69 protein-coding genes, 2 tRNA genes and 2 pseudogenes (2 of these 73 cut by a window edge) are annotated in these 53870 nt (G+C 54.7%); 19 read left to right on the top strand and 54 right to left on the bottom strand.

Annotation, left to right across the window (positions count from 1 at the left end; genetic code table 11):
* The 29 genes and pseudogenes from HV340_RS04430 to HV340_RS04300 all read right to left on the bottom strand — a co-directional run.
* Window positions 1-348, bottom strand: partial view of a DUF1073 domain-containing protein gene (locus tag HV340_RS04430; RefSeq protein ID WP_181216326.1) — the beginning only. The gene continues 1122 nt to the left of window position 1, outside the view; only the first 348 of its 1470 coding nucleotides appear in the window; the start codon lies at window positions 346-348; the stop codon falls past the left edge of the window.
* Window positions 348-1970: a TerL protein gene (locus HV340_RS04425; RefSeq protein ID WP_181216325.1), complete on the bottom strand. Its 1623-nt coding sequence runs from the start codon at window positions 1968-1970 to the stop codon at window positions 348-350. The genes HV340_RS04430 and HV340_RS04425 overlap by 1 nt, the downstream gene beginning before the upstream one ends.
* A 2-nt stretch (window positions 1971-1972) precedes the next feature.
* Window positions 1973-2446, bottom strand: coding sequence for a DUF2280 domain-containing protein (locus HV340_RS04420; RefSeq protein ID WP_181216324.1), 474 nt, complete (start codon window positions 2444-2446; stop codon window positions 1973-1975).
* 31 nt (window positions 2447-2477) lie between these two features.
* Window positions 2478-3098, bottom strand: a complete 621-nt coding sequence (locus tag HV340_RS04415; protein WP_181216323.1) for a putative metallopeptidase — start codon at window positions 3096-3098, stop codon at window positions 2478-2480.
* A gap of 54 nt (window positions 3099-3152) precedes the next feature.
* The gene (locus tag HV340_RS04410) at window positions 3153-3338 is read right to left on the bottom strand and encodes a hypothetical protein (protein WP_021241734.1); all 186 of its coding nucleotides are present in this window, start codon (window positions 3336-3338) and stop codon (window positions 3153-3155) included.
* Entirely contained in the window at window positions 3319-3597 is a 279-nt protein-coding gene (locus HV340_RS24395) for a hypothetical protein (RefSeq protein ID WP_236906430.1), read from the bottom strand. The genes HV340_RS04410 and HV340_RS24395 overlap by 20 nt, the downstream gene beginning before the upstream one ends.
* Window positions 3482-3874, bottom strand: a complete 393-nt coding sequence (locus tag HV340_RS04405) for a DUF2570 domain-containing protein (RefSeq protein ID WP_181216322.1) — start codon at window positions 3872-3874, stop codon at window positions 3482-3484. Before HV340_RS04405 ends, HV340_RS24395 begins: the two co-directional genes overlap by 116 nt.
* On the bottom strand, window positions 3871-4485 hold the full coding sequence (locus HV340_RS04400; RefSeq protein WP_181216321.1) for a glycoside hydrolase family 19 protein: 615 nt from the start codon (window positions 4483-4485) through the stop codon (window positions 3871-3873). The genes HV340_RS04405 and HV340_RS04400 overlap by 4 nt, the downstream gene beginning before the upstream one ends.
* Window positions 4486-4761, bottom strand: a complete 276-nt coding sequence (locus tag HV340_RS04395) for a phage holin family protein (protein ID WP_181216320.1) — start codon at window positions 4759-4761, stop codon at window positions 4486-4488. It lies immediately after the preceding gene.
* The gene (locus tag HV340_RS04390) at window positions 4758-5156 is read right to left on the bottom strand and encodes a putative holin (RefSeq protein ID WP_032666047.1); all 399 of its coding nucleotides are present in this window, start codon (window positions 5154-5156) and stop codon (window positions 4758-4760) included. The genes HV340_RS04395 and HV340_RS04390 overlap by 4 nt, the downstream gene beginning before the upstream one ends.
* Window positions 5157-5272: 116 nt before the next feature.
* Window positions 5273-5887 (bottom strand): methyltransferase domain-containing protein, encoded by a 615-nt coding sequence (locus HV340_RS04385; RefSeq protein WP_181216319.1) that lies wholly within the window; start codon window positions 5885-5887, stop codon window positions 5273-5275.
* A complete protein-coding gene (locus tag HV340_RS04380) occupies window positions 5793-6734 on the bottom strand; it encodes a hypothetical protein (RefSeq protein ID WP_181216318.1) in 942 nt (313 codons plus the stop codon). Before HV340_RS04380 ends, HV340_RS04385 begins: the two co-directional genes overlap by 95 nt.
* Complete coding sequence (locus HV340_RS04375) at window positions 6728-7198, bottom strand: hypothetical protein (RefSeq protein WP_249415712.1); 471 nt, start codon at window positions 7196-7198, stop codon at window positions 6728-6730. The genes HV340_RS04380 and HV340_RS04375 overlap by 7 nt, the downstream gene beginning before the upstream one ends.
* Window positions 7199-7421: 223 nt before the next feature.
* Window positions 7422-8105: a hypothetical protein gene (locus HV340_RS04370; RefSeq protein WP_074139170.1), complete on the bottom strand. Its 684-nt coding sequence runs from the start codon at window positions 8103-8105 to the stop codon at window positions 7422-7424.
* Window positions 8102-8461, bottom strand: coding sequence for a RusA family crossover junction endodeoxyribonuclease (locus tag HV340_RS04365; protein WP_181216316.1), 360 nt, complete (start codon window positions 8459-8461; stop codon window positions 8102-8104). Before HV340_RS04365 ends, HV340_RS04370 begins: the two co-directional genes overlap by 4 nt.
* Entirely contained in the window at window positions 8458-8757 is a 300-nt protein-coding gene (locus tag HV340_RS04360; protein ID WP_181216315.1) for a hypothetical protein, read from the bottom strand. The genes HV340_RS04365 and HV340_RS04360 overlap by 4 nt, the downstream gene beginning before the upstream one ends.
* A complete protein-coding gene (locus HV340_RS04355) occupies window positions 8747-9199 on the bottom strand; it encodes a recombination protein NinB (protein ID WP_181216314.1) in 453 nt (150 codons plus the stop codon). Before HV340_RS04355 ends, HV340_RS04360 begins: the two co-directional genes overlap by 11 nt.
* Before the next feature lie 240 nt (window positions 9200-9439).
* Window positions 9440-9778: a hypothetical protein gene (locus HV340_RS04350; protein WP_181216313.1), complete on the bottom strand. Its 339-nt coding sequence runs from the start codon at window positions 9776-9778 to the stop codon at window positions 9440-9442.
* Window positions 9778-11022 (bottom strand): hypothetical protein, encoded by a 1245-nt coding sequence (locus tag HV340_RS04345; RefSeq protein ID WP_181216312.1) that lies wholly within the window; start codon window positions 11020-11022, stop codon window positions 9778-9780. Before HV340_RS04345 ends, HV340_RS04350 begins: the two co-directional genes overlap by 1 nt.
* Window positions 11023-11025: 3 nt before the next feature.
* Entirely contained in the window at window positions 11026-11229 is a 204-nt protein-coding gene (locus tag HV340_RS04340) for a hypothetical protein (RefSeq protein ID WP_181216311.1), read from the bottom strand.
* Window positions 11230-11616: an ead/Ea22-like family protein gene (locus tag HV340_RS04335; protein ID WP_181216310.1), complete on the bottom strand. Its 387-nt coding sequence runs from the start codon at window positions 11614-11616 to the stop codon at window positions 11230-11232.
* Complete coding sequence (locus HV340_RS04330) at window positions 11613-12179, bottom strand: hypothetical protein (RefSeq protein WP_181216309.1); 567 nt, start codon at window positions 12177-12179, stop codon at window positions 11613-11615. Before HV340_RS04330 ends, HV340_RS04335 begins: the two co-directional genes overlap by 4 nt.
* Window positions 12176-12703 (bottom strand): HNH endonuclease, encoded by a 528-nt coding sequence (locus HV340_RS24615; RefSeq protein ID WP_345944389.1) that lies wholly within the window; start codon window positions 12701-12703, stop codon window positions 12176-12178. The genes HV340_RS04330 and HV340_RS24615 overlap by 4 nt, the downstream gene beginning before the upstream one ends.
* A gap of 48 nt (window positions 12704-12751) precedes the next feature.
* A pseudogene (locus tag HV340_RS24610) lies at window positions 12752-13048 on the bottom strand (hypothetical protein); the annotation flags it as partial.
* On the bottom strand, window positions 13045-14442 hold the full coding sequence (locus tag HV340_RS04320) for a DnaB-like helicase C-terminal domain-containing protein (RefSeq protein WP_181216308.1): 1398 nt from the start codon (window positions 14440-14442) through the stop codon (window positions 13045-13047). The gene HV340_RS04320 and the pseudogene HV340_RS24610, both read right to left, overlap by 4 nt.
* The gene (locus HV340_RS04315; RefSeq protein ID WP_181216307.1) at window positions 14439-15263 is read right to left on the bottom strand and encodes a replication protein; all 825 of its coding nucleotides are present in this window, start codon (window positions 15261-15263) and stop codon (window positions 14439-14441) included. Before HV340_RS04315 ends, HV340_RS04320 begins: the two co-directional genes overlap by 4 nt.
* A complete protein-coding gene (locus tag HV340_RS04310) occupies window positions 15250-15414 on the bottom strand; it encodes a hypothetical protein (RefSeq protein WP_021241755.1) in 165 nt (54 codons plus the stop codon). The genes HV340_RS04315 and HV340_RS04310 overlap by 14 nt, the downstream gene beginning before the upstream one ends.
* Window positions 15415-15751: 337 nt before the next feature.
* A complete protein-coding gene (locus HV340_RS04305; protein ID WP_000426372.1) occupies window positions 15752-16072 on the bottom strand; it encodes a CII family transcriptional regulator in 321 nt (106 codons plus the stop codon).
* 20 nt (window positions 16073-16092) lie between these two features.
* The gene (locus HV340_RS04300; RefSeq protein ID WP_063161708.1) at window positions 16093-16305 is read right to left on the bottom strand and encodes a YdaS family helix-turn-helix protein; all 213 of its coding nucleotides are present in this window, start codon (window positions 16303-16305) and stop codon (window positions 16093-16095) included.
* A gap of 108 nt (window positions 16306-16413) precedes the next feature.
* Here HV340_RS04300 and HV340_RS04295 point away from each other — a divergent pair, with 108 nt between their 5' ends.
* The 13 genes and pseudogenes from HV340_RS04295 to HV340_RS04235 all read left to right on the top strand — a co-directional run.
* Window positions 16414-17010 (top strand): helix-turn-helix domain-containing protein, encoded by a 597-nt coding sequence (locus tag HV340_RS04295; RefSeq protein ID WP_181216306.1) that lies wholly within the window; start codon window positions 16414-16416, stop codon window positions 17008-17010.
* A 403-nt stretch (window positions 17011-17413) separates the two neighbouring features.
* Window positions 17414-17614, top strand: a complete 201-nt coding sequence (locus HV340_RS04290) for a hypothetical protein (RefSeq protein WP_181216565.1) — start codon at window positions 17414-17416, stop codon at window positions 17612-17614.
* On the top strand, window positions 17614-17811 hold the full coding sequence (locus HV340_RS04285; protein WP_000501155.1) for a DUF1482 family protein: 198 nt from the start codon (window positions 17614-17616) through the stop codon (window positions 17809-17811). The genes HV340_RS04290 and HV340_RS04285 overlap by 1 nt, the downstream gene beginning before the upstream one ends.
* A gap of 10 nt (window positions 17812-17821) precedes the next feature.
* Window positions 17822-18094, top strand: coding sequence for a hypothetical protein (locus HV340_RS04280; RefSeq protein ID WP_181216305.1), 273 nt, complete (start codon window positions 17822-17824; stop codon window positions 18092-18094).
* 82 nt (window positions 18095-18176) lie between these two features.
* Window positions 18177-18344 (top strand): hypothetical protein, encoded by a 168-nt coding sequence (locus HV340_RS04275; protein WP_167513844.1) that lies wholly within the window; start codon window positions 18177-18179, stop codon window positions 18342-18344.
* Window positions 18328-18999: an exodeoxyribonuclease X gene (gene exoX / locus HV340_RS04270; RefSeq protein WP_063162411.1), complete on the top strand. Its 672-nt coding sequence runs from the start codon at window positions 18328-18330 to the stop codon at window positions 18997-18999. The genes HV340_RS04275 and exoX overlap by 17 nt, the downstream gene beginning before the upstream one ends.
* Window positions 18999-19667, top strand: coding sequence for an AAA family ATPase (locus HV340_RS04265; protein WP_173655619.1), 669 nt, complete (start codon window positions 18999-19001; stop codon window positions 19665-19667). Before exoX ends, HV340_RS04265 begins: the two co-directional genes overlap by 1 nt.
* 16 nt (window positions 19668-19683) lie before the next feature.
* Complete coding sequence (locus HV340_RS04260; protein WP_181216304.1) at window positions 19684-20415, top strand: hypothetical protein; 732 nt, start codon at window positions 19684-19686, stop codon at window positions 20413-20415.
* A complete protein-coding gene (locus HV340_RS04255) occupies window positions 20412-20570 on the top strand; it encodes a DUF1317 family protein (RefSeq protein ID WP_038155432.1) in 159 nt (52 codons plus the stop codon). The genes HV340_RS04260 and HV340_RS04255 overlap by 4 nt, the downstream gene beginning before the upstream one ends.
* Entirely contained in the window at window positions 20567-21472 is a 906-nt protein-coding gene (locus HV340_RS04250; RefSeq protein ID WP_249415710.1) for a Dam family site-specific DNA-(adenine-N6)-methyltransferase, read from the top strand. Before HV340_RS04255 ends, HV340_RS04250 begins: the two co-directional genes overlap by 4 nt.
* Before the next feature lie 2 nt (window positions 21473-21474).
* Entirely contained in the window at window positions 21475-21714 is a 240-nt protein-coding gene (locus HV340_RS04245; RefSeq protein WP_181216542.1) for a DUF4060 family protein, read from the top strand.
* Between the two features lie 41 nt (window positions 21715-21755).
* Window positions 21756-22103 (top strand): helix-turn-helix domain-containing protein, encoded by a 348-nt coding sequence (locus tag HV340_RS04240; protein WP_072011928.1) that lies wholly within the window; start codon window positions 21756-21758, stop codon window positions 22101-22103.
* A pseudogene (locus tag HV340_RS04235) lies at window positions 21986-23077 on the top strand (site-specific integrase); the annotation flags it as partial. The gene HV340_RS04240 and the pseudogene HV340_RS04235, both read left to right, overlap by 118 nt.
* Before the next feature lie 80 nt (window positions 23078-23157).
* Here the strand turns inward: HV340_RS04235 and HV340_RS04230 are convergent.
* The 3 genes from HV340_RS04230 to proB all read right to left on the bottom strand — a co-directional run bounded on the left by HV340_RS04230 (window position 23158) and on the right by proB (window position 25713).
* Window positions 23158-23233: transfer RNA gene (locus HV340_RS04230), tRNA-Thr, on the bottom strand.
* Window positions 23234-23344: 111 nt separating this feature from the next.
* Window positions 23345-24598, bottom strand: a complete 1254-nt coding sequence (gene proA / locus HV340_RS04225; protein WP_181216303.1) for a glutamate-5-semialdehyde dehydrogenase — start codon at window positions 24596-24598, stop codon at window positions 23345-23347.
* Window positions 24599-24609: 11 nt separating this feature from the next.
* On the bottom strand, window positions 24610-25713 hold the full coding sequence (gene proB / locus HV340_RS04220) for a glutamate 5-kinase (protein WP_020882782.1): 1104 nt from the start codon (window positions 25711-25713) through the stop codon (window positions 24610-24612).
* A gap of 305 nt (window positions 25714-26018) precedes the next feature.
* Between proB and phoE the strand changes: the two genes are divergently transcribed.
* Entirely contained in the window at window positions 26019-27071 is a 1053-nt protein-coding gene (gene phoE / locus HV340_RS04215; RefSeq protein WP_014168769.1) for a phosphoporin PhoE, read from the top strand.
* 114 nt (window positions 27072-27185) lie between these two features.
* Here the strand turns inward: phoE and crl are convergent, their stop codons facing one another.
* From crl to gpt, 3 genes are all read right to left on the bottom strand, one after another.
* Window positions 27186-27587 (bottom strand): sigma factor-binding protein Crl, encoded by a 402-nt coding sequence (crl, locus tag HV340_RS04210; protein WP_020882784.1) that lies wholly within the window; start codon window positions 27585-27587, stop codon window positions 27186-27188.
* Between the two features lie 57 nt (window positions 27588-27644).
* On the bottom strand, window positions 27645-28889 hold the full coding sequence (gene frsA, locus HV340_RS04205; RefSeq protein WP_014168767.1) for an esterase FrsA: 1245 nt from the start codon (window positions 28887-28889) through the stop codon (window positions 27645-27647).
* A 105-nt stretch (window positions 28890-28994) separates the two neighbouring features.
* A complete protein-coding gene (gene gpt, locus HV340_RS04200; protein WP_010427903.1) occupies window positions 28995-29453 on the bottom strand; it encodes a xanthine phosphoribosyltransferase in 459 nt (152 codons plus the stop codon).
* Between the two features lie 260 nt (window positions 29454-29713).
* Between gpt and pepD the strand changes: the two genes are divergently transcribed.
* Window positions 29714-31171: a cytosol nonspecific dipeptidase gene (gene pepD, locus HV340_RS04195; protein WP_181216302.1), complete on the top strand. Its 1458-nt coding sequence runs from the start codon at window positions 29714-29716 to the stop codon at window positions 31169-31171.
* A 54-nt stretch (window positions 31172-31225) separates the two neighbouring features.
* Here pepD and dinB read toward each other — a convergent pair whose 3' ends face one another.
* The 8 genes from dinB to HV340_RS04155 all read right to left on the bottom strand — a co-directional run bounded on the left by dinB (window position 31226) and on the right by HV340_RS04155 (window position 38426).
* Window positions 31226-32284, bottom strand: coding sequence for a DNA polymerase IV (gene dinB / locus HV340_RS04190; protein ID WP_181216301.1), 1059 nt, complete (start codon window positions 32282-32284; stop codon window positions 31226-31228).
* 101 nt (window positions 32285-32385) lie between these two features.
* The gene (gene nqrM / locus HV340_RS04185; protein WP_181216300.1) at window positions 32386-32589 is read right to left on the bottom strand and encodes a (Na+)-NQR maturation NqrM; all 204 of its coding nucleotides are present in this window, start codon (window positions 32587-32589) and stop codon (window positions 32386-32388) included.
* On the bottom strand, window positions 32589-33812 hold the full coding sequence (gene nqrF / locus HV340_RS04180; RefSeq protein WP_020882788.1) for an NADH:ubiquinone reductase (Na(+)-transporting) subunit F: 1224 nt from the start codon (window positions 33810-33812) through the stop codon (window positions 32589-32591). The genes nqrM and nqrF overlap by 1 nt, the downstream gene beginning before the upstream one ends.
* Before the next feature lie 10 nt (window positions 33813-33822).
* Window positions 33823-34419, bottom strand: coding sequence for an NADH:ubiquinone reductase (Na(+)-transporting) subunit E (nqrE, locus tag HV340_RS04175; protein ID WP_014168762.1), 597 nt, complete (start codon window positions 34417-34419; stop codon window positions 33823-33825).
* A gap of 6 nt (window positions 34420-34425) precedes the next feature.
* Window positions 34426-35064, bottom strand: coding sequence for an NADH:ubiquinone reductase (Na(+)-transporting) subunit D (locus tag HV340_RS04170; protein ID WP_181216299.1), 639 nt, complete (start codon window positions 35062-35064; stop codon window positions 34426-34428).
* A complete protein-coding gene (locus HV340_RS04165) occupies window positions 35057-35851 on the bottom strand; it encodes a Na(+)-translocating NADH-quinone reductase subunit C (protein WP_020882789.1) in 795 nt (264 codons plus the stop codon). The genes HV340_RS04170 and HV340_RS04165 overlap by 8 nt, the downstream gene beginning before the upstream one ends.
* Window positions 35844-37079: an NADH:ubiquinone reductase (Na(+)-transporting) subunit B gene (locus tag HV340_RS04160; RefSeq protein ID WP_063925441.1), complete on the bottom strand. Its 1236-nt coding sequence runs from the start codon at window positions 37077-37079 to the stop codon at window positions 35844-35846. The genes HV340_RS04165 and HV340_RS04160 overlap by 8 nt, the downstream gene beginning before the upstream one ends.
* Before the next feature lie 3 nt (window positions 37080-37082).
* Window positions 37083-38426, bottom strand: a complete 1344-nt coding sequence (locus HV340_RS04155; protein WP_049022690.1) for a Na(+)-translocating NADH-quinone reductase subunit A — start codon at window positions 38424-38426, stop codon at window positions 37083-37085.
* A gap of 298 nt (window positions 38427-38724) precedes the next feature.
* Between HV340_RS04155 and dpaA the strand changes: the two genes are divergently transcribed.
* Window positions 38725-39465 (top strand): peptidoglycan meso-diaminopimelic acid protein amidase, encoded by a 741-nt coding sequence (dpaA, locus tag HV340_RS04150; RefSeq protein WP_014168757.1) that lies wholly within the window; start codon window positions 38725-38727, stop codon window positions 39463-39465.
* Here dpaA and HV340_RS04145 read toward each other — a convergent pair.
* A complete protein-coding gene (locus HV340_RS04145; protein ID WP_059306442.1) occupies window positions 39436-40203 on the bottom strand; it encodes a class II glutamine amidotransferase in 768 nt (255 codons plus the stop codon). The two genes, dpaA and HV340_RS04145, sit on opposite strands and share 30 nt — an antisense overlap.
* A gap of 46 nt (window positions 40204-40249) precedes the next feature.
* Window positions 40250-40828 (bottom strand): D-sedoheptulose 7-phosphate isomerase, encoded by a 579-nt coding sequence (gene lpcA, locus HV340_RS04140; protein WP_014168755.1) that lies wholly within the window; start codon window positions 40826-40828, stop codon window positions 40250-40252.
* Between the two features lie 239 nt (window positions 40829-41067).
* On the opposite strand from lpcA, the gene fadE reads away from it, so the two are divergent.
* Complete coding sequence (gene fadE, locus HV340_RS04135) at window positions 41068-43512, top strand: acyl-CoA dehydrogenase FadE (RefSeq protein ID WP_014168754.1); 2445 nt, start codon at window positions 41068-41070, stop codon at window positions 43510-43512.
* A 108-nt stretch (window positions 43513-43620) separates the two neighbouring features.
* Window positions 43621-44391 carry an amidohydrolase gene (locus HV340_RS04130; RefSeq protein WP_014168753.1) on the top strand — a complete coding sequence of 257 codons (771 nt, stop codon included), beginning with the start codon at window positions 43621-43623 and terminating at the stop codon, window positions 44389-44391.
* A gap of 41 nt (window positions 44392-44432) precedes the next feature.
* Here HV340_RS04130 and HV340_RS04125 read toward each other — a convergent pair whose 3' ends face one another.
* The 9 genes from HV340_RS04125 to dnaQ all read right to left on the bottom strand — a co-directional run bounded on the left by HV340_RS04125 (window position 44433) and on the right by dnaQ (window position 53534).
* On the bottom strand, window positions 44433-46034 hold the full coding sequence (locus HV340_RS04125) for a gamma-glutamyltransferase family protein (protein ID WP_059306441.1): 1602 nt from the start codon (window positions 46032-46034) through the stop codon (window positions 44433-44435).
* A 9-nt stretch (window positions 46035-46043) separates the two neighbouring features.
* The gene (locus HV340_RS04120; protein WP_025205112.1) at window positions 46044-46919 is read right to left on the bottom strand and encodes an ABC transporter permease; all 876 of its coding nucleotides are present in this window, start codon (window positions 46917-46919) and stop codon (window positions 46044-46046) included.
* A 2-nt stretch (window positions 46920-46921) separates the two neighbouring features.
* On the bottom strand, window positions 46922-47863 hold the full coding sequence (locus HV340_RS04115) for an ABC transporter permease (protein WP_032677468.1): 942 nt from the start codon (window positions 47861-47863) through the stop codon (window positions 46922-46924).
* Between the two features lie 18 nt (window positions 47864-47881).
* Window positions 47882-49396 (bottom strand): ABC transporter substrate-binding protein, encoded by a 1515-nt coding sequence (locus tag HV340_RS04110; protein ID WP_020882796.1) that lies wholly within the window; start codon window positions 49394-49396, stop codon window positions 47882-47884.
* 2 nt (window positions 49397-49398) lie between these two features.
* Window positions 49399-50481 (bottom strand): oligopeptide/dipeptide ABC transporter ATP-binding protein, encoded by a 1083-nt coding sequence (locus HV340_RS04105; protein ID WP_181216298.1) that lies wholly within the window; start codon window positions 50479-50481, stop codon window positions 49399-49401.
* Window positions 50478-51491: an ABC transporter ATP-binding protein gene (locus tag HV340_RS04100; protein ID WP_014168747.1), complete on the bottom strand. Its 1014-nt coding sequence runs from the start codon at window positions 51489-51491 to the stop codon at window positions 50478-50480. Before HV340_RS04100 ends, HV340_RS04105 begins: the two co-directional genes overlap by 4 nt.
* Window positions 51488-52207 carry a FadR/GntR family transcriptional regulator gene (locus tag HV340_RS04095; protein WP_014168746.1) on the bottom strand — a complete coding sequence of 240 codons (720 nt, stop codon included), beginning with the start codon at window positions 52205-52207 and terminating at the stop codon, window positions 51488-51490. The genes HV340_RS04100 and HV340_RS04095 overlap by 4 nt, the downstream gene beginning before the upstream one ends.
* Window positions 52208-52593: 386 nt before the next feature.
* Window positions 52594-52670 (bottom strand) — tRNA-Asp (locus HV340_RS04090).
* 132 nt (window positions 52671-52802) lie between these two features.
* Window positions 52803-53534, bottom strand: coding sequence for a DNA polymerase III subunit epsilon (gene dnaQ / locus HV340_RS04085; protein WP_032677465.1), 732 nt, complete (start codon window positions 53532-53534; stop codon window positions 52803-52805).
* A gap of 31 nt (window positions 53535-53565) precedes the next feature.
* Between dnaQ and rnhA the strand changes: the two genes are divergently transcribed.
* Window positions 53566-53870, top strand: the 5' portion of a protein-coding gene (rnhA, locus tag HV340_RS04080) for a ribonuclease HI (RefSeq protein ID WP_226778004.1). Its footprint extends 196 nt past the window's final position; 305 of the gene's 501 nt are visible here — the first part of the coding sequence; it begins with the start codon at window positions 53566-53568; its stop codon lies beyond the right edge, outside the window.

Here is a 53870-nt window from a genome sequence, read left to right as displayed (position 1 = left end):
GCCGCCGTAGAGACGCGACCACTTCAGCACATCGTTCAGCGCATCCCAGATCTGCAACTCATCCAGCTGCGCTTCGAGTGTGCCACGGTCTTTGGCGTCAATCTCCGAAGTGATTCGGATGCCTTTGCGGGTCATATCGTCCGGGATAGCGTCGACCGCTTCACCGATAACCCACGAACCGCGATATGACCATTCCACCAGCATGCGGTTGCGGCTGGTGAAGTTCGCCCGGTAGGTCGATGCTGAATGCTGGTTAGGCGTCTGCATCCCAACGCGGGCGACGAAGTTCTCGTAGCCGTCAGCGGTGGCCTGTGCCGTTCGCTGAGAGGCTTGTTTGTTTCGTGCCATCAGGCCTGTCTCCCTAGCAGCTCCCAGATGTTCAGGGCTGAATTCATTGGCGCGTAGCTGATCATCACCGAGTCGGCGAGGTTTGGCGACTTGGTGCCGTCAGGCTGTTTATCAACAACGATTTTCCCCACGCCGTTAATGGAGTAGGTCGGCTGCGACAGCTCGATGATGAGCTTGTCTTTGCTCGCCATGGCGCTGCTGATTGAGATGATTTCGTCCGGGTTGTAGGCCATGCCCTCAACCACGGCGCGATAGGTGTTCTGGAAAAGTTTGCGCAGACGCCACCAGCTCTGAGCCTTGGCGTTAGCAAAGAAGTCCTTGTTCAGGCGGGCGGCTTGTCCGTTGTCGCCACGCACCGCTTCGTCGTCCGGATCAAACACTGCGCCGCTACCGCGAAACGGTGTGGCGAGTATTGACGGTCGGCGCGCAGCGTTACGCAGTTCGTTGATGGCGCGCGCATCGCCGCGAACGCCAGCGCCCAGGCCGTCCTCGTCAAAGCGAAACTCTTCGAGGTTGTCCTGTTCGCAAAAGCCGAAGACTTTCTCAACTGACTGGTAAATGTCGCTGCCCACGCCGGACCATTCCCGCACGTTCTCCAGGAGGAAGCCGTGACGGGTCGAAAAGGCGTTTTTGTCCCGACCTTCGTCGGCGACGTCCATCGCGCCCAGTCGTTTACCCGTTGGCTGGATGCCCAGTTTGATATGCGCGTCGACGGCAGCCTGTACCCAATCGGACGGGATCAGGACGCCTTCCGCTGATGCGCTGTAGTTCAGGTCAAGTTCCTGCGCCACCACCACCGGATTGTCGATTTTCTCGCACTCCCTGCGATACCACTCTTCATCCTTGCGCGGGTCATTTCGCCAGTGGAATGTGAAAACCGGTATTTTCCCGCCGTGACGCTTCTGCGCGAACGGGTTCGCCATGCCGTTTACCGAGCTCAGGTCGATACGGCAACGGGTGGTTTGCGACAACGCCGCATCAATCAGTAGCGGGCGCTGGAGGAATGCAGCCTCATCAACCAGGTATAGCGTGGTACGGTCACCACGTCCGATATTGTCGCCTGCCTCGCCTTTGATGACCGCGCCAGTATCGGGAAACTCAACGCGCATGTATGGCGCGTGCTTCTTCTCGTCCCACGAACCGCGAAACTCGACGGGCAGCGTTTCCACGAACTTGCGCGCCTTCCAGAACAACGCTTTCGGGTCGCCGGTGCTGTCGACGTATTCCTCTTTACGGGAGCCGAAGCCGATGACCATTTCTTTGTTGAAGAGGCAAAGCGAGCAAGCCAGCCCGATCGCCGTCCAGCTGAGCCCCATTTCGCGGCTCTTTTCGGTGATGCCGTTCTCCAGCCGTTCGCGCCGCTCCATGATCCATTGAATCCACTCTTCCTGTTTCGGGAACAGCAGAAAAGGAATGGTAACAGGCAGGCCATAATCGATGTTACGAGGGTCTGTTGTCATACCCCAGTCGATGATGAACTGGGCCGGGTTAGTGCGGTAAAACTGCTTTAGCGCTGGCAGCATTTCGGGGTTCTGGCGAATGCGCTGTAGGCGCTCCATCCGCCATTCAAAAACCATCTGGTAATCAGGGTTCCTGAAGTCGAATTCAAACGGGAGAGGCATGATCACCCCATCATCTTGCGGTAAATCTCTGCGGCCTGATCTGCGGTGAGGTTGGTCGTCTCGGTCTTGATCGGGCCGCCATCCTTGCCGGTGCTCTCAACCTTCAGCTTATTGGTGTAAGCGTCGCCAACCTCTTTCGCGGCCTGCTCAATAAGCTGCGCCGTCAGGGAGAAGTTTTTCATCCCCTCGGTTTTGGTTGCCATACGGTCAAGCACGCGGAGGCGATAGGATTTGTTAGCGATCGGAATATCGCTGGTTTCGTTCAGGAAGCGTTCGCGCGTGGCGTGGAACATCTCGATCCACTTCTTGGCTAAACCTTTGCTGCTAGCCTTGGTTGGGTCATGCGCTTCGGCTTGCTGGCGAGAAATGGTTAAACCAAACTCTTTCTTGACGGATTCGACAACCTGAGAAGGTGTATCAAAACACGCAAGCGATTGAATGATGAAGGCTTTTACTTCCGGTTTTAGAGCAGCCATATTTCACCATCCGTCCATACCAGTCTAGAATTCACGCCAGCTTTAACATGCAAGTCCCGCACGCTCTGGCAATATCGAGATGAGCAACCTCCGCTGGCTGATTCGCCGCATCAATCATTTCCTGCACGTCCCGGCTCGCACCGTAACGGCGAACCACGCCCACAAACTCTTCCACGTCATGGCCGCGCAGCTTCAGCTTTGGCTGCCCTTCCTGCGTGAACTTCGGCGCACCAAATTCATCTGTCGCCTGGCAGATATGATAAAGCTCGTGCTCTATCAGCGCGCAGAATTCCAGATCGGAACATTGCGAACAGTAATCGGCGGCCAGCGTGATGATGAACTGCGGCACCCTGCCGAACCATTCATACATCTGCTGCTCCATCCGCGCTTTCTGCCATCCTCCAGCCCGCATTGCCACTTCTTCCGCCTGCCCCAGCACGGAACGCCCTTTCTTCTCGAAAGCGTTCGACGCCCAGAGAAAGCGCAGATCCGCTTCAAGCAAATGCTGGTGGTCAGGGTTGTAGAGGTCGCCCTCATCGCTCAGGATGTGCTGATTCAGCCACTCGCCAACGTCATTGGCGGGCATTATGCTGATGTACGGCTTCGGGTCAGGTGGCATCGTAAAATGCGCTGGTGGGTGTGGTCTGTTCATGAATAATTCCAGTGATCCATTATCGAAGCCCCTCAGCGAAGGGCTTCTGTAATGTCAGTCCCGGACGAACGTAACCTTTGTGGTTATCATTCTCCGTACAAGGCGCGTCGCTTCGCGTTGCATTTCGTCAATTACTTTTGGCGTCAGCGGCTGACGCGCATATTTGCGCTCAATCTCTGCAAAAATCCCGTTCAGCGCCTCGCTATCTGGTGGGATAACTTCAACGTTTAATCGTGCCATCGGTTTGTCCTGCCCTGTTGTTCTCGAAAGTCCTGATATCAGCCTTATCCCTGTTGCACTGTGCCAGCGCTGACAGCAACGCGACATTCAGGTTTAGGCTTGATCCCCATGTAAACGGGTCGGGTAAATCTGGCTGGGGTGTTTCAGCCGTCAGGCTGGCTGGTAACGGAACCACCGGAACCGGCACGTAGACCGTCCGCGTATTCGTGCAGCCGCTTAACTGCGCCAGAAGGCACAACACGAACAGCACAATCATCATCCGCAACAGCAGCCTTGATATCGTTCTCGGCTCTCTGTGACTCCAGTGCGATCTGCTGCTTGGCATGTTGATTTGTCTCCAGAATGATGTTCGTTATTGCTACGGTGCGCAGGACATTCGCGGTGATGGTCTCAGAGGAATCAGCACGCTGTTCTGCATCGTCAGCACGCCGCTGTTCCTCCAGAAACTTTCCATGGTAGTGATCCGCTGACCAGACAAGACCGCCTGCAATACAGGCGATAAACGTCACAATGAGCACCCAATAACTCATTTTCATACCAGCAGCGCCGCCCGCGCTTTGTTGTAGCGGATCTTGCGGTCATCAATGCCATTCAGGCCGCCGTTAATGATGCGCGTAACACGCGTAATATCGGCACCGTAGGCCATGCACCCTTTGGATGTGTAGAACCAGGCGGCAGAGCGTGCTGCCTGAAGCTCCTGTTCGAGCTGTTCAGGTGAAGTAACGAGATCTAACTTCAGCGCCGCCCCGCAGGTGCGGTAATTATCGAGGCCAGTGATTTGAATTAACCCTCTGCCACGATATTTCCAGCCGTCGCCGGGCGCTTTGTTACCCAGGCGGTTGCTATACACCAGATTGGCGATAGCATCCTGGCGGGCTGCGTGTTCGGTTGTTCTGCCAAGCGCATCTGCCTGCTGCTGTGTGATCCTCTTTCCGAAGGTCGCCACCAGCGCAGATGGTGTGTAGTTCAAATTTTCTACTATAGCGCTAAAGCCGCCTGACTCATGACCTACCTGAGCGATGAACATGGCCTGATCCGCTGGCGCTGTAATGCCGAATTCTTTCATCGCCGCATCCACTGGCTGAAACCAGCGCGCAGCTAACCCGGCGCTGATACCAGCCGCCTTTTGAAATTGAGATTGATTCATCTATGTTGCTCTCACAAATTTTGCCAGGTTCCCGCCAGCCATCCATACCGCGACGCAAACAGTCACATTCAGCATGAATTCACCAGGGTCGACCTGTACGTAATCGCCATGGATAATCCGGAATGCGGTATATCCGGCTGAAAGAATAATCAGGTACGCAAACAATGAGACGCCAAGCCGGTACGCTTTCCCCGTCTTATTGAAGAACATCAGACGGAACATTATCAGCAGGCAAACCACCGCGTTTGCGTGAAGCATCAGCGAATCCCATGTCATTCATCACCCCCATCCAGTCCGGGAAGGCTCCCGTTTTTGGATTTGGACAAAATGCGAAGGAGGATAGCGACCGAAATGGATGCGGCGACCAGCGCGCCGATATTTGGTGATACTTCGATGGTCACTGGTGGTGTCAGCAAACTCAGCGCCGAGTTAATAACGCCAGCCATGATGGTCGCCATAGGCACCGCGAACGAGACGCCGCCAAGAAACGAAATGATCGCGAATACCGCCTGTTTCCATATCTGGTGCGGCTCAGACGTCAACACATAGAGCGCAGCACCTCCGAGGGAGAAAAGCATTACGCCGGGAGTGGCTTCGGGAAACAGAGTGGCAAGCGTCACCCCCACAGTCCCGGCAGCAAACCCACCAGCTACAGTTAATGGATCAGACATATGATTTCCGTGTGTAGGGTTCAGGCTATCGGGCTGGATTTAACACAAAGCACGTCGAGGATGATTCCCGTAGCCTGAAAAAGAGGCCCGCCGAAGCGGGCAAAATGAGGGTTAACTCAAGTACGCCTAAAAGCGTAAGTGCCAACACCTTTGCGCCCGAGCTCACACTCGATATTGTTGTGTTCCACGCATTCAAAGCCCTGCTCAGCAAACCAACGCTTAATACCGTCGTCAGTGAAATACCAGATGTGCTCGTTCTTCCTGAAATGGTGCGAGCGAAGAATGTCTCCGGCATCGGTAAAAATGGGGATCGACACGAAAACAAACTCGGTAGCCTGCTGAACTGCAAGTTCTGGCTCGTCGATATGCTCCAGAACATCCCACATCGTCAACGCGCGCCACTTGTTGGCGTAGAGGTCAGCGAATGCGCCCCGCTCATTCAGCCAGGCAACGCCAGCAGGATTAACATCATAGCCAAGCGTTCCCGGTCGGGAAGAAACGAACTGACCGGCACCGATACCAACGTCCAGAACCGGTCCATGATAGTGACGTTCCACCAGCTCAATTCTGGACTGCGTTAATGCGCGCCCTGTTTCGGTATCAGCCAGCAGCTGATATTTCGCAAAATATTGCTCGTCATACGGGCGAGATGCCGGAACCGGATAACGACCGATGCCCAGCTCCGGGAGGAATACCAGCCCGCTGTTCAGTTCCTGATAAAACGACTTCATTCAGCCAGGCCTCGAATTTTGAATCAAAGTTGGAGATGCGTTTGTCACAATGGTGATCCCACGCTTCGCAGCGACAATAATTGTCAGGGATTGCCCAGCCAACGCGTGATAAATCCATCGCCGGATCGGTGACTATCTCGGGAGCGTTGTGCCCGCCGCGCCCACCAGCGACAACGTAAACAGGTGTTTTGTACGCAATGGCAGCGGGCAGCGCCCAGCCGACAGGCGTAACCACAACAGCGGCATGTTCAACCAGGCGCATCAGCTCTTTTATATTGAGCTCACCAGCGTGCATTTTCAGATCTGCCTCTGGTTCTTCGCCCACCAGCCACTCTTCCCCGTCCTGCAAGTCAGCGACGCTAATCACGCAGAAATGTTTCCGCAGGATTCGCGATGCGCGCACGAGGTAATCGGGGTCAGGATTTCGGGAGTCGCTACGCCATTCAGAACGAACCGTTGCCGGACGAATAACGGCGATAGGCTTTTGGTGCGTAAACTGCGCAGGGCCAAAGGTTGGTAAATCAAGCGCCGCTGACGTTACGCCGAACTGGCGTCGCATCGCATCAAATATCGAACCGCGCCGCAGATCATCCGGTCCGTAAAATATTCGCTTCGTCTGTCGTGGCGATGGCGGCGGATAAAACTTTGCCGAACTGCGAAACTCATTTTTACGCTGCGTTCTGAGCGTGGTGTCACTTCGGACAGCTTTCACCGGCAGATCTTCGTAAAGTTCCGGCCATGCTGTCTTAATGAATGTCCCGGCTGGCAACTGTTTGACGAAAGCGCGCTGGTAAATGGTGTCTCCCATTCCCAGCATGCCATCGATGTAAATCGGAGGATTCAGCATGTAACCTCGCTGATCGCCGCCTCAAGAGGTAGACGACGAAAGCAATTAAGCGCCGTCTGGCGGCTGCTGTTGATGATATTGACGCTTCCACGCAGCTGCGCCGCAACCCGGGCAAACTCGCCATGCCAGCGCTTTACGTTCGCTGCTGTCGGGTTATCGAGGGCTGTATGATCGCCGTGCCAGTGACTACCGTTTGAGATTGAGCAATCGAAGCCCAGCAGGATGATGCTACTGGCACCCAGCCAGTGAGCGAACAGGATCGCTCTCTGCCCCGAATTGAATGTGCCGCTGGTATCTGTCGGGAAGAGGCTCACGCCGTATCGGGTGTGTGCTCTCCGGTTACATGACCAGCGTTCGGGGCCATCGGGCAGCGCGGGAATGTTCACATCCCACCAACGCAGATCGCCAGCGTAAATGTGGGTGCATTCCGGTATGGCTCGCCATGATGAATTAACCGCTATCACAGGAAGCCCTGAGCGCGCAGCTATTTGACAGTCAACGGGAGTAAGGGACGGACCAGAAGCGCAGATGATCGCCGTGTGCATACGTTATTCACCCGGTGGCATTGAGCCAATAAAAAAGCCCCTGCATTTCTGCAAGGGCTTAAATGTGGTTCCCACGGCTCCGCGCAAGGCATCTCCGCTGGTGGGTAAGCTCTTTCGCCTTTGACGTCCGAGCATATCTGAATTATGCAGTTTCAAAACTCGTTTTCAAGTCTTTTTCGCAAGTTTTTGCATTTTCGAAGCCTAATTCATCTTTTAACGTGAAGAAGACAGCAGAGTTGAACAACTCAATACACCAGCGCACACGGTCAATACATTGCTTTTCGGTAAGAAACGGTGCGTAGTAATACTGCATCCATCGAGCCATGTCATTGATGGTTTTCCGCCAGGTGTAATAGTCCTTCCCTATCTCATACACGGGATTTCCCGGCTTGAAGGACTTCAGGATGATAGCCTCCATGAACGCAGCTTCCTCCTGATCTCCGGCGTTGCCAATCAGGTCAGAAAGTGATTTCTTCGGCCAGATGATGGCTTTCGCCTGCTCAAACAACGCATCGCCGGTATAGCCAATTTTACGCAGACCAGACAGCACGGTAGCGATCCTCTCCTGCTGCTCGCCAGTCCATCCGGTCAATATCATTGACCACATACCGCCACCACCAGAAAGGTGCTCTGTTCCGCTGCCCCCGTACATACCGCCCCAGTGGTTCAGCAGCGAACGAACCCAACGACTTTGCGATGGCGTCAGGCGGCGGTATTTCCCAAGATAAGAGCGTCGCGGCGCGGCTGCCAGTGTCACCCAGGCATTTTGCGGGTTGGTACGCTCAACAGACGCTTTCTGGTAATTGTTAATGTCGTTGCGTGTCATTCTGCATTCTCCTGGATAATGATCTGGCCTGTCTCTCCCCAACGTTTCGTTACCCTGCCGTCCCATATCCGACAGTCATCATCGAATATCGCATCCAGTAACGCTTTCTCCAGATTGTCCTTATCCGGCTTGGTCTGGTGCGGCTGGCCGTCATGCTGCTGACGCTTCTTCTTGCTCCAGCTTTTCGGCATGGGCAGAACAAATGTTATGTGGTAACAGGATTCCGGGAGGGTAATACCGAGACGGCGTACCTGAGCTTTAAAGAACCAGTAAGCGGAGGTTTCCGGCCTGCTGCGCCAGCGATCGCTTCTGGTCATGCGGGGCTTACTGACCGGGTTGATATCGTAAATTTTCATGCGGGCACCACCAGCCCAAGGCGGGCTATCTGGATAACGGTCAGAACGATAGCGCGGTCCATCAGCTGGCGACGTTCGTCGCGCGATAGCTTGCTCCCGTTGTCAATGCTGTTGTGGCAGCAAACGCAGATCGCCGCCGTGGCGCAATCATCGACTTTCAGCCCCATGCCTTTGCCTTCATTGCGATGTGCTACCTGCGTCCCCCACGAACCGCATAACACGCACTGTTCTATCTGCCCGACAGCAGCGAGCCATTTTTTACTGCGATAGGTTTTCTGACTGGGGTTATTTCGCATTGCTGTCCCCCCAACGCTTCGCCCACTCGATTTCATTGCGGGATTGTTCGCTGAAGGTGACGCCCTGCTGGGTGCCGAACCAGTAAATCGTCTCGATGACTTCGACCATCTGGGGAATGGTCATTTTGCTGGTGCGCTGGCCGAACATCACGACGCCACCATCAAGGCCGGGAGCCATTCGCTGTTCCTGCTTTTTGGTCTTCGCCACCAGCGCGGTGATAAGGTCCTTCCAGTCGTCAGAATCGTATTTATTGCCGAACCAGAGAACCTGGTCGGAAAGGTCTTTCAGTAGCGGCCACATCTTGCGATTTTGAATGGCGGTGCGCGTCGACCCTTTGACGTCAAGAATCAGCGGGCGCTTGCTGTCGACCGGCAACTGACGAATGTAGTTGATAGCGTTCTGCTTAACGCTTTCGTTAACGAGGTGGAATTGTTGGCTCACGCTTCACCCCCGAAGAGGTTAAGCGGCAGATACGACAAATCGCTGGCGTTGGATAACGTCAGGCGATTGTGTTTGTGCTGGTGGTGCTGCGCCATGGTGTTCTCCGTGGCGCGAATGTCCGGGTGTCAGTTGTTCAGGCTGACAGGGGTATTATGGCTGGGCATGCAGGCAAAAGCAATTTGGCAGCAAAGAAAAAAGCCTCCGAAGAGGCTTGTATGTTATTGATTGTATTGTGACATGTCACATCGCTAATTTGGTTTCATGCCAGCCACGCGTAACCCAGCATTGCGAATCACCGTCGCACGGACACGACTTGACCGGCAACGCATCGCCGCATTTACCGCAGCGGTTCGCGCGGATTGACTTGATGCGACCACGAACGCGGGCATCATCCTGGCGGATCAGCATCGCGACGTATTCGCTCATTTCATACGGAGCTCGCCCCGGGCGACGGGAGGCGCAATTACGCTCCAGCATCTCCAGTTCCTGCATATCAAGTATGAGCTCGAATTTACGCCCACCAGCAGCGGCTTGCCTGGCGCGCTGGGCGGCTTTGCGTTCGGCAGCAGATTTGGCCATCACTTCACCTCCTGCTGCGGTGCTGCTGCAATCATCGCTGCCCAGCACAACTTAGCCCGGTGCGCCGCCTGCTGACATCCGCTCATGGCTTCGTATGCTTCCCATTCCTTCTCATCACTAAAGCTCTCATCTGGCTCTGACTCAAACCCATTGACGATCATGTCTTCAGTCGGCTCAACAGGAACCATCACCCAACCATCCGGAATCACCGGAGAGTTGCCAGCAGCTAACTTCCTGTTCAGTTCAAGCGCCACCATAGCGATTGTCGAAGTTGTTGGTGAATGCATGTGCGGATTGCTTGCCACAGTCTCCAGCCATACGACATCGTTAAAGCGGTCGAAGTCGAAATCATCTGGAAACTTGTAAGCCGTCGTTACAGGTTCAACCATATTGTTGGAGTCACCGGAATGGTCAACCATAGCGAGCTTATCCTCGGTATGGTTGGTTATCGCTTCCTGAAAGCGTTCAAGCTCCACGTACTCCTGGCATGACCAACCGCCATCAATGAAATCACGAGCTTCAACAGCGTCGAAAGTGAATGATGTTTCGCTGCCAGTTGGTGAGGTTAAGCCGTACAGGTCTGCTACCGGCTTAAACTGTGTGGCTGGAATATTTTCAGGAATATTTTGTTGTCGATTTTGTTGCTCGGCACCCTGAAACATGGCGGCTCGGAATGCATCTAAAGCTGCGAGCATGAGAGCTTCGTAATTGCTACTTCCTAATTGACCGATATCGATATCTTCATCACGCTCGCTGATGATGCGATCAAAGTGGTCAAGGAATCCAAGCTCACCTTTAACCGCCATTACCGGGTGCGGTTTGCATTGCTCTTCATCAGGCACAGATACCGGCGCTGGCTGCCACATTCCTGCCAACACGGTTTCAATCTGGTCAAACACAGCCTGCATGTCAGAAACATCAGTTATGCCAGTCGGTGTGAAAATGTGCCGCATAGTGGCGTCACCTATCTTGTAGAATTCCGGCGCTGGCGGGGCGGTGTAGGCGCTCAAGACTTCGTAATCATCATTCTTAAACCAATCCGCCTTTGGATGCAGATAGCTACCAAATTTGCCAGTTTCTTTGTGCCTTGCGATGAACCCAACAGGCTCCGCTTCGAGCGATGCCAGCAGGCGACGCATACCAGCGATAGCCATATCGATATGTACAGACTGAATGCCGCTATTGGCTAAATGCTCAAGCCCTTCGATAGTGTCCGCGATGGACTCTTTGGTAAGTGTGCTCATGGGTTAATCTCCCATCCAAATTTCAGGCCATCCGACAATGACAACTGCAGTTGAAGCGTTCCAATCTTCGTCATCGCACTCCCCATGCCCGAAGTTTTCTTTAGCAACAATTTGAGCATCGCGATGGTCTTTTGCTTTAACCTGAAAATCGTAATAGCCACGGTCAGTATTAAGGACCACAGTGAATTTTTTTAACGGCTTAGCCATCTATTCATCCCCTTCACAGCGAAACCCAGCCAGACGAACATGCCGCTTAGCGAGCGTAATAGCTTCTTCATACGCCTTTTCTTGCTCAGTCCAGTAGCCGTTTGTTTTTGGCAGCAAAACGGGATTAGCTAACTTTGCCTCCAGCTCAGCAATCCGCTTCTCTGCGGCTTCCAGCTCATCCAGCAGCGCCAGCACGGTGGCGGGGTTGGCTGCGGCGATGAAAACTGAATCAACCTTGAGGCAATGTTGCGCTACCGCTTTCACGCCAACCTTCACCTCATAGCCTCGCGCTCCTTTGTGTGGCTTGTAATACTCCCAATATCCCCATGATGCTGCGTTTGCCGCATTGGCTGCTTCACGTAATGCCTGTTTGTCGATGTTGCTCATTGGGCGGCCTCCGGGGTATCTGCGAGTACTAAGCGCCCATCACAAAGCGCCTTGATGATTTCCTGATACTCCCACCCGAAGTACATGCTCTCGACGTAGACCCGCAGAGGAGGGTAATCATGCTGCTTACGGCGAATGAAAGCCTCCGCTGCTTCACGGGTAAAGTGAGCGTTGATGTTCTGCCACTCTTTACGAGTTCCGCAGACAGTGTGGCCGTCAAGGTCAGCCAGCACTTCCCACTGAGCGTCTTCGTCGAGATCGGTAAATGCTGTATCGCACTGGTCAATGCAGAAGGCATTTAACTCTTCCTGCTGCTGTTCATCCAGATCGTCCCAATACTCTTGCGGGCAGTCCCATTCGCATTCTTCGAAATGGACTATCTTCGATTCGCCGTACTCTTCTGCCAGGCCATAAATGGTTGCCTGCTTCTGAACCATGAAAATTGGGTCAGCTGTGGCATGGCGGTTTACCCCCTCGCCGCGATGGTGATACTTCAAACGCTCAATGAAATCAGCGAAAGTTTCCGGCGTTAATTTTGCGCCGTCTGCGATCGAGTTGCTCATGACTGCACTCCTTTGCGAATTTGGGCGGCCAGTTCGAATTCACCATGGTTAGTGAATTCTCCCGCGAGTTTCTCTCTAAGTTTCATAACTGCTTCTTTGGCGCCTTCAATATCCTTATGATGCCCAGCGCTGTATTTTTTACCGTTAAACTGAACACTGGCAACGTAGCGTTTATCTCTCTTATTCCAATAAACACCCTTTACCCCAGTGGTGTTATTTTTCTGGGTAGGCTTGTTAAACTGATTCTGCGATAAAGAACAAAGACGCAGGTTTCTTATGCTGTTGTCAGTCTTAATCCCATTTATGTGATCGATAGGCTGTGAAGGCCATTCGCCGTAATGCAGCAGCCATGCAAGACGGTGAGCAAAACACTTTTTGCCAAACAGCGAGAATGCGTAATACCCCTGCCACGTTTGCGAACCTATGACCGAGCCCGCCTGTCTGCCACTGAAATTAACCTTTGCTGTAAGAACCCCGGTTTCTGGGTTGTAATCAATAAGGTCGCGAATATCACCTACTGACATAAGAAGGTGTTTCTTAAGTACTTCAATCTCTTTCTGCAGTGGTTCGCTCGCCTCGCGTTTCACTTCAGCCAGGAAAGAGTCGGTGTCCGGGGTTTTTATATTGTTAAGCGCATCAGTGAATCCGCCTCGCTCCATGCCTAATTCAGCTTCGTAATCAGCATCGAATGCAGCGTCTTTGCAGAATTGCTTCAGCCCAGCATTCTCCGCTGCCAACACATCAGCACGAACACGCTGCACATCCAGCTGCGTAGCCAGTTCACGCACCAGCGTGGCAGACTCAGCGCAATGCAGCTCTTTCGCCAGCGCATGTCCGGCAGCTGCGAGTTCTTTTGTTTTGCTCATCAGAAGTCCCTCTTTTTGTTTGGTCTGGCATCATTTGCGCGGCGTTTCTGCTCAGCAGCAGCCTGGTCGCAGTCGTAGATCGCACCGTTGCGCTGGTCGCAATAAACAACGCCGGTCGGGCCGTGGCGATTCAGGCGCAACAGCAATTCGGTAGCCGCCTGATCTGCGTTTTCGTCGTATGCGCCTTCGCGGTAGATGCCGATCCAGTAATCACAATCCTGCTCAATCTGCCCGGTATCGCGGGAATCACTCGGCATCGGGCGTTTGTTGGTGCGCTTCTCCAGATCGCGATTCAGCTGGGTAAGCAGCACCACGATGCAATTAAGCTCCTTCGCCAGATTCTTCAGCCCCTTCGTGATAATCCCGTAGGCCAGGTCGTTACGGTCGGCCTTGTCGGCCGTCATCAGGGTCAGGTAGTCCACCAGCACCATGCCGACAGCGCCGCGCTCGTGTTTGATGCGACGTGACTCTGCCACGATGTGCGCCAGCGTGATCCCTGGCGTGTCGTCGACGTACAGATTCCCGGTCTGGGCCAGACGTCCACCAGCAGCAAAAGCCATTGCCACCTGCGCGTCGTCGTACCGATCGCCATAAAACACGTCGGTATTAACGCGGCTGACCTGCCCGATCATGCGCTCCACAATCTGCTTATCCGGCATCTCAAGGCTGAACATCAGCGCGGGGAGTTGCTCAACCTCGGCACAGTTGACGGCCAGCTGGCTATACAGCGTGGTTTTACCCATCTTCGGACGTGCGCCGATGACCATCAGAGCGCCTTTAACCAGCCCTTTCGGTTGCAGCAGGCCATCCAGCGAGCCGATCCCCGTCGACAGTCCGCGCGTTGCGTCTGAGTCGCTCCAGCGCGCTTCCACCTCGTCCACCCAGTCGCCCATCACTTCCGAAAATTCGCGGAGCCCTCGTCGGTTACCGGTTTTCGCGTAGTCAGCGATATCGGTGAACAGAGTCTGAATAGCGTCAAACTTCTGGCTGGTGGTCATCCCGTTGCGGGAATACAGCAGTTCGGTGGCGCTGGTCAGCTTGTCGATGCCGTAGCGCTCCATGGCTTTCTCACGCACCAGCATCGCGTAGTGAACGATGTTCGCCGCGCTGGGGGTGTTTTTGGATATTTCGGCCATGTAGGCAAAGCCGCCAGCCTGTTCGCCAAGACCTTTGGACTCCAGCGACTCAATCAGGGTGATCAGGTCGATGGGCTTCTGGTTGGCTACCAGCTCCCGCATCTCGGCGAAAATCACCTGGTGGGGGCGGATGTAGAACGATTCTGGTTTGAGCATCGACATAGCGGTATGGCAGCGATCGCTACCGCTATCCAGCATCATGCCACCCAGCACGCTTTGTTCCGCTTCGATATTCTGCGGGATCATGTTCATGTCGGTCATAGCGCCTTCTCCCTGGTTTTCAGCAGGGTGTCAGAGCGCAGCAGATAATCGAAACTGGCGCGCCAGCCCCGGTCGTTCTCCCCGAAATAAAACTTAGGAGCTCGCTCGGCGAACGCGGCGAAGTAATTCTCCACAGCCTCGACGGTTGGCTCTTTCAGTTCGGTCAGCAGGCGTTTGATAGCACGGCGACGTTTGTCGTTTAGTGCCTCTGCCTGGGGAAGGCGGTCTCCCAGGGTGGTGTTGTATGCAGACAGCACTGCCTGGTAGTCGATCGGGGTTTTCTTGGAGACAGGTTTTTCTTCCTGCCCGACACACTCCCCCTCTGGGGGTTGGGGGGTATTTATATTGTCTTTGGTAAGACTGTTTAGGGTGTCGGGTGATTTTGCCCAATTCAAAACCCCTTTTCGCCCAACATTTTTGGTACTTTCGCCCAACCTTTTGGGTGATTTTTTGGGGGTCTTGTTGAGAACCCATTTATCAATGCTTACGTTAACGCTTACCAGCTTGAACCCACCCACTTTACGCAGATTAATAATCCTGCGCTCTGCCAGAACATTCAGGGCAGCCGCTACATCCGAATCATCCAGGCCAGTCACATCAGCCAGATATGTATTTGTTACCTTGTCCTCTGACTTATTCCAGCCAAAAGTGCAGTAGATAACGGCATCCAGAACCTGATGTTCTCGGCCTGCAAGTTTCAGTTTTGGCTTAAGCTTCCCGATGCTGGTAGCAATACGCATGTACCCGTCATCAAGACTTGCCACTTTACTCTCCAATACCTCACGCTGAGGCAGGTAGTCTGCTAACTTAACGACGCCCATTTTTCACTCCCGATGTAGCCAGAGCCAGACGGATCACGCCCACCAGACGTTCAGCGAACGCCCTGTTTTTTGACGCGGCGACCACCAGCCCATCAGGGGAATCCTGAAGGCGTCGTTCCTCATTTTCCTGGTACTTTTTGCGCTTTGGCATTAGAATTGACCTCGCAATTTACTCACGTTTGTTGCACCTGAGAGCCGCTTGTGTTGACGCACAGCGGCTTTCGCCTTTTCAGAACAGGCCCGGCTGGGCGTTCCGTTTAACTTTTCGCTTCTCAAAGCGGTCAGCGGGTAACTGCTGCTTCTCCGCCCACAGCTTTGCGTGCCGTAAAACATCATCAAAAATCTTCCCCTTTCGGCTTGCCTGGCTCATGCGCTTATACATGTCGATAGCCTGGAATGCCCCCCCCCTGAGCCACTCCCAGAGAGAAGCCGAGCTTCAGCAGCTCTTCACGCACATGCTTTTCGATGAATTCGATATGGTTCATGGCTTAATCCCAACCCAGCGGCCCCGGCCTGGCTCGTTCTGCTTTCAGCCCGATATCAGCGAGCGTTTCCACTGATGCCAGATATTCCCGTGACACCAGCACGGCTTCCGGTGGCGCGGCCTGAATACCCAAGAAGGCCAGTTCTTTCGCCATGGTGCTGAAATGCCCCTCAGCTTTGCGCCTGCTGGCAGTAGACTCGCTGATGCCCATGTGCTCGGCGTAAGACTTCTGGCCCACTGATGCAAGCCGGTTGAGCAAGACGCTTTCGATCTCAACCGGATTGATAACTGGCGGGTCTAACTTTCGTGCGATTGCGTTCTCCATAGGTGAAAATTCTCCTTGGCTTAACGATGAGAAATGGAGTTAAGGATTTCGGATGCGCTCACCTGACCATCGGTGGCAATGACAATTGACTTGATGAAGCGTGAACCAATCTCAGCGCCATTAAGCCACTTGCTGACTGTTGACTGGTTTACGCCTGCTTTTCGGGCCAGCTCAGCTTGAGAACCAGCAATACCAATAGCGCGTTTAATGGCTTCGTTGGTTGTGACACTCATGAAAATTCCTCTCTGCATAATTTTGAATGGATTATGCGATAGGGAATTCAAATGATCAAGTCATTTGGGACTTTGACATAAAATTCTTTAGGGAATATTTTGCGTAATATGAAAACACTCAAAGAAAGACTGGCTTATGCCATGCATACGACCGGGAAAAACAACCAGACTGAACTGGGACGACAAGCCGGTGTGCCTCAATCTTCCATATCAAAAATACTACGGGGGGATAGCGAAACATCGCGCCATACCGGAAAGCTCGCGGCAGCTCTTGGCGTTAGCGCTGACTGGTTAATCAACGGCACTGGTTCGATTTTTGGTGAAGCAAGCCAAGCAATACAACCAATCGATGTTTCAAAAAATGTAAAGGTTTTCGATTTTAATGGTTTTACAGGAAACCATGTTTCTTGGTTTAGCGCATTACCAGAACACTTTAGAGCCTATGAAATTAAAGGGAGAACAGGCATTTCGCAGGCTCCTGCTGGGGCTATAGTTATTGTTGACCCAGAAGAAAAACCAGCGTCTGAAGATTTAGTTTTGGTCCGACTAAAAGATACAGTCTCCGTTTTTCGTTATCACATAGGCGGTGATGGTAACGGATACTTGTCAGTAGATGATTCACGAGTTCCCCTGGCGCCAGTTTCGGATCTCTCCTCAGTGGTTGGTCCAATCGTCCAGGTTTTCATTCCCGAATTGAACAAGTAAACAACCATTCGATCTGGTGCCTGAGTGCTGGAATAGCTACCAGGCCCAACCCTTACATATAGTGCCCCCATACTTCCTCCTGACAAAAAACCATCACATAACTGTGTTTTTATCCAGTATACATCGTAAAATTCACTATTCCAGCAAAAAAAATTCCTTTGCGAATCGCCGATAGAATACCCTCAAGAATTATTTTATCAATCCTCTATTGACTTGAATTATTCTCTATCGCATAGTTGCCACATCCAAACAACGCATTCAAACGCGAATGCCCGGGTAAAAGTTCTGGCAGCCGGGAAGACGGCAAGGGGATGAGAATGGAAAAGGCATACGAGGAATACTTTGAAAGTCTGGCTGAGGGTGAAGAAGCACTCAGCTTCGCAGAATTCGTGGAGGCTATTTCATGAAAGCTGTTAACTCAGTACCAAAGAACGGTCGTGCAGTCGTCATGCGCAACAGTCGCACCGGCGCGGCATGGCAGGTTTCCTACGACTACCGCGACGGCACTTACTGGCACGAACCGCAGGGCAACCTGCGCAACATCCGCCGCCCTTACGCCTCACGCACCATCGAACCAAATCTTGTGCCTGCGGGGACTCACTAATGGGAGCCCTGTACGCATTAGTGCTGACCATCACCATGACGAACGGTGATTACCAGGACGCTGTTGTCGGCATTTTCGACAACCAGCAGCAATGTGAAGCGGCAGCGAGTGAGCAAATGGGCGTCACTAACTGCTATCCAGTCGAAGGCATCATTCACGCTGACGAAACGCCAGCAGGTTATGACGCGAAATTTTGAGGGATAAGGTATGTGCAACTGCATTAATGAGGTCGGTGCTCAAATCGAAGCACGGCTTAAAGAGAAGGTTCCGGAAGGCGCTGAAGTGAGTGAAAGCATCCTTGATCGCGGTTGGGAAAATCAGGTTCTTTCTCTTTCTGATGGCGGCTCACACGTCACTCTGAAATACAAACTGGCGTACCGGGCCAAAAAGAAAAACGGCGACATGGCTAAAAACCTGAACCGCCTGGAAACCAACGTGAAAATGAGTTTCTGCCCGTTCTGCGGCGAATCTCAGGGCTAACACCACCAGCAAAACCGAATTTAGCAAATGGTCGGCTTATACAGCGACGGGATTCTTACAACCTTTTTTCAGGGGAACGGATATGCAGGCAACAACCAAACAGCAACAGGCGATGAACCTTATCGCGCTGCTGTGCCTGATGTACCACTTATCGCCAGCTGACCTTGAGGCCATCGCCCACCAGCTCGCGCACTTCGATGCTGTATGTGATTACAGAACACAGGGGATTAACAATGCTGCGTGTCATTGATACCGAAACGACTGGGCTGGAAGGCGGCCCGGAAACCGTGGTGGAAATTGCCAGCGTCGATATCGTCGACGGCGTGATCTGCAACCCAATGAGCGACCTTGTAAAGCCTGGCGTGCCGATCGGTTTTGAGGCCATGGCAATTCACCATATTACCGAAGATATGGTGGAAGGCGCGCCGCTGCTCAGTGAAGTAATTGGCCGCTATCTGGGTGCCGACGCATACGTCGCCCACAACGCAAAGTTCGATAAAGCCAAGCTTCCTGCGATGAACGCTCCGTGGATCTGCACTGCCAAGCTGGCGCGCTCACTCCTGCCTGAGCACAAGAGCCACAGTAACCAGTACCTGCGCTATAGCCTCGGGCTGAAACCGGAAGTACCGGAAGGGCTTTACGCTCACCGCGCGCTGTATGACTGCTACGTCACCGCCGAACTGCTGCTCTACATGGGTCGCCTGGCGAAATGGACGATGGGCGAAATGCGCGCTATCTCCAACAACCCTTCCCTGCTTAATGCGCTCCGCTTCGGTAAGCACAAAGGCGTCGCGTTCTCCGAGCTGGCAAAGACAGAACCGGGTTACCTGCGCTGGCTCGTTGCCAACAGCGACGACGAAGACGTGCTGTTTACGGCTAACCACTGGCTGAACGGGGGCAAATGATGGGTACTCCAGTGCTGATCCTCGGTGATTCGGGCGCAGGAAAATCCTACAGCCTGCGCAACTTCAATCCGGACGATGTGATGCTGCTCCAGTGCATCCCCAAAATGCTGCCGTTCAAGTCTACGGGCTGGAAACTTCACGGCAAGCAGCTGCCAGACGGAAGCAAACAGCGCGGTAACGTTCTGCGCTCGGATAACTGGGAAACGGTGCTGGACACCATCTATCGCATGGTGCAGTCGAAAACGCGCCGCGTCCTGATTATCGACGATTTCCAGGTGGTCATGCAGCACGAAAACATGAACCGCGCGTACCAGACCGGCTATGCCAAGTTCACCGAAATGGCAGATCACATCTGGCGAATCATCATGGCGGCCACCGAGCTGCCGGACGACTTCCGCGTTTATTTCCTGGCTCACACCGAAGAGACCGAGGGAAAGATCCGCATGAAGACTACCGGGAAGATGCTCAACGAAAAGCTGACGCCAGAGGGCTATTTCTCCATCGTGCTGCGCGCCATCAAGAAGGACGGCAAACACGTTTTTCTCATCAAAGGCGATGACAACGACACCGCCAAAGCGCCGCCTGACCTGTTCCCTGATCAGACGGAAATGGATAACGACCTCCACGCCGTAGACGTGGCTATCACCGAATTTATGACCGAATTGTAACTTTGAGGATTTAACGATGAACCAACCAATGACTTTTATGTGGAACAACGAAACGGCTGAGATGGCAAAAAAAGCTGGCGCAACAGGCGGGATCAGCGAAACCGGCGCTTACGAGGGCGAAATCGTTTCTGCGGTGTACACCTTCGGGAAAGATGGCAGCCAGTCCCAGGCCCTCGAACTGAGCCTGGACTCGAACGGGGCAAAAGCAAATTACCTGCGCATTAACTTCCTCGGTAAAGACGGCCAGCAGACTTTCGGCATGGGGCTGGTATCAGCGCTGATGTGGGTCGCCCAGGTCAAACAGGCGCAACCGCAGCAGGTACAGGGTCAAAACGGCATCGAATGGCACTGCCCGGCACTGGTTGGCAAAAAGGTGGGCCTGTTCCTCCAGAAGGTGCTGTACACCAAAAACGACGGCGGCGACGGTTACAAGTTCGAAGTGCGCCACGTTTTCCAGCCGGGAACGCGTAAGACCTACGCCGAGCACGCTGAGAATGCCCCAGCAGAAGCGATCGCCGCGCTTGAACTGTCGATGAAGGATAAGGACGAACGTATCCACGGCGGCGCGCAGCTCTCTGGTCCGCGCAATGCCCAACATGGCGGTAACCCTTATGCAAATCAGACTGGCGGCGCACCACAGTCTCGCTTGCAGCAGAACAGCGGTCAGCCACCGGTAGACTTTGACGACGATATCCCGTTTGCGCCGATCGGTCTTCCGTTCCCTTCTCACTCTATCTATGCGCTATGACACACGCACAGGACGAAATCAGGGTTGGCGCGGTGCGCCTTCCCTGGCTCAAAGAGAAAAACGGATGGTTGCTGCCGTGGGGTGAAGTCGTTACCAACCCACTGAAGGCGCAACGACTGGCTGAAGAACTTAACGAAAAGCAGGTGGCAGCATGAATTACGGATTTGTAAGTGTTTGCGTTGAGCAAATCAATGAAGCGGTTAAGCTGCCACCAGCACACAATCCCGCATCACGAATTTGGCAGCGCCCGTTCCTTAAATGGGCTGGCGGCAAATATTCGCTGCTGCCGGAACTGGATCGCCTGATCCCCGCAGGTGAACGCCTTATTGAGCCTTTTGTGGGTGGCGGCTCGGTGTTCCTTAACTCAGACAAGCACGAATGCTTCCTTCTGGCTGACGTCAACGCTGACCTGATTAACCTGTATCAGATGCTGGCGGTGGTCCCCGATTCGGTGATCTATGAGGCAATGAAGGCATTCAGGCATCTTAATGATGCCGAAAACTACACGTTAATTCGTGAAGCATTCAACGCGCAGCGGCTGGATGCGGTCGAGCGCGCAGCAGCATTCCTTTATCTCAACCGGCACTGCTTCAACGGCCTGATCCGTTATAACCTGGACGGTTTTTTTAACGTCGGCTTTGGGAAATATAAAGCACCATATTTCCCGGAAGAAGAGATCAAGGCATTTAAGCGGAAGGCTCACGCATGCGTATTCATGAATGCAGGCTTCAGGCGCACACTCGCGCTGGCAGGTGATGGTGACGTCGTTTACTGCGATCCGCCTTATGAACCGCTGCCCGGCACAGCTGGTTTCACTAACTACGCGGCTGGTGGGTTCTCATGGGATAGCCAGGTAGAGCTTGCGGAAAGCTGTGTGGCAGCCCACCAGCGGGGGGCAAAAGTGGTGCTCAGCAATTCTACCGCTCCGCGCGTAATTGAACTTTACGAACAGCACGGCTTCACGCTGCACCGCGTCAGTGCTCGCCGGGCTATATCCAGCAAAGGCAGCACCCGCGAAACAGCGAGTGATGTCGTAGCCACTTTGGGAGTGCAGTGATGATGAAGCTGATTAATCGCAGTAAGCAATCACCTATCGGTCGCCGCGCTTGCGATGTTGCGCTGGCGGCGCACCACGCAAAATATGGCGATTATGGCAGGCAGAAACACCAGACAAATTACACCGTTGAGGTTGATGGTATGAAGGTCACTGTCGAAGTCGTCAACCGGGCCACCAGCTATGTCGCCACAGCAATGATCGGCATTCGTAAACTTCGAAACCTGCCAGCACAGGCACACTGAATAGCAATTACGGCCCCGGCTGGGGCCACTGGAGAACATCGATGGACGAAGAAGTATTTACCAGAGATGAGGCCGCCGCCTTCCTTAAAGTGGATAAAGGCACGATTGCCCAGTGGATAAAGTCCGGTCGCCTAGCTGCTACCCGAAAAAATCCACATAAGAAAAAAAGCCCATACCTGATCTGTAAAACAGACTGTATTGCGGCAGTAAAGAACCCGATCCACAATCAACCCGTGAATGCGGTTGATGTGCAGGAGGATAAAGCATGTCAATCAAACAACGTGCCGGTACGTGGCACTGCGACTTCGTTACGCCTGGTGGAAGTCGAATTAGACGGTCTCTTGGGACAACGGACAAAAGGCAAGCGCAGGAGCTCTATGATCAGCTGAAAGCTGAAGCATGGCGAGTTGATAAGATGGGGGAGTTTAAGCCGCGAACGTTCGATGAAGCGTGCGTTCGCTGGCTTAACGAAAAGCAGCACAAGAAAAGCCTGGACGATGACAAAAGCCGGATCGGATTCTGGAGGATGCACTTCAAGGGAATGGACCTGTCAGCAATCACGGAAGACAGGATCTTGTCTGCGGTGAGTTCGATGGTTAATCGCAAGCATCGAATGAACTGGGAAGCTAAGCGCGATAGCCTGCTGCGAAGAGGGAAGCCGGTTCCCGAATTTAAGGACAAACCAGCGGCGGCGGCCACCAAGGCGACGCACCTTGCTTTCATCCGGGCGCTGTTACGATGCGCGGCCAACGAATGGCGATGGATAGCCAAAGCGCCGAACATCAAATGCCCGGTGCCGAAAAATAAGCGTATTCGCTGGCTAACCAAAGAGGAAGCGGCAAACCTGATTCGGGAACTTCCCGAGCATATGAAGCCAGTTGTTATTTTTGCACTGGCGACGGGGCTGCGCAGGTCGAACATCACAGATCTGGAGTGGTCGCAAATTGACATGCAGAGGAAGGTCGCGTGGATTCACCCCGAGGACGCGAAAGCAGGAAGGGCGATTGGGGTCGCCCTGAACGAATCAGCCTGTAAGGTGCTGCGGGATCAGCTGGGGAAACATAACCGGTGGGTCTTTGTTCACACTGAATCATCCGTTCGCCCGGATGGAACGAGAACAAAGGCGGTGCGCAAAATGCGGTCTGATGCTAACACGGCATGGCGCGCAGCGTTAAGGCGGGCGGGAATAGAAAATTTCCGCTTCCATGACCTGCGGCACACCTGGGCGAGCTGGCTTGTACAGTCCGGCGTGCCACTCAGTGCGCTACAGGAAATGGGCGGGTGGGAAAGTATCGAGATGGTGCAGCGTTATGCACATCTGGCACCGAATCACCTGACGCAACATGCCATGCAAATCGACTCATTCCTGGCGGGGAATGGCACAAATATGGCACAAGGCGCTTTTGCTGAACTGGTGAATATTGCGTGAACCCGCGTGGTTAGTGGTGCCGATAAGAGGAGTCGAACCTCCGACCTTCGCATTACGAATGCGCTGCTCTACCAACTGAGCTATATCGGCCCTGAAAGGCCGGTTACGAGCGTAACCACGGGGCAAAAGGTTAGATCTAACCGGGTGATGCGTCAATGCCCTTTTGAATCAAACGGCTATTTTTGCATCACCCGTGATTATTTACGCACGAATCGTATCATCACCGAAGCCGATCCACTTGTAGGTGGTCAGTGCTTCCAGGCCCATCGGGCCTCTTGCATGCAGTTTTTGCGTGCTGACAGCAACTTCTGCGCCCAGGCCGAACTGACCGCCGTCGGTGAAGCGGGTTGAGGCATTCACGTACACGGCGGAGGAGTCCACCTCATTCACAAAGCGATCGGCATTGCGCAGGGTACGCGTCAGAATTGCATCCGAGTGCTGGGTACCATGTTCACGGATGTGAGCAATGGCATCGTCAAGGCTCGCAACCACCTTCACGTTCAAATCCAGCGACAAAAACTCGTCGTCGTACTGTTCCGCTTTCACCGGTATCACCGTCGCCGGGCCGTCTTTCAGCAGTGCCAGCGCGTTGGCATCCGCGTGCAGCGTCACGCCGCTTTCGGCCATCTGTTTGCTCAGCGCAGGCAGGAAGGTGTTGGCGATGCCCTGATGCACCAGCAGCGTTTCAACCGTATTACAGGTGCTTGGACGCTGGGTTTTGGCATTGACGATAATCTTCAGCGCCGGTTCAATCTCGGCACTGTCATCGACCACGATATGGCACACGCCGATACCGCCCGTGATCACAGGAATGGTCGACTGCTCACGGCACAGCTTGTGCAGGCCCGCGCCACCGCGTGGGATCAGCATGTCGATGTATTTATCCATGCGCAGCATCTCGTTCACCAGCGCACGGTCCGGGCTCTCGATTGCCTGTACGGCACCTGCCGGCAGGCCACACTCTTCCAGCGCCTGCTGGATAACGTTTACGGTCGCGGCGTTGGTACGCCAGGTCTCTTTCCCGCCACGCAGAATGGCGGCGTTGCCGGTCTTCAGGCACAGGGAAGCAACATCAACCGTAACGTTGGGACGGGCTTCATAGATCACACCAATCACGCCCAGCGGCACGCGACGACGCTCAAGGCGCAGCCCACTGTCGAGCAGCCCACCATCAATGACCTGACCTACCGGATCGGCAAGATTGCAGACCTGGCGGACATCGTCAGCGATGCCTTTCAGACGTGCCGGGGTCAGCGCCAGGCGGTCGAGCATTGCTTCGCTCAGGCCATTGCGACGCGCTTCCAGCAGATCCTGCTCGTTGGCGAGCAGAATTTCCTGCGACTGCGATTCCAGATAATCAGCGATTTTTTCCAGCACGCGGTTTTTCTCGCGGCTGGAAAGGAGCGCCAGTTTGTAAGAGGCGGCCTTCGCGGCTGCGCCCATTTGTTCCAGCATTTTCTGGCTCCTTAACGAATAATCATGTCATCACGATGCACGGCAACCGGGCCATATTCATAGCCCAAAATGGCGTCGATCTGCTGTGAATGGTGACCCGCAATACGGCGCAGGGCATCGCTGTTGTAGCGGCTTACGCCGTGGGCGATGTCACGACCTTCGAGATTACGGATACGGATCACTTCACCACGTGAGAAGTTGCCTGTCACGCTTTTAATTCCTTTAGGAAGTAATGAGCTCCCTCTTTCCAGAATTGCGGCGGTCGCCCCTTCATCAACGGTGAGTTCGCCTGCCGGCGGTGCGCCAAAGATCCAGCGTTTACGGTTCTCCAGCGGGGAGGCCTGCGCGTGGAAGCGGGTTCCCACGGAGATGCCTTCCATCACGTCGCCAATCACGCCTGGACGGCTGCCCGCGGCAATGATGGTGTCGATACCGGCACGGCATGCCACGTCAGCAGCCTGCAGCTTGGTCCCCATCCCGCCGGTCCCGAGGCCTGAAACGCTGTCACCTGCGATGGCGCGTAGCGCATCGTCGATACCGTGTACATCGGTAATCAGTTCAGCATCTGGATTTGAACGCGGGTCGGCGGTGAAGAGCCCCTGCTGGTCTGTCAGGAGCAGTAATTTATCAGCGCCTGCCAGAATCGCGGCCAGCGCCGAGAGGTTATCGTTATCACCCACTTTGATTTCAGCGGTGGCAACGGCATCGTTTTCGTTAATGACGGGAACGATGTTGTTATCCAGCAGCGCACGCAGCGTATCGCGCGCGTTCAGGAAACGCTCCCGGTCTTCCATATCCGCACGCGTCAGCAGCATCTGCCCGACGTGGATGCCATAGATAGAAAACAGCTGTTCCCAGAGTTGAATGAGTCGGCTTTGTCCCACGGCGGCCAGCAGCTGTTTCGAGGCGATCGTCGCGGGGAGTTCGGGGTAACCCAGGTGTTCACGCCCGGCGGCAATCGCCCCGGAGGTCACAATTACAATACGATGCCCTGCGGCATGCAACTGAGCGCACTGACGTACAAGCTCAACAATGTGGGCGCGATTAAGGCGGCGCGATCCGCCTGTTAAAACACTGGTACCGAGTTTTACCACCAGCGTCTGGCTGTCACTCATGATTCTCTGCCGTTCAACGATAAGGGAAAATGATGTCAAACGAACGTTTTAACAGGTGTCAGCCCCGTTGCCAACTGCCTTAGCACATCGCGAAACACTTTGTTGCGCGGGATCAGGAAGCGTAGCGGCAAAATTTGACAGTTTTATTACCGAAATAATAAATCACAGTTTTTTAAAATTATTCTTAATTTGTCATAAAAGTTTCATTGCGTAACGTTAAAACCCTTTCTGTTTTTTCACGGGACTTAAGCATGAGCTTATCGTCCAGCGAATTTTTTTAGCGCGTTTATAAGACAGGATCGAAAATGAAAAAGAGCACACTGGCATTAGTGGTAATGGGCGTTGTGGCTTCCGCATCTGTACACGCAGCCGAAGTTTATAATAAAAACGGTAATAAACTGGACGTATACGGCAAAGTTAAAGCAATGCACTACATCAGCGATGATGACACTAAAGATGGTGACCAGACTTACGTCCGTTTCGGTTTTAAAGGCGAAACACAGATTAACGATCAGCTGACGGGCTATGGCCGTTGGGAAGCTGAATTTGCCGGTAACAAAGCAGAAAGCGACTCTACACAGAAAACGCGTCTGGCGTTTGCTGGTCTGAAACTGAAAGACATTGGCTCTCTGGATTACGGTCGTAACCTGGGTGCGCTGTACGACGTTGAAGCCTGGACCGATATGTTCCCTGAGTTCGGCGGTGACTCTTCAGCCCAGACTGATAACTTCATGACCAAACGTGCGAGCGGTCTTGCCACCTACCGTAACACCGACTTCTTCGGTGCGGTTGATGGCCTGGATATGACCCTGCAGTATCAGGGCAAAAACGAAAACCGCGATGTCAAAAAACAGAACGGTGACGGTTTCGGTACCTCTCTGACCTATGACTTCGGTGGCAGCGACTTCGCCGTCAGCGGTGCCTACACCAACTCTGACCGTACTAACGCACAAAACCTGCTGACGCGCGGTGAAGGTAAAAAAGCGGAAGCATGGGCAACCGGTCTGAAATATGACGCTAACGATATTTACCTGGCTGCGATGTACTCTGAAACCCGCAATATGACCCCAATTTCGGGTGGTTTTGCGAATAAGGCTCAGAACTTTGAAGTTGTTGCACAATACCAGTTCGATTTCGGTCTGCGTCCGTCCCTGGGTTATGTCCAGTCTAAAGGCAAGGATATCGAAGGTGTGGGTGACGAAGATCTGGTGAAATACATCGACGTGGGCGCGACCTATTATTTCAACAAGAATATGTCAGCGTTTGTTGATTATAAAATCAACCAGATTGATGACGACAATAAACTGGGCGTGAGCAGCGATGACATCGTTGCTCTGGGTATGACCTATCAGTTCTGATATTGTTGAAATAAAAAATCCCGGCGCAGATGCCGGGATTTTTTTTGCCTGGAGGGGGTCGGGTTTACTGCCCTCACCCCATCCCTCGCGAAGAGAGAGGGAGAAATATCGCGATTACGCCGTCAGCTTAACCGCTTCGCTGGAAAAGTTATCCGCGGGTTCAAGCTTCAGATCCAGGGTGGCCAGCAGTGCTCTTGCCTTTTCGAGGTACTCTTTCAAAGTATGCTCCAGGCGGTCGATCACTTCCTGGTCTTTGATTGGGGCTGTTTGCCAGTAGCCGTCTTTATTAAACAGGCCGAACTGGTAGCTATACGTAAAACGTTTTTCTTCCGCTTCCATTTCCATCCACCAGCCCCAGAATTCACGTTTTTCGGGTGCAGGCTTCACGTTGACGCATACAGCCAGGCAGTCGAAAAAAAAGCGATTTTCTTCACACTGCTCTTCTCGAATATACGGGCCGAGAGCCATAAACTTCTTGATCAGTCTACTTTTCGGGTGTCCACTCGGTAACGTCATTGCGATCTCCTTTTGTGAAGCCACTGTTTTACCAAACCAGCAAAATTTAGCAATCTATTAACACAATCTCTGCGCGATCCAGCGTGTGATCTCTCTCAATGCTTTGTCAAAATTCTGGTACACCGGGCTGAACGGTACCTCAAGCAATTTGCCATCCGCAGATGACGAAGTGATTAAGCGTGACTCCTCTTCGGGACTGAAGGGATCGTTTTTCCAGTACCCTGACATCATCGGCGTAGGGCAACGCCGTCCCAGCAACCCCTGCGTTTTTAGCGAGTAACGATTGAGTTCAACGCGCAGCGCTTCGTCTGATGCATCATGCATGCCAAGGCGGCTGGCCAACACATCAAGGTACATTTCCGGCACGCGGCCCTGCCGGGTCGGATCGCTGAGCAGAGCGTGCACCACCGGGCCGAGACAGGCGACGGCCTTCAGGCGTGAAGCTTCAAGGTAAGCCAGACGTACGGCGACGTTGGCGCCAAAGCGGAAGCCAAATGCAGCAACACGCGTGTGGTCAACCCATGGAATGTTTTCCAGCGCTTTTAATGCATGCTGGTGCAGAAGACTCGAGTCCTGAGTCAGTTTCCATTTGGATGAAAAGCCAATTGAGGGCATATCCAGCGTCAGCATCGCGATCCCTTTTGGTGCGAAGTAACGCTCATACAGGCTGTAATAGTCGATTTGCAGTGAATCCAGCCCGCCGCACATCAGAACAGTCGGGAACGGGCCTTCGCCTTCTGGCATATGCAGGAACCCGGTGACGGGCGCGCCACCCGGGATGGTAAACTCCAGCTCGCGCATCCGGCCCGGTAAGCGTTGAGCGGCCTCTTCGTAGGCGCGATTCGCCAGCGCCTGAGCCTGCTCGGCCAGCTCATCACCTTTCAAATGGGGGTATGCGGCAATAGCATAGAGGTTGGCCGCATGCAGCCAGTGTTTGCCGCTGAGCGTGGCGTCCTCTTCCTGGCTGGCTTTTTGCTGCCAGAGCATCGCCTGTTTAGACCATTCGTAGATCCAGTTTCCCCCGCGATAACCCACGACCGTATCGTAGAGTTCACTGTCGGTGCGCTCGGCTTCGCTCATTACGATACGCGCCTGCACATCAAGGATTTCACGGGGATCAATACCGCGCCAGATCCACATCAGACGGTTAATCATGCGGTACCAGTGGGGCACGTTTTTACCGTCTAATGCAGACTGGACGGCAGGCATGGTCCCCGGATTAAACCGGCGCACCAGCGTCGACGTTTCAGGATGTTTGAAACGGGGTTTGAAGAGAGTCTCGGTGAGATTCGCCTGCGTCATTACGTTGCCTCCATGAATACGTCATATAGAGACCATTGTAACGCGCGTCAGACTAAAAAAAACAACGCCCGGTATCACCGGGCGTTAAATAAGTGCGTGAGAGAATTAACGACCAGAGATTGGCGGTACGAATACCACGCCCATATCCCATGGCTGTTCAATCCAGGTATCCTGAGGGATATCAATCACGTAATCGTCAACCAGCGGACGGCCTGCTGGCTTCGCGAAGATGGTGACGAAGTGGGCTTTTGGATACATTTCGCGGATAGCCACCGCGGTACCGCCGGTATCAACCAGGTCGTCGATAACGATGAAGCCTTCACCGTCGCCTTCCGCACGTTTCAGCACGGTCAGCTCACGCTGGTTGTCATGGTCATAGCTGGAGATGCATACGGTATCGACATGACGAATACCCAGCTCACGTGCCAGCAGCGCCCCCGGTACCAGACCGCCACGGCTGACGGCAATAATGCCTTTCCACTGTTCGGAAGGCATCAGACGCGCAGCCAGTTTGCGTGCGTGAATCTGCAACATGTCCCAGGTGACGACGTATTTTTCGCTCATGTGAAGTGTCCCAGCCTGTTTGTATACGGCTTAAAAAGTGTTCGAGGGGGAAATAGGTTGCGCGAGATTATAGAGATCTGACGCACTAAAAACCAGTGTTTAGCGCCCGGAGCCTGAGTTTTTACATGCTTTATGCTACCAGCCACCGGAGAAAGTGGTATTCTCAGTTGCATCTCGCAAGCCTGTCTTGTGGTAACTATTAACCTGCTAACCCTGTGACCTGCAACTCGCTTTGCAGGGCATCGACAAGGAGACTTATCGTGTCTGAACTGTCTCAATTATCTCCACAGCCACTGTGGGATATTTTTGCCAAAATCTGTTCCATTCCCCACCCTTCCTACCATGAAGAACAGCTTGCCGAACATATTATGGGCTGGGCGAAGGAAAAAGGTCTGCATGCTGAACGCGACCAGGTTGGCAACATTCTGATCCGCAAACCGGCGACCGCAGGCATGGAAAACCGTAAACCGGTTGTGCTGCAGGCGCACCTGGACATGGTTCCACAGAAAAACAACGACACCGTTCACGACTTCACCAAAGACCCTATACAGCCTTACATCGATGGCGACTGGGTGAAAGCGCGCGGCACGACCCTTGGTGCAGATAACGGCATTGGTATGGCGTCTGCTCTGGCCGTCCTGGCGGACGACAGCGTTGAACACGGTCCGCTGGAAGTGCTGCTGACCATGACGGAAGAAGCAGGCATGGACGGCGCGTTCGGTCTGCAGGCGAACTGGCTGCAGGCGGACATTCTGATCAACACCGACTCTGAAGAAGAGGGTGAGATCTACATGGGCTGCGCCGGCGGGATTGATTTCATCACGACCCTGCCACTGTCCCGCGAAGCGATCCCTTCTGGTTTCCAGACCTTCAAGCTGACGCTGAAAGGGCTGAAAGGCGGTCACTCCGGTGGTGATATTCACCTGGGTCTGGGCAACGCCAACAAACTGCTGGCACGCTTCCTGGCTGGCCACGCGGCTGAGCTGGATCTGCGTCTGGTGGATTTCAACGGTGGCACGCTGCGCAATGCCATTCCGCGTGAAGCCTTCACGACCGTGGCAGTACCCGCAGCTAAAGCTGACGAGCTGAAAAAGCTTTCCAGCGTATACCTGGATATCCTGAAAAACGAACTGTCAGCGAAAGAGAAGAACCTGACCGTGGTGCTGGAGTCCGTGACTACCGACAAAGCGGCACTGACCTCCCCGTCTCGTGACGCCTTCGTTCAGCTGCTGAACGCGACGCCAAACGGCGTAATTCGTAATTCAGACGTCGCGAAAGGCGTGGTTGAAACCTCCCTGAACGTGGGCGTGGTCACCATGAGTGATGACAGCGCGGAGATCATCTGCCTGATCCGCTCGCTTATCGACAGCGGTAAAGAGTATGTGGTGAGCATGCTGGAGTCTCTGGGTAAACTGGCGGGTGCGCACACCTCCGCAAAAGGTAGCTACCCAGGCTGGCAGCCGGATGCAAGTTCCCCGGTGATGGCGCTGGTGCGTGAAACTTACCAGCGTCTGTTCAACAGTACCCCGAACATTCAGGTGATCCACGCCGGTCTGGAGTGTGGTCTGTTCAAGAAACCGTATCCGAACATGGACATGGTGTCTATCGGGCCAACCATTACCGGTCCGCACTCGCCAGATGAGCAGGTTCATATTGAAAGCGTGGGTCATTACTGGACTCTGCTGACTGAACTGCTGAAAGCGATCCCTGCTAAGTAATTCGCCGTATGATGCCCGGTAGCACGTTGCCTGCCGGGCTGACAAATCCGCCTGCTATAACCCCAATACCAGCTGCCGCTCCAGTTGCGGGTCCAGCAGCGTCACGTGTAACCCCACCAGCCTCACTCCCCGCCCTGCCCGCCGCTCTTCCCAGGCTTTTCTCGCAGTGGCGATAAGATCGTCTTTATTCAGTCGCGGCCAGACATGCTCCTGCGTCGTCTGCTGGAAATCGTTAAACTTCAGCTTAACGCCCTGACGGGCAATCAGCAGATCGGGTTTTACTTTCGCTAACCGCCGCTCCAGTTCGGGATAAAGTTGGTCAGTGATAATGACTTCACACTCGGACCAGTCATGGATGTCTTCCATCAGCGTGCGTTCAACCCCGACCGATTTACGCAGCCGCTCATTGCTCACGCTGCGCTCATCAATTCCCTGACTGCGCTCCCACAGCACGCGACCAAACTTACCGAAACGCTTAAGCAGCATGGCCAGATCGCTTCGCTGTACATCTTCACAGGTCCGTAATCCCATACTTTCCAGCTTTGCAGCAGACACTTTCCCCACGCCGGGGATTTTGCCGAGCGGCAGCGTTTTTAAAAACGCCGGAACCTCTTCCGGAGTGATGACGTACTGACCATCGGGTTTATTCAAATCAGACGCTATTTTGGCGAGGAATTTCACCGGTGCGACGCCTGCGGAAGCGGTCAGATTGAGCTCGTTGAAGATAGTCCGGCGGATCTCCTGCGCCATTAACGTTGCGGAGCCGTGGCAGTGCAGGCTGTCAGTGACATCCAGGTAGGCTTCGTCCAGCGACAGAGGTTCAATCAGCGAGGTATAGCGAGAGAAGATCTCGCGGATATGCAGGGAGGCTTCTTTGTAGGCTTCAAATCGGCCGGGCAATAACGTGAGATGAGGGCACAGCTTTAGCGCCATGGCAGTTGGCATAGCGCTGCGCACGCCAAATTTGCGCGCAGGGTAGTTGGCGGTGCTGATCACACCGCGCTGGACACGGCTACCGCCAATCGCAATAGGTATATCCCGCAGCGCCGGATTGTCACGCATTTCCACTGCGGCAAAAAAGCAGTCCATATCGACATGGATAATTTTGCGCATAGTAAGCCCTCACTCATTACTGGATAAGTATACAGTAATGAAATGAGGATTGAGAAGTGTGTTTCCCCTCTCCTCCTGGAAGAGGGAAAACACCGGACTCACTACAGGATCCGCCGGGCCTCGCGCGCCATGCGTTTTTTACGGGCATCGCAGGGTTCGGGGCAGTCGCACACTTTTTCCATCCCGAGCGCGGAGATACCACCACAGCTGCCCTGAATGCTTTTACGCTTTATGATCCAGCCCAGAGACAAGCCGAGTACAACAAGCAAAAAAACCGCGAAAGTTGCCAGAAACGTCAGCATCATCACCCCCCGAAGTCATCCAGCAGGATGTTCTCATCTTCCACACCCAGATCTTTTAGCATCTTAATGACTGCAGCGTTCATCACTGGCGGCCCACACATGTAAAATTCGCAATCCTCTGGCGCAGGATGCTGCTTGAGGTAGTTTTCATAAAGCACGTTGTGGATGAACCCCGTGTGGCCGGTCCAGTTATCTTCCGGTTGCGGATCGGAGAGGGCCACATGGAAGGTGAAGTTTGGGTTTTCACGCGCCAGTTGCTCAAACTCATCATCATAGAACATCTCTCGCAGCGAGCGTGCCCCGTACCAGAAGCTGATTTTGCGCTTGCTTCCGAGGCGCTTGAGCTGGTCAAAAATGTGCGAACGCATCGGTGCCATGCCCGCGCCACCACCGATAAAGACCATTTCAGCCTCGGTCTCTTTAGCAAAGAACTCGCCAAACGGACCGGAGATGGTCACCTTATCTCCCGGTTTCAGGGACCAGATATACGACGACATGACGCCCGGGGGTGCATCAGGCACATTCGGCGGCGGCGTGGCGATACGCACGTTGAGCATAATGATGCCCTTCTCGTCCGGGTAGTTGGCCATTGAGTAGGCGCGAAGCGTCGGTTCTTTAACGTCAGACACAAAACGGAAAAGATTGAATTTGTCCCAGTCGGCACGGTACTCATCCGGAACGTCGAAGTCCGCATACGCCACGGTGTGATCCGGGCACTCAATCTGGATGTATCCCCCTGCCCGGAACGGAACATCTTCCCCTTCCGGCACGCGCAGCTTCAGCTCTTTAATGAAAGTCGCTTTGTTATCGTTAGAGATAACTTCACACTCCCATTTTTTGACCCCGAAGATCTCTTCCGGCAGCTCAATTTTCATGTCCTGGCGCACCGCGACCTGGCAGGCCAGACGGCAACCCTCTTTTGCCTCACGCTTCGTGATATGCGCCAGCTCAGTGGGCAGAATATCCCCTCCCCCCTCTTTCACCGTGACGCGGCACTGACCGCAGGAGCCACCGCCACCGCAGGCTGAGGAGACAAAGATCCCGTTGCCGGAGAGCGTATTGAGCAGTTTATCCCCCGCCGGCGTGCGGATCTGGTTTTGCGGCTCACCGTTGATATCAATCACCACGTCGCCGGAATTCACCAGCTTCGCGCGTGCCGCCAGAATCAGCCCTGACAACACCAGTACAATCAGCGTGAACATCACCACGCCAAGAATAATTTCCATCTGTTAGCCCTTATAGCTGCACACCGGAGAAGGACATAAAGCCCAGCGCCATCAGCCCGGTGGTGATAAAGGTGATCCCTAAGCCACGTAAACCCGCAGGCACATTGGCATATTTCATTTTTTCTCGGATCCCCGCCATGGTGACGATAGCCAGCATCCAGCCGATGCCGGAGCCGAAACCATACACAACGGATTCACTGAAGTTGTAATCACGCTGAACCATAAACGATACGCCACCAAAGATGGCGCAGTTCACCGCGATCAACGGCAGAAAAATCCCCAGCGCGTTGTATAGCGACGGGAAATACCTGTCGAGGATCATCTCCAGGATTTGTACCAGCGCCGCAATCACACCGATAAAGGTGATGAAGTTCAGGAAGCTGAGATCGACACCGTCTACCAGCGCACCGTCGCGCAGCACAAAGTTGTACACCAGGTTGTTAATCGGTACAGATAAGCCGAGCACCACCGTGACCGCAACACCCAGACCAAACGCCGTCGATACCTTTTTGGAAACGGCAAGAAACGTACACATGCCCAGGAAAAACGCGAGTGCCATGTTTTCAACAAACACCGCGCGCACAAATAAACTCAGGTAATGAGCCATCGTCGGTTACTCCTTTTCCTGCTGTTCTGGCTTCAGGGTACGAATCAGCCAGATCAGCAAACCGATAATGAAAAATGCGCTTGGGGCCAGCAGGAAGAGTCCGTTTGGCAGATACCAGCCGCCGTTTTGTACCGTGTCCAGCACCGTGACGCCAAACAGCTTACCGCTGCCGATCAGCTCGCGCAGGAACCCAACGGTCAGCAGGATAACGCCGTAACCGAGACCGTTACCGATCCCGTCCATAAAGCTCGCCAGCGGAGGCATTTTCATCGCATAAGCTTCGGCACGCCCCATCACGATGCAGTTGGTGATAATCAGGCCGACAAACACCGAGAGCTGTTTTGACGTTTCATACGCGAAAGCGCGCAATAGCTGATCGACCACGATCACCAGCGATGCGATGATCGCCATCTGCACAATGATCCTCACGCTATTCGGGATGTGGTGGCGGATCATGGAGATAAACATGCTGGAAAATGCCGTCACCAGCGTGACCGCGACGGTCATCACCAGCGCGGTTTCCAGTTTTGTCGTGACCGCCAGCGCCGAACAGACGCCCAGCACCTGTAAGGTAATAGGGTTATTCGCCAGTAGCGGGCCAATGAACACCTTTTTGACTTCTTTCAGTTCACCCGTATCAGCCATTGTTCAGCGCTCCTTCACGTACGTTTTTCAGGAAAGGACCAAAGCCCAGCTCGCCCATCCAGAAATCAAAACTGTGCTGCACCCCTTTTGACGTGAGCGTTGCCCCGGAAAGCCCATCTACGGCATATTCGTCCCCCGGACGCGCAGCCCCTTTCATCACCTTCAGGGCAGGCAGTCCGTTATCGTCGAGCACTTTCTTGCCGACAAACTGCGCGCGCCAGTTAGGGTTTTCAACCTCACCGCCGAGCCCCGGCGTTTCGCCCTGGTCATAATAGGTAATCCCTTTCACCGTGCGACCATCCGTATCGAGTGCCACAAAGGCGTACATCATCGACCACAGCCCGTTACCGTATATCGGCAGCACGACCTCCTGCACCCGCTTCTGCTCATCGCGCACAAGGTAAATTTCGGCGAGGTTACTGCGACGCTTGATGCCAGCGGGATCTTGCGATGCCTCCAGCGTCAGGCTCATCTCAGGGTCTTTCAGTGCCAGTGCCTGGTTAAATTTCGTCGGGTCTTTATCCAGCAACTGGCCGGTTTTTAAATCCACCAGACGCGCCGAAATGCGCTCCGCGAAGAGTTCAGCCACGTCGTCTGTACTCATCCCTTCCTGCATTAACCCGGCCACAGCCAGGATGTTGCGTTGTTTATCCAGCGCACGCTGCTCCTGTTGCCGTGGTTTTAATCCCACGGCAGAGCCAGCCACGACAATGGAACAGACCAGGCAAAGGACCAGCACCACCAGCAGCGTTTTGCCGATGCTGTCGTTATTTTTGCTTTCAGCCACGCGCTTTCCTCCGCTTAATGTTGGCGCGCACGACCAGATAGTCGAAGAGCGGCGCAAACAGATTGGCAAACAGAATGGCCAACATCATCCCTTCCGGATAAGCCGGGTTGACCACACGAATCAGGACACACATCGCACCAATGAGTACGCCATAGCTCCATTTACCTTTGTCGGTAAAGGACGCAGAGACAGGATCGGTAGCCATGAACATCATGCCGAAAGCGAACCCACCCAGCACCAGATGCCAGTACCAGGGCATGGAGAACATCGGGTTGGTGGCGGAACCGATGAAATTAAACATCGTGGCTGTTAACACCATGCCAATCATTACCCCTGCGACAATGCGCCACGACGCAACACGTCCGAAGAGAATGATGGCCCCACCGAGTAAAATCATCAGCGTGGAAACTTCCCCAACAGAGCCGGGAATGTTGCCAATAAAGGCATCCAGCCAGGTCACGGGTTGACCCGTGGCGTTGTTAACCAGCGTTTCGCCCCCGTGCGCGGCCCACTGTGAAAGCGGCGTCGCACCCGAGAACCCATCCGCGGCCGTCCACACCAGGTCGCCCGAGATTTGCGCCGGATACGCAAAGAACAGGAAAGCTCGCCCGGCCAGCGCCGGGTTGAGGAAGTTGCGCCCGGTGCCACCGAAGATCTCCTTGGCAATCACCACGCCAAAACTGATCCCCAGTGCCGCCTGCCAGAGCGGCAGCGTCGGTGGAACAATCAGGGCAAACAGAATCGATGTCACGAAGAAGCCTTCGTTGATCTCATGTTTGCGAATGATGGCGAACAGCACTTCCCAGAAGCCACCCACGATAAACACCGTGATGTAGATTGGCAGGAAGAATACGGCTCCCAGCGTCATCATGCTTATCCAGCCGGCATCGGCTGCAAAGCTGACGCCCAACGTCTGGGCCAGGCGGTAGTGCCAGTCCGACTGGATAACCTGAGCCAGCTGTGTGGCATCATATAAATGATGCAGCGCCGGAATGGTCTGCAGACCAACGTTGTACATACCCCAGAACATGGCCGGGAAGACCGCAAACCAGACCAGAATCATCATTCGTTTGAGGTCGATAGCATCGCGGACGTGTGCCGCCCCTTTTGTGACCAGCCCCGGCGTGTAGAAAATGGTCGCCGTTGCTTCATACAGCGGGTAGTACTTCCTGAGCTTCCCGTGCGTAAAGTGCGGCTCTATTTTTTCAAAGAGGTGTTTTAAGCCCATCAGTTATCCTTCCTGCTCAATGCGGGTTAACACCTCGCGCAATACCGGTCCATATTCGTATTTTCCCGGACAGACATAGGTACAGAGCGCCAGATCTTCTTCGTCAAGCTCGAGGCACCCCAGCGCCTGGGCACTGTCGGTGTCGCCGGCCAGCAGATCGCGCAGCAGCAGAGTTGGCAGAATATCCAGCGGCATAACGCGCTCGTAGTTGCCAATCGGAACCATGGCGCGCTCTCCGCCGTGGGTGCTGGTCGAGAAATTAAAGAGTTTGCGACGCAGGAAGTGCCCAAGGGTGGTGCGGGTCACGGAATACTTCTCAGCGCCCGGCAGAACCCAGCCGAACAGCTCTTTCTCGCGACCTTCCAGAACCACACTGACCTGCAGGTGGAAGCGCCCAAGATACGCCTGCGCGCCAGCCGCATGACGGCCACTGAGCACCGAGCCAGAAATCAGGCGGTTTTCACCCTCTTTCGTTTCACCGGCAAGCAGTTCATTAATGTCCGCACCCAGCAGCGTTTTCACCAGGCGTGGATTTGCTGCCTGTGGCCCGCCGAGGGCGATCACCCGTTCAGCGCACAGTTCACCGGCGGTAAAGAGCTTACCAATGGCAATCACGTCCTGATAATTCAGATGCCAGACCTGTTTCGTCAGGCTCACCGGCTCCAGGAAGTGGATATGCGTTCCGACTAACCCCGCCGGGTGCGGGCCTGCAAACGCATTAAACGTAACTTGCCCCTGCGGATGGCCCCCGAGTTTGCCGCCGCCCGCCTGACAGACGTGGACCTTCCCCGAGGTCAGACGGGTTAACACGGTTAGCCCGGCATCAAACGCGTTACGCTGCGCCAGAATAATGGGCTCCGGGTCCGCGCTGAGCGGGTTGGTATCAATGGCAGTGACGAAAATAGCGGCCGGAAGCGTATCCGGAACAGGCGATTTGCTGAAAGGTCGCGTGCGAAACGCCGTCCACAAGCCGGATGCCAGCAGTTGTGCCTGAACGGCTTCCCGGCTCAGGGCGGCGAGGTCTGCTGCGTCGAAACGGGAAAACTCACGTTGTTCGTCGCCTTCAATACGGATAACCACCGACTGCAGGACGCGACGTTCACCGCGATTGATTGCCACCACGGTACCGCTCGCGGGGGCCGTAAACATAACGCCAGGATTTTTTTTGTCCTCGAAGAGCGCCTGTCCTTTAATGACGCGATCGCCTTCCTGCACCAGCATTGAGGGACGCATTCCCAGGTAGTCGTCGCCCAAAATGGCGACATGGCGGACACTTGCGCCAGGCGAAACGTGCGGCTCGGGCACGCCTGCAATCGGCAGATCAAGTCCTTTTCTGATTTTAAACATGTGGTTAGCAAGCTTCCATGAACTTCAATCCAGAGGGGGCGAAGTGTACCATTTTCGCTGTTTTTCGGGCACCAAAACCTCGGTTGCAGGCGCTAAAGTGCGAGGTATTACGCAAAGTTCCTGGAGCCAACGCGATTTTGATGGTTTATAAAGTAAAACTAATTTGTAAACTCACCGTCCGGCTCTTGCGAAAATCTATGGCGGTGCTAATGTGAGCGCACCTAACAGAATAATCTGATTTCGGGTCTCTTTTGCCGTCCTGGCAATTTGGTCTTAGTTTTATCAAGGAACTAGTAGTATGCGTAAAATCGCATTGTTCATTGCGATGCTCCTGATTCCGTGCGTATCGTTTGCCGGGCTGCTCAGCAGCAATAGCTCAACCACGCCGGTCAGCAAAGAATATAAACAGCAGTTAATGGGATCACCGGTTTATATTCAAATCTTCAAGGAAGAACGCACACTCGATCTGTTTGTAAAAATGGGCGAGACATATCAGCTGCTTGATAGTTACAAGATTTGTAACTACTCCGGTGGTCTGGGGCCAAAACAGCGTCAGGGCGATTTCAAAAGTCCGGAAGGGTTTTACAACGTTCAGCGTAGCCAGCTAAAACCTGACAGCCGCTTTTATAAAGCCATTAACATTGGCTTCCCGAACGCCTATGACCGTGCCCACGGTTATGAAGGCAAATACCTGATGATCCACGGTGCATGCGTGTCTATCGGCTGTTATGCGATGACCGATACCGGCATTGATGAGATTTTCCAGTTTGTCACCGGCGCACTGGTCTTTGGTCAGCCGAACGTTCAGGTCAGCATCTACCCGTTCCGCATGACCGATGCCAACATGGCGCGTCACAAGTACTCCTACTACGCGGATTTCTGGAAACAGCTGAAACCGGGTTACGACTACTTTGAGCAGACGCACAAGCCGCCGGTTGTCTCGGTTGTCGATGGCCGCTATGTGGTCAGCAAGCCGCTGAGCCACGAAGTCGTCCAGCCGCAGCTGGCATCAAACTACTCGGTCCCCGAGACAAAATAAGACCCACTCGCCTGGCATAATCTTTTGCCAGGTTTCGTTGCCCGTCAGCGGCTGGGTCGCGATCACTGTGACCACATCATTCGGTGTGGTCTCTCGTTGAAAATCAATTTCCACATCCTGATCGAGCAGCTTGGCGACGCCAAACGGCGCGCGGCGCGTGATCCAGAACAGATTGGTCGAACAGAACGCCATCACATAACGCCCGTCAGACAGCAGCATGTTGAACACGCCCCTCTCACGCAGTTCTGATGCCAGCGACGCAATGTATTTGAAGACGGCGGTCATGTTGCCGGGCGTGCGCGGATAACGCTGCGTCAGCTTGTGCAGCAGCCAGCAAAACGCTTTTTCGCTGTCGGTCTCACCGACCGGACGGAAATTGCCCGTCTCCAGCGACTTATAGCCGGAGAGCTGGCCATTGTGCGCGTAGGTCCAGTGACGGCCCCACAGCTCGCGGGTGAACGGGTGGGTATTTTCCAGCGCCACTTCCCCACGGTTTGCCTGACGGATGTGGGCAATCACCGAGCGGGACTTAATGGGATAGTCCTGCACCAGTCTGGCAATCGGGGAATTAAAGCTGGGCTGGGGATCTTTGAATGTGCGACATCCTTTGCCTTCGTAGAAGGTAATGCCCCAGCCGTCTTTATGCGGCCCGGTGCCCCCGCCGCGCTGAACGAGCCCGGTGAAGCTAAAGCAGATATCGGTTGGCACATTGGCGCTCATCCCGAGCAATTCGCACATACATCACCTCCACAACAGCGGGGGCAATCATGCCCCCAGCGAAGTCTTACTTAACCATCTCTTTTTCGATCAGCTGGATCAGGATGTGGATCACTTTGATGTGAATTTCCTGAATACGGTCAGCATAACCGAAGTGTGGAACACGGATTTCGATATCCGCCGTACCGTCCATCTTACCGCCATCTTTACCGGTCAGGGTGATGACTTTCATCCCTTTTTCACGCGCTGCGGCAATCGCTTTGATCACGTTAGCCGAGTTTCCGGACGTCGAAATACCCAGCAGCACGTCACCTTCACGGCCCACGGCTTCAACGTAGCGAGAGAAGATATAGTCATAACCAAAATCGTTACTGACGCAGGAAATGTGGCTCACATCGGAAATCGCAATCGCCGGGTAGCCCGGACGGTTTTCACGATAACGCCCGGTCAGCTCTTCTGCAAAGTGCATCGCATCACAGTGGGAACCACCGTTACCACAGGAGAGCACTTTACCGCCGGCCTTGAAACTGTCGGCCAGCAGGACCGCTGCGCGCTGAATAGCGTGAATATTGGCATCATCTTTCAGAAAGTTAGCCAGCGTTTCCGCCGCTTCGTTCAGTTCGTTACGAATAAGATCCTGGTACATGAGGATAATCCTTCAGTATTGATGAAATAACACAGTGGAGTGTACCGGATAGCGGGAAAAGCGAGAAGCTAAAGCCATGCGAATCGTCTGGCGTTTTGCGTTTTCGTGCCGGCTTAAACCTGAACAATGTGAACCAGGTTGTAATTATTTTGTAAACACATTGCTAAAGGAAATAACATCAACTACAACCATATCATCACAAGTGGTCAGACCTCCTACAAGCAAGGGAGCTTTTCTTTATGATGATTTTGAGCATTCTCGCAACCGTTGTTCTGCTCGGTGTGCTGTTCTATCACCGGGTGAGTTTATTCCTGAGCAGTCTGATTCTGCTGGCCTGGACGGCTGCGCTTGGCGTCGCTGGCCTGTGGAATATCTGGCTTTTAGTCCCGCTGGCTATCATTCTTCTGCCGTTTAACTTTACGCCGATGCGTAAATCGATGATCTCCGCGCCGGTGTTCAAAGGCTTCCGCAAAGTGATGCCGCCCATGTCGCGTACGGAGAAAGAAGCGATTGATGCCGGTACCACCTGGTGGGAAGGAGACCTGTTCCAGGGCAACCCGGACTGGAAAAAGCTGCACAACTATCCGCAACCGCGTCTGACCGCTGAAGAACAGGCCTTTATTGATGGTCCGGTGGAAGAAGCGTGCCGCATGGCAAATGACTTCGCGATTACCCATGAAATGGCGGACCTGCCGCCAGAACTGTGGGCGTATCTGAAAGAACACCGCTTCTTCGCGATGATCATTAAGAAAGAGTACGGCGGTCTGGAGTTTTCCGCTTACGCTCAGGCCCGCGTCCTGCAAAAACTGGCAGGCGTTTCCGGGATCCTGGCGATCACCGTTGGCGTGCCGAACTCGTTAGGCCCGGGTGAACTGCTGCAACACTACGGTACCGAAGAGCAGAAAGATCACTACCTGCCGCGTCTGGCACGTGGCCAGGAAATTCCATGCTTCGCGCTGACCAGCCCGGAAGCGGGTTCCGATGCGGGTGCGATCCCGGATACCGGCGTCGTCTGCATGGGTGAATGGCAGGGTCAACAGGTGCTGGGTATGCGCCTGACCTGGAACAAACGTTATATTACGCTCGCCCCTATCGCGACCGTGCTGGGCCTGGCCTTTAAGCTCTCCGATCCGGAAAAACTGCTGGGCGGTGAAGAAGATCTGGGCATTACCTGTGCGCTGATCCCAACCTCCACCCCAGGCGTTGAAATTGGTCGTCGCCACTTCCCGCTGAACGTACCGTTCCAGAACGGCCCAACCCGCGGCAAGGATATCTTTGTACCGATTGACTACATCATCGGTGGTCCGAAAATGGCCGGTCAGGGCTGGCGCATGCTGGTGGAATGTCTGTCGGTTGGCCGCGGTATTACCCTGCCGTCGAACTCGACCGGTGGTTTGAAATCTGTCGCGATGGGGATTGGTGCATACGCCCATATCCGCCGTCAGTTCAAAATCTCTATCGGCAAGATGGAAGGGATCGAAGAGCCGCTGGCACGTATCGCAGGCAACGCCTACGTGATGGATGCTGCCGCCTCCCTGATTACCTACGGCATTATGCTGGGCGAAAAACCGGCCGTGCTGTCAGCTATCGTGAAGTATCACTGTACTCACCGCGCACAGCAGTCAATCATTGATGCAATGGATATCGCGGGCGGTAAAGGCATTATGCTCGGCGAGGGCAACTTCCTGGCGCGCGGCTACCAGGGCGCACCGATTGCCATCACCGTTGAAGGGGCAAACATCCTGACCCGCAGCATGATGATCTTCGGCCAGGGGGCAATCCGTTGCCATCCTTATGTGCTGGAAGAGATGGCCGCCGCGCAGAATAACGACGTGGATGCTTTCGACAAGCTGCTGTTCAAACATATCGGTCACGTGGGCAGTAATAAGGTGCGCAGCTTCTGGCTGGGTCTGACGCGCGGCCTTACCAGCGCCACGCCAACCGGTGATGCGACCAAGCGTTATTACCAGCATCTTAACCGCCTGAGCGCCAACCTCGCTCTGCTGTCAGATGTTTCTATGGCGGTGCTGGGCGGTAGCCTGAAGCGTCGTGAGCGTATCTCTGCCCGTCTGGGTGATGTGCTGAGCCAAATCTTCCTGGCCTCTGCGGTCCTGAAACGCTACGACGATGAAGGCCGTCAGGAAGCCGATCTGCCGCTGGTTCACTGGGGCGTTCAGGATGCGATGTATCAGGCGGAACAGGCCATTGACGATCTGCTGGCGAACTTCCCGAACCGCTTTGTTGCAGGCGCCCTTCGCGTGGTGATCTTCCCGACCGGTCGTCATCATCTGGCGCCGTCTGACAAACTGGATCACAAAGTGGCGAAGATCCTGCAGGTACCGAGCGCAACCCGTTCCCGTATCGGCCGCGGTCAGTATCTGGCTCCCACGCCGCATAACCCGGTTGGTCTGCTGGAAGAAGCGCTGCTGGACGTGATGGCTGCCGATCCCATCCACCAGAAGATCTGCAAACAGCTGGGCAAAAACCTGCCGTTCACCCGCCTGGATGAACTGGCGAAACAGGCCCTGACGGGCGGGATCATCAACAATGATGAAGCCGCTCTGCTGGTGAAAGCCGAAGAGAGCCGTCTGCGCAGCATTAACGTGGATGATTTCGACCCGGATGAGCTGGCGACACAGCCGGTAAAGCTCCCGGAGAAGGTCCGCAAACCTGAAGCTGCATAACGCGTTTCGCTTCTACAAACCCCGCCACGCGCGGGGTTTTTTATTGCCACATTTTCTCTTTATGTCGTGCTACAGTGTCAAAAAGTGGTCGTTTGAGGAGTCTGAATTGTGCCTGGTCTGAAGATTTCGATTTTGCAGCAACCTTTAGTGTGGATGGACGGCCCTGCCAACCTGCGCCACTTTGATCGTCAACTGGAAGGCATTACCGGGCGTGATGTGATTGTCCTGCCGGAGATGTTCACTACCGGCTTCGCCATGGAAGCGGCGCAACAGTCAATGCCACAGCAAGAGGTGGTCGCCTGGATGCACGCCAAAGCACAGCAAACCAATGCGCTGATTGCCGGCAGCGCTGCGCTGCAAACTGAACGCGGGCCGGTCAACCGCTTCCTGCTGGTCGAGCCGGAAGGGAAAGTGCATTTCTATGATAAACGCCACCTGTTCCGCATGGCAGATGAACATCATCACTATGAAGCGGGTGATGCGCGCGTGGTGTTCGAATGGCGCGGCTGGCGTATTCTGCCGCTGGTTTGCTACGACCTGCGCTTCCCGGTGTGGTCACGCAACCGCAACGATTACGACCTGGCGCTGTATGTCGCCAACTGGCCTGCCCCGCGCTCCCTGCACTGGCAGTCGCTGCTGGTCGCACGCGCCATTGAAAACCAGGCGTATGTGGTCGGCTGTAACCGCGTGGGGACCGATGGCAACGGGCATCATTATCGGGGGGATAGCCGGGTGGTGAACCCGCAGGGTGAAATTATTGCCACCGCCGAGCCGCATCAGGCAACGCGCATTGATGCTGAGTTGTCACTGACGGCCCTGAAGGAATATCGCGAGAAGTTTCCGGCCTGGCAGGATGCGGATCCGTTTAGCATTGGATAACGGTTTCCCCTCCCTCTCACAGGAAGAGGGAGGGGACATCATTAACTCACCAGCGCCTGCCCGTCTTTGCGGCTCTCTGTCGCCGCCACATAGTGCCCTTCCGGCATACGATAAATCACCTGCGCGCCGCCGAAGTTATAATCCTGGAGCGGATCTTCCACCACGATCTGGTGCCCGCGCTCACGCAGTGCGGCGATAGTATTGCGATCGAACGTCGATTCGACGATCACTTCCCTGCCCTGCACCACGCGCCAGCGAGGCGCATCAATTGCCGCCTGTGGGTTTTGCCCGTGCAGCATGATGCGCAGCGCCATCTGCATATGCCCCTGCGCCTGCATTGGGCCGCCCATGACGCCAAAGGACATCAGCGGTTTGCCGTTGCCGTCCATCGCAAAGCCCGGAATGATGGTGTGGAACGGACGCTTACTGCCCGCCAGCGCATTCGGATGGTTTGGATCCAGCACAAAGCCACAGCCGCGGTTTTGCAGACTGATCCCGGTCTCCGGCACCACAATCCCGGATCCAAAGCCCATATAGTTGGACTGAATAAAGGAGATCATCATACCGCTGGAATCTGCAGCACTCAGGTAGACCGTGCCGCTCTGCGTCGGCGAACCGTAGACGAAATCGGAGGCGTTATCAGGGTCGATAAGCGCCGCGCGCGACGCCAGATAACGATCGCTCAGCAACGCCTGGGCCGCGAACTCCATATGTTCTTCATCAGCGACGTAGCGATCGAGATCCGCCAGCGCCAGTTTCATCGCTTCAATAGACAGATGAAGCGACTGCACGGAATCCGGATGATGTTTTTCAATTCCACACTGCTCCAGAATACCGAGCGCAATCAGCGTGGCGATGCCCTGTCCGTTTGGCGGCAGCTCCTGCACCGAACCACCGGCAAAATCACGCGACAGCAGTTCTACCCAGTCCACACGATGATTGGCCAAATCCTCTGCCGTCAGGTGCGCGCCATGCTCTTTCGCGAAAGCGGCAATTTTCTCCGCCAGCTCGCCGCGGTAAAACGCTTCACCGTTGGTTCTGGCAATCAGCTCCAGCGAATGAGCCTGCGCCGGGTTACGGAAGATCTCGCCAACCCGGGGAGCACGCCCTTCCGGTGCGAAGCAGGCGCTAAAGCCTGGCTGATCTTTCAGCTTGTTATAACCCCGCTGCCAGAGATGGCCAATCAACGGGGAGACCGGAAAACCGTTACGCGCATACTCAATGGCCGGTTGCGCCAGCGTAGTGAGCGGCAGCGTGCCAAAACGTTCTGCCAGCGCCACCCAGCCCGATACCGCACCCGGCACGGTGACGGCGTCCCAGCCAATTTCCGGCACCGCGGTTTTACCGGCAAACAGATCCGCGTGCCAGCTGGCAGGCGAGCGGCCAGAGGCGTTCAGGCCGTGGAGTTTTTCACCATCCCAGACGATGGCAAAGGCATCGCTGCCAATACCGTTGCCGGTGGGTTCAACCACCGTCAACGCCATGGCGGTTGCAACCGCCGCATCAACCGCGTTCCCGCCGAGCTGCAGCATTTTCATTCCCGCCTGGGCCGCCAGCGGCTGAGATGTCGCCACGGCGTTGTGGCCCATCATCGGTGGGCGTCGTGAATCGTAACCGGAAGTGAAATCAAGCGCTTTGGTCATCATGACTCCTTAGTCATGGCGCGGATCGAGCGCATCGCGCAGCCCGTCGCCGAGTAAATTAAAGCCCTGCACGGCAAGAAAAATCGCCACACCGGGGAACACAGACATCCACGGAGCCTGCTCAAGGAAACCTTTCGCGGTATTAAGCATTGAGCCCCATGACGGGTTCGGCGGCTGCTGGCCTAACCCCAGAAATGACAGACTGGCTTCAGCAATGATTGCCGAGGCTATGGCCAGCGTGGCCTGCACCAGAATCGGAGACATCACATTGGGCAGCACATACTTAATGATGATCCAGCGATCCGGCAGGCCAATCGCCCTCGCGCCGTCGATATACTCTTCGTTGCGAATGGCAATCACCTGGCCGCGCGTCAGGCGGGCGAAGATCGGCATTGCGGAGAGGCCAATGGCGATCATGGCGTTGGTCAGGCTTGGGCCCAGGAACGCCCCGAGCGCGATCGCCATGATCAGGAACGGACAAGCCAGCAGCGCTTCAATAAAACGCGAGATCACGCCGTCCCACATCTTCTGGAAGTAACCCGCCACCAGCCCCAGCGGAACGCCAATGACCACGGCGATCACCACCGACATACAGCCAGCCATCAACGACGTTCTCGCCCCCCAGATAATGCGGGACAAAATATCGCGGCCCAGTTCATCGGTCCCAAACCAGTACATCACCGAAGGCGCTTTACGCACCGCCAGGAAATTGGCTTTCACCGGATCAAAAGGCGCGATCCACGGTGCCAGCAGTGCCACCAGCACAAAAAAGCCCACCACTACGGCACCCATCACCGCGCTTTTATTGGCGAGAAATTTCTTCAGTACCCGGTTCTGCGCTCGGGGCTGAACCGCGGCAATGGTTTGAGTTGTCAGTTCCGCCATGCTTAACCTCGCATTTTCGGGTTGATAAGAACGTAAAGCACGTCGGCCAGCAGGTTCAGCAGCAGGAAACCGATCGCCACGATAAGCACCACCCCCTGCACCACCGCATAGTCACGGTTAAAGACCGAATCGACGATCATCTTGCCGAACCCTGGAATGGTGAAGACCTGTTCGGTCAGTACCGCGCCCCCCAGCAGTTCGCCGAACAGCAGCGTGGTCAGGGTGATCACCGGAACCAGCGCATTGCGAAACGCATGCTTTAAAATCACCGCGTTTGGCAACAGCCCTTTAGCCCGTGCGGTGCGGATGTAATCGGCCTTCATTACCGCGATCATGGAAGCGCGGGTATGGCGCATCAGCGTGGCCGCCAGCCCCGTTCCCAGTACCGACGCAGGCAACAACAGCGTACGCAGGTTCTGGATCGGATCTTCACTAAACGGCACGAACCCCGACGCTGGCAGCCATTGCAGATTGACCGAGAAGACCAGAATCAACAGGATCCCGAGCCAGAAATGCGGTATCGAGATCCCCGAGATCGCCACAAAGTTGGCACCGTGATCGACCCAGCTGTTTTTGTTGACCGCCGCGAGGATCCCCATGCTGATGCCAAACACCAGCGCGATGATCATCGCCAGCAGCGACAGCTCCAGCGTCACCGGCAGTTTGCTGGCAATGAGCTGGGTGACCGGCTCGTGAGTGCGTAAGGAGACACCAAGATCGCCCTGCAGCGCGCGCGTCAGCCAGTTGAAGTACTGCACAGGGATGGGCGCATCGAGATTGAGCTCAGCACGCAGCTGGGCGATCACCGCCGGATCGCGCTCCTCACCGGCCATGGCGATCAGCGGATCGCCGGGCAGCAGTTTTTGCAGGCCAAACACCATCATGCTCACCAGCAGTAAGGTCGGGATGGCCAGCAGCAGACGTTTGCAAATCAGTTCCAGCATGGGTTCTCCTCAGGCCAGTTATTTCGCCAGCGTCAGACCAGCCAGACGCACAATGCCGTCCGGATACGGTTTAAAGCCCTGCACGCTCTTGTTCAGACCAAAAATACGCGGTTCAAAATAGAGGTAGGCAATGGGCATATCCGTCTGCAGCTGTTTCACCACCTTGTCGTACAGCGGCTGACGGACGGCTTTGTCGTTGCTCAGGCGCGCCTGCGTCAGCCATTCATCCACCTGCGCGTTACTGTAGCGACCGTCGTTAAGGGTGCCTTTGCTGTTAATGAAGCCGTAGATGCTGCCATCCGGATCCGGACGACCCGACCAGCCAGAGAAGCTCAGCTGATAATCACCGCTTTGCTGACGGTCGAGCAGCGTGGCGAACTCGGTCATTTGCAGGTTCAGGTTAAAGCCAGCCTCTGCGACCATCGCCTGCAGTACCTGACCGACCTGCTGTGAAGTTGGGTTGTTGGGCACCAGTAGATTGACGTTCAGCGGCGTAGTGACGCCTGCCGCTTTCAACAGCGCTTTGGCTTTGTCGACATCGCGTGGTGGCACCGGCAGGTTAACGTGATACGGACTTACGGTAGAAAACGCCTGGTTTGCCGGGGTGTACAGCCCCTCGAAGACCACCTGATTTAACGCATCGCGATCGATTGCCTGTGAAAATGCCTCACGCACGCGGGCATCCTTAAACGGATCGTTCGCCGGGACCTTGCCGTTATTGATATTGAAGGTAATGCCCTGATAACCCAGACCGGTCACCTTCGCCAGCGCCAGTTTGCTGTCGGCTTCTACGGTTTTCACGTCGCTTGCGGCAATGCCTTCGGTCAGATCGAGATCTCCGGCACGCAGGTTAGCCAGACGCACGGAAGCATCCGGGATCGGCAGATAAATAATTTTGTCGAAGTGGTAAGCGCCTTTGTTCCAGTAGTTGTCAAAACGCGTCAGAACGATACGGTCCTGTGAGACGCGGCTGTCGAACTTATAGGGGCCAGAGCAGACCGGATGGGCGGCAAAGTCAGGCTTTTTCGCGGCGTCGGGTGCCATCATCGCCCCGGCGCGATCGGTAAGCTGCATCAGCAGTGCGGCATCAGGTGTTTTCAGATGCAGGGCAATCTGCATCGGGCCTGTCACCTCAACGGACTCAACGGACGAGATTTCACTTTTACGCAGCGAACCTTTTAACGTCAGCGCGCGGTCGAGGTTGTATTTTGCCGCGGCGGCGTCAAATTTTTCACCGTCATGGAAGGTCACACCTTCACGCAGATCCATGGTCAGCGTTTTGCCGTCGTCACTCCAGGCCCACGATTTCGCCAGCCCGGGAACCACTTTCAGATGCTCATCCACGTCCACCAGCCGGTCGCACAGAGACGCAAAGACGAAACGGCCATAATAGGTGCGCGCCAGATGCGGATCGAGCATGTCCGGATCCGCCCCCAGACCAATTCGCAGTACGCTTTCAGAATGGGCGGGCAGCGCCGCGCCAAGCAACATAACACTTCCCAGTACGGTCAAAAGAGAATTACGCATTGTCATTATCATGAGTTCCTTGAAGGAAGGGAGGAGTGAGTGGCCGCGTGTTCAAACAGCGCGCGGCGGCGCAGAAAGGCTGCAGATGGCGGTGCTATCTGGATAACACTGCGATCGCGGTTAATCTCCTGCCAGCGATGGCAGGCAATCTGGCGTCCCCCGTCCAGCACCTGATTGATCGGCTCGACCTGGCGACATTCATCCGTGGCATACGGACAACGGGTATGGAAACGGCAGCCTGACGGTGGGCTGGCCGGGTTCGGTAAATCCCCCTGCAGCAGAGGTGCCACACGCGGCGCGCCTGGCTGCATCTGGGGGGCGGAGGCGATTAACGCCTGCGTATAGGGGTGTAGCGGGGCATCAAAGATTTCGTCGACGGTCGCAAGCTCAACAATTTGCCCGAGATACATCACCGCCACGCGGTCACTCATATGGCGAATCACCGCCAGGCCATGGGCAACAATCACCATTGTCAGCCCCAGCTGATGCTTCAGGCTTTCCAGCAGGTTGACCACCTGCGCCTGAACCGAGACATCCAGCGCGGAGACCGGCTCGTCCCCCAGCAACAGCTTTGGCCCGGAGGCCAGCGCACGCGCAATGCCAATTCGCTGACGCTGCCCTCCGGAAAATTCGTGCGGATAACGTTGCGCCCAGGCCGCTGGCAGCCCTACGGTGTTAAGCAGCTCCGCCACCCGATATTGCCTGTCGGTTTTCTTCATCGACTGGTGTAGCCACAGCGGCTCACCGACGATCTGCTCGACCGTCATGCGCGGGTTTAACGATGCGAAAGGATCCTGAAAGATGATCTGCAGCTCCCGCCGCAGCTGGTTCAGACGCGCTCCCGAGGCATCAGTGATCTCCTCACCCTGATAAAATACGCGTCCTTCGCTGGCCGCCAGCAGCCGCAGAAGAAGACGGCCCAGCGTCGATTTTCCGGATCCGGACTCACCCACAATCGCCAGCGTTTCACCAGGCATGACGGAGAGGGAGACGCGATCGACCGCGGTGACAAAACGTGCTGGGGTAAACAGTTTTTTAGGGCCGGGAAAAAGCTTGCTCAGGTCCCGGGCTTCAAGAATGGGCGTCGTCATGCAATTTCTCCCAGCGCAATATGTTGTTCCAGCGGCACGCGGAAGCAGGCCACCTGATGGTCGGTCCCCATCGCCGTCAGCGACGGCTTTTCGTCATGACACCGCGTTTGCGCGAAGGGGCAGCGGGTAGCGAACCGGCACCCTTTGGGCATGGATTCCGGCAGCGGAACGGCTCCGGGAATAGTGGAAAGCGCGCCTTTACGTGCGCCGAGGGACGGAATCGAGCCCATCAGTCCTATGGTGTACGGGTGTTGCGGGTCGGCAAAAATGGCCTCCACGCTCCCCTGCTCTACCACCTGTCCGGCATACATTACCGCCACCTGCTGCGCGACTTCCGCCACCACGCCCAGATCGTGGGTGATCATTAACACCGCCGTACCGGTCTCTTCTTTGAGGGTATTAAGCAGCGCGAGGATCTGCGCCTGAATGGTCACATCCAGCGCGGTTGTCGGCTCGTCGGCAATCAGCAAACGTGGATGGTTAATCAGCGCCATCGCAATCATCACGCGCTGACGCATCCCCCCGGAAAGCTGGTGCGGATACGCTTTCAGGCGCATTTCTGCTGCCGGGATCTGCACCTTCTCCAGAATCTGCAGCGCAACCTTCATCGCCTCTGCACGAGAAAGTTTCTGATGGCGCATCACCGCTTCACTGAGCTGGTCTCCCAGCGTGAAGGCAGGGTTGAGCGAGGTCATTGGCTCCTGGAAAATCATTGCCAGTTCGCTGCCGCGAAGATCGGCATATTCCCGCGGTGAAAGCTTTCGTAAGTCGTGACGACGGAACTGCATCTCGCCGCTGACGATCTGTGCGCTGGCGGGCAGTAAGCCCATCAGCGCTAATGAGGTGATACTTTTCCCGCAACCGGATTCCCCCACCAGCGCCAGCGTTTCTCCCGCGTTGACCGTCAGTGAAATACCATCAAGCACGCTCACCGGAGAGCCGGCGAACGTTACGTTAAGATTTTGCAGCCGCAGTACAGGCGTGGGGTCCTTAAACGGGATCGTCGTCATAGCGTGAAGTCGTCCTCAAGGTGAATAGCCTGAATCAGGGCTGACTGCAGGCTAAGCAGGTGTTCGCGCATGGCGGCCGCTGCTTCATTAGGCTGGCGATGGATAATCGCAGACATGATTTTTTGATGGTGGTCGTTATAGTGATCAACCCGCTCGGGTGTACGGGCTAATTCGCGCAAATGCTGCCAGCCCGGTTCACGTCTGACGGCATCAATGGCATCAAACAGGCCAAGCATCAGGCGATTACCGGCAGCCTCGGCAATGGCGCGGTGAAATGCGCTATCCCAGAGTTCGTTGAGATCGCGGTCGTCCGGGCTGACCTTATCAATGCGTTCCAGCATGCGCTGCATAAGCGCGAGGTTTTCCCTGGTGGCACGCAGTGCCGCAAGCCGGGCTAAGCCGGGTTCGAGCTGTAGACGAGCTTCCATGACTTCCAGAAGGTTGGTTTGCTGAACCAATCCCTGAAGGGCCAGAGGTTCAACAGGTGCAGACGGGCCTATAAAGGTCCCTTTGCCCTGTTTACGCCAGATCCGCCCCTCCTCTTCCAGCACATCCAGCGCACGACGTACTTCACGTCGTCCCACGCCGAGAGTCTCCGACAGCTCACGTTCAGTGGGCAGCGGAGTGCCTGGTGTTGACTCATGCTGGTTGATCAGTCCGCGCAGCTGCTCAAGCGCGGTGCTGGAATTGGCCAGAAACCGTGACGGTTTTTCCATATTGGTTCGCTCGCTATCATCATTACTTTATTTTTATTAACGATAAGTTATTGATATGACGTGCTACTTACCGTGCTAATGATTAAGCAATAAACGAACCAATAAAGCATTGGTTCATGAACTTTCTGAAGGGATGGAGATAAGCGAATGATTTTCTGTGAATTATTTTTTACAAAATTACACATCTGCTCCGCTGCCAAAAAGACAATCGGTGGCAAAATGCACAAATACGGTGCAAATTGTGCACTATCATTGATCAAATGTTAATTAATTGCACCACAGATATTAACTTTTTGTTAATAAAGACAGGGGGGCGGATAAAGAAGATTTTCAGATGCAGAAACGACGAAGGCCTGAATCATTTCTGATTCAGGCCTTCTGAATAGTGGCGGAACGGACGGGACTCGAACCCGCGACCCCCTGCGTGACAGGCAGGTATTCTAACCGACTGAACTACCGCTCCACTGTTCCCGCTGGGGGAACGAGGCGCATATTACGGTTTGCCTCCGGACTCGTCAACGCTTTTTCTCACGTTTTGAATCGTTTGCTGCAAAATTCACCCAAACGATGATTTTACAGGCATTCTGGCCCTTTTTCAGGCCCGCCACATGCAGCTTCCGCCTTTCTTCTGCACTAAATCAAGACGGGATTCATGGTTAAGTAACTCTTCATCACTGGCTAAAACCACCCGCAAACGACTGGCCTGGCGAACAACACGTTGAATCCCCGCTTCCCCCTGCGTCTGCTGGGATTCATTTTCCATGCTGAATTTCATGGACGTCTGACCACCGGTCATCGCCAGGTAGACATCCGCCAGGATCTGGGCATCGAGCAATGCGCCGTGCAACGTTCGCTTGGTGTTATCTATTTCATAGCGAGAACAGAGCGCATCCAGGCTGTTACGCTTGCCAGGAAACATTTTCCTCGCCAGCGCCAGGCTATCGGTCACCTTACAGAACGTGTTCGTTTTCGGAATATCACGATGGAGCTTACTGAACTCATAGTCCATAAAGCCGATATCGAACGACGCGTTGTGAATGATAAGCTCGGCGCCTTTGATATATTCCAGAAACTCGTCTGCCACTTCCGCAAAGGTCGGTTTATCCAGCAAGAACTCATCGGCGATACCATGCACGCCGAACGCTTCTGGGTCCACCAGCCGGTCGGGTTTGAGGTAGACATGGAAGTTGTTCCCCGTAAGACGACGGTTCACCACTTCAACGGCACCGATCTCAATGATCTTGTGCCCTTCGTAGTGCGCGCCGATCTGGTTCATACCGGTGGTTTCGGTATCGAGGACAATCTGGCGAGTAATTGCAGTGCTCATAGCGGTCATTTATGTCAGACTTATCGTTTAACTGAACGTTTCAAATACAGGAAGTCTACCAGAGATGCGTAAACAGGTAGAAATTTTCACCGATGGATCTTGCCTTGGCAACCCAGGGCCTGGCGGTTATGGCGCGATTATGCGCTATCGTGAGCATGAAAAAACTTTTAGCGAAGGCTATTTTCTGACCACCAACAACCGCATGGAGTTGATGGCCGCCATTGTGGCGCTGGAAGCGCTAAAAGAACACTGCGATGTGGTGTTGAGCACTGACAGTCAGTACGTACGCCAGGGGATCACCCAGTGGATCCACAACTGGAAAAAACGCGGCTGGAA

Source organism: Enterobacter sp. RHBSTW-00975 (assembly GCF_013615235.1).
GTDB classification, from domain to species: domain Bacteria; phylum Pseudomonadota; class Gammaproteobacteria; order Enterobacterales; family Enterobacteriaceae; genus Enterobacter; species Enterobacter ludwigii.
This window is presented reverse-complemented; position numbering and strand designations above follow the sequence as displayed.

Bases quoted from the DNA above. Each gene is read 5' to 3' on its own strand.
- HV340_RS04425 (WP_181216325.1), bottom strand. From the start codon at position 1,970: ATGCCTCTCCCGTTTGAATTCGACTTCAGGAACCCTGATTACCAGATG.
- HV340_RS04420 (WP_181216324.1), bottom strand. From the start codon at position 2,446: ATGGCTGCTCTAAAACCGGAAGTAAAAGCCTTCATCATTCAATCGCTT.
- HV340_RS04415 (WP_181216323.1), bottom strand. From the start codon at position 3,098: ATGAACAGACCACACCCACCAGCGCATTTTACGATGCCACCTGACCCG.
- HV340_RS04410 (WP_021241734.1), bottom strand. From the start codon at position 3,338: ATGGCACGATTAAACGTTGAAGTTATCCCACCAGATAGCGAGGCGCTG.
- HV340_RS24395 (WP_236906430.1), bottom strand. From the start codon at position 3,597: ATGATGATTGTGCTGTTCGTGTTGTGCCTTCTGGCGCAGTTAAGCGGC.
- HV340_RS04405 (WP_181216322.1), bottom strand. From the start codon at position 3,874: ATGAAAATGAGTTATTGGGTGCTCATTGTGACGTTTATCGCCTGTATT.
- HV340_RS04400 (WP_181216321.1), bottom strand. From the start codon at position 4,485: ATGAATCAATCTCAATTTCAAAAGGCGGCTGGTATCAGCGCCGGGTTA.
- HV340_RS04395 (WP_181216320.1), bottom strand. From the start codon at position 4,761: ATGACATGGGATTCGCTGATGCTTCACGCAAACGCGGTGGTTTGCCTG.
- HV340_RS04390 (WP_032666047.1), bottom strand. From the start codon at position 5,156: ATGTCTGATCCATTAACTGTAGCTGGTGGGTTTGCTGCCGGGACTGTG.
- HV340_RS04385 (WP_181216319.1), bottom strand. From the start codon at position 5,887: ATGAAGTCGTTTTATCAGGAACTGAACAGCGGGCTGGTATTCCTCCCG.
- HV340_RS04380 (WP_181216318.1), bottom strand. From the start codon at position 6,734: ATGCTGAATCCTCCGATTTACATCGATGGCATGCTGGGAATGGGAGAC.
- HV340_RS04370 (WP_074139170.1), bottom strand. From the start codon at position 8,105: ATGACACGCAACGACATTAACAATTACCAGAAAGCGTCTGTTGAGCGT.
- HV340_RS04365 (WP_181216316.1), bottom strand. From the start codon at position 8,461: ATGAAAATTTACGATATCAACCCGGTCAGTAAGCCCCGCATGACCAGA.
- HV340_RS04360 (WP_181216315.1), bottom strand. From the start codon at position 8,757: ATGCGAAATAACCCCAGTCAGAAAACCTATCGCAGTAAAAAATGGCTC.
- HV340_RS04350 (WP_181216313.1), bottom strand. From the start codon at position 9,778: ATGGCCAAATCTGCTGCCGAACGCAAAGCCGCCCAGCGCGCCAGGCAA.
- HV340_RS04345 (WP_181216312.1), bottom strand. From the start codon at position 11,022: ATGAGCACACTTACCAAAGAGTCCATCGCGGACACTATCGAAGGGCTT.
- HV340_RS04340 (WP_181216311.1), bottom strand. From the start codon at position 11,229: ATGGCTAAGCCGTTAAAAAAATTCACTGTGGTCCTTAATACTGACCGT.
- HV340_RS04335 (WP_181216310.1), bottom strand. From the start codon at position 11,616: ATGAGCAACATCGACAAACAGGCATTACGTGAAGCAGCCAATGCGGCA.
- HV340_RS04330 (WP_181216309.1), bottom strand. From the start codon at position 12,179: ATGAGCAACTCGATCGCAGACGGCGCAAAATTAACGCCGGAAACTTTC.
- HV340_RS24615 (WP_345944389.1), bottom strand. From the start codon at position 12,703: ATGTCAGTAGGTGATATTCGCGACCTTATTGATTACAACCCAGAAACC.
- HV340_RS04320 (WP_181216308.1), bottom strand. From the start codon at position 14,442: ATGACCGACATGAACATGATCCCGCAGAATATCGAAGCGGAACAAAGC.
- HV340_RS04315 (WP_181216307.1), bottom strand. From the start codon at position 15,263: ATGGGCGTCGTTAAGTTAGCAGACTACCTGCCTCAGCGTGAGGTATTG.
- HV340_RS04310 (WP_021241755.1), bottom strand. From the start codon at position 15,414: ATGCCAAAGCGCAAAAAGTACCAGGAAAATGAGGAACGACGCCTTCAG.
- HV340_RS04305 (WP_000426372.1), bottom strand. From the start codon at position 16,072: ATGGAGAACGCAATCGCACGAAAGTTAGACCCGCCAGTTATCAATCCG.
- HV340_RS04300 (WP_063161708.1), bottom strand. From the start codon at position 16,305: ATGAGTGTCACAACCAACGAAGCCATTAAACGCGCTATTGGTATTGCT.
- HV340_RS04295 (WP_181216306.1), top strand. From the start codon at position 16,414: ATGAAAACACTCAAAGAAAGACTGGCTTATGCCATGCATACGACCGGG.
- HV340_RS04290 (WP_181216565.1), top strand. From the start codon at position 17,414: ATGAAAGCTGTTAACTCAGTACCAAAGAACGGTCGTGCAGTCGTCATG.
- HV340_RS04285 (WP_000501155.1), top strand. From the start codon at position 17,614: ATGGGAGCCCTGTACGCATTAGTGCTGACCATCACCATGACGAACGGT.
- HV340_RS04280 (WP_181216305.1), top strand. From the start codon at position 17,822: ATGTGCAACTGCATTAATGAGGTCGGTGCTCAAATCGAAGCACGGCTT.
- HV340_RS04275 (WP_167513844.1), top strand. From the start codon at position 18,177: ATGCAGGCAACAACCAAACAGCAACAGGCGATGAACCTTATCGCGCTG.
- exoX (WP_063162411.1), top strand. From the start codon at position 18,328: ATGCTGCGTGTCATTGATACCGAAACGACTGGGCTGGAAGGCGGCCCG.
- HV340_RS04265 (WP_173655619.1), top strand. From the start codon at position 18,999: ATGGGTACTCCAGTGCTGATCCTCGGTGATTCGGGCGCAGGAAAATCC.
- HV340_RS04260 (WP_181216304.1), top strand. From the start codon at position 19,684: ATGAACCAACCAATGACTTTTATGTGGAACAACGAAACGGCTGAGATG.
- HV340_RS04255 (WP_038155432.1), top strand. From the start codon at position 20,412: ATGACACACGCACAGGACGAAATCAGGGTTGGCGCGGTGCGCCTTCCC.
- HV340_RS04250 (WP_249415710.1), top strand. From the start codon at position 20,567: ATGAATTACGGATTTGTAAGTGTTTGCGTTGAGCAAATCAATGAAGCG.
- HV340_RS04245 (WP_181216542.1), top strand. From the start codon at position 21,475: ATGAAGCTGATTAATCGCAGTAAGCAATCACCTATCGGTCGCCGCGCT.
- HV340_RS04240 (WP_072011928.1), top strand. From the start codon at position 21,756: ATGGACGAAGAAGTATTTACCAGAGATGAGGCCGCCGCCTTCCTTAAA.
- proA (WP_181216303.1), bottom strand. From the start codon at position 24,598: ATGCTGGAACAAATGGGCGCAGCCGCGAAGGCCGCCTCTTACAAACTG.
- proB (WP_020882782.1), bottom strand. From the start codon at position 25,713: ATGAGTGACAGCCAGACGCTGGTGGTAAAACTCGGTACCAGTGTTTTA.
- phoE (WP_014168769.1), top strand. From the start codon at position 26,019: ATGAAAAAGAGCACACTGGCATTAGTGGTAATGGGCGTTGTGGCTTCC.
- crl (WP_020882784.1), bottom strand. From the start codon at position 27,587: ATGACGTTACCGAGTGGACACCCGAAAAGTAGACTGATCAAGAAGTTT.
- frsA (WP_014168767.1), bottom strand. From the start codon at position 28,889: ATGACGCAGGCGAATCTCACCGAGACTCTCTTCAAACCCCGTTTCAAA.
- gpt (WP_010427903.1), bottom strand. From the start codon at position 29,453: ATGAGCGAAAAATACGTCGTCACCTGGGACATGTTGCAGATTCACGCA.
- dinB (WP_181216301.1), bottom strand. From the start codon at position 32,284: ATGCGCAAAATTATCCATGTCGATATGGACTGCTTTTTTGCCGCAGTG.
- nqrM (WP_181216300.1), bottom strand. From the start codon at position 32,589: ATGATGCTGACGTTTCTGGCAACTTTCGCGGTTTTTTTGCTTGTTGTA.
- nqrF (WP_020882788.1), bottom strand. From the start codon at position 33,812: ATGGAAATTATTCTTGGCGTGGTGATGTTCACGCTGATTGTACTGGTG.
- nqrE (WP_014168762.1), bottom strand. From the start codon at position 34,419: ATGGCTCATTACCTGAGTTTATTTGTGCGCGCGGTGTTTGTTGAAAAC.
- HV340_RS04170 (WP_181216299.1), bottom strand. From the start codon at position 35,064: ATGGCTGATACGGGTGAACTGAAAGAAGTCAAAAAGGTGTTCATTGGC.
- HV340_RS04160 (WP_063925441.1), bottom strand. From the start codon at position 37,079: ATGGGCTTAAAACACCTCTTTGAAAAAATAGAGCCGCACTTTACGCAC.
- HV340_RS04155 (WP_049022690.1), bottom strand. From the start codon at position 38,426: ATGTTTAAAATCAGAAAAGGACTTGATCTGCCGATTGCAGGCGTGCCC.
- dpaA (WP_014168757.1), top strand. From the start codon at position 38,725: ATGCGTAAAATCGCATTGTTCATTGCGATGCTCCTGATTCCGTGCGTA.
- HV340_RS04145 (WP_059306442.1), bottom strand. From the start codon at position 40,203: ATGTGCGAATTGCTCGGGATGAGCGCCAATGTGCCAACCGATATCTGC.
- lpcA (WP_014168755.1), bottom strand. From the start codon at position 40,828: ATGTACCAGGATCTTATTCGTAACGAACTGAACGAAGCGGCGGAAACG.
- fadE (WP_014168754.1), top strand. From the start codon at position 41,068: ATGATGATTTTGAGCATTCTCGCAACCGTTGTTCTGCTCGGTGTGCTG.
- HV340_RS04125 (WP_059306441.1), bottom strand. From the start codon at position 46,034: ATGACCAAAGCGCTTGATTTCACTTCCGGTTACGATTCACGACGCCCA.
- HV340_RS04120 (WP_025205112.1), bottom strand. From the start codon at position 46,919: ATGGCGGAACTGACAACTCAAACCATTGCCGCGGTTCAGCCCCGAGCG.
- HV340_RS04115 (WP_032677468.1), bottom strand. From the start codon at position 47,863: ATGCTGGAACTGATTTGCAAACGTCTGCTGCTGGCCATCCCGACCTTA.
- HV340_RS04110 (WP_020882796.1), bottom strand. From the start codon at position 49,396: ATGACAATGCGTAATTCTCTTTTGACCGTACTGGGAAGTGTTATGTTG.
- HV340_RS04105 (WP_181216298.1), bottom strand. From the start codon at position 50,481: ATGACGACGCCCATTCTTGAAGCCCGGGACCTGAGCAAGCTTTTTCCC.
- HV340_RS04100 (WP_014168747.1), bottom strand. From the start codon at position 51,491: ATGACGACGATCCCGTTTAAGGACCCCACGCCTGTACTGCGGCTGCAA.
- HV340_RS04095 (WP_014168746.1), bottom strand. From the start codon at position 52,207: ATGGAAAAACCGTCACGGTTTCTGGCCAATTCCAGCACCGCGCTTGAG.
- dnaQ (WP_032677465.1), bottom strand. From the start codon at position 53,534: ATGAGCACTGCAATTACTCGCCAGATTGTCCTCGATACCGAAACCACC.